52 protein-coding genes and 2 pseudogenes are annotated in these 57,030 nt (G+C 69.8%); 25 read left to right on the top strand and 29 right to left on the bottom strand.

Features of this window, described 5'->3' with window-relative positions:
• The first annotated feature begins 113 nt into the window (after positions 1–113).
• Entirely contained in the window at positions 114–302 is a 189-nt protein-coding gene (locus tag AC07DF_RS23900) for a hypothetical protein (RefSeq protein ID WP_478974829.1), read from the top strand.
• An 8-nt stretch (positions 303–310) separates the two neighbouring features.
• On the opposite strand, the gene AC07DF_RS23895 is transcribed toward AC07DF_RS23900, so the two are convergent.
• Entirely contained in the window at positions 311–1,213 is a 903-nt protein-coding gene (locus AC07DF_RS23895) for a MerR family transcriptional regulator (protein WP_478974826.1), read from the bottom strand.
• A gap of 182 nt (positions 1,214–1,395) precedes the next feature.
• Here AC07DF_RS23895 and AC07DF_RS23890 point away from each other — a divergent pair.
• From AC07DF_RS23890 to AC07DF_RS23875, 4 genes and pseudogenes are all read left to right on the top strand, one after another.
• Positions 1,396–1,503 (top strand): annotated as a pseudogene (locus AC07DF_RS23890) (ATP-binding protein); the annotation flags it as partial.
• A 172-nt stretch (positions 1,504–1,675) separates the two neighbouring features.
• Entirely contained in the window at positions 1,676–2,656 is a 981-nt protein-coding gene (locus AC07DF_RS23885; protein ID WP_478974824.1) for an arabinan endo-1,5-alpha-L-arabinosidase, read from the top strand.
• Positions 2,657–3,001: 345 nt separating this feature from the next.
• Positions 3,002–3,940, top strand: coding sequence for a hypothetical protein (locus AC07DF_RS23880; protein ID WP_478974822.1), 939 nt, complete (start codon positions 3,002–3,004; stop codon positions 3,938–3,940).
• Between the two features lie 233 nt (positions 3,941–4,173).
• On the top strand, positions 4,174–5,001 hold the full coding sequence (locus tag AC07DF_RS23875; protein WP_478974819.1) for a hypothetical protein: 828 nt from the start codon (positions 4,174–4,176) through the stop codon (positions 4,999–5,001).
• A 16-nt stretch (positions 5,002–5,017) separates the two neighbouring features.
• On the opposite strand, the gene AC07DF_RS23870 is transcribed toward AC07DF_RS23875, so the two are convergent.
• From AC07DF_RS23870 to AC07DF_RS23835, 8 genes are all read right to left on the bottom strand, one after another.
• Positions 5,018–6,790 carry a pyridoxal phosphate-dependent aminotransferase gene (locus AC07DF_RS23870; protein WP_478974816.1) on the bottom strand — a complete coding sequence of 591 codons (1,773 nt, stop codon included), beginning with the start codon at positions 6,788–6,790 and terminating at the stop codon, positions 5,018–5,020.
• A 180-nt stretch (positions 6,791–6,970) separates the two neighbouring features.
• Positions 6,971–8,119 (bottom strand): aldose epimerase family protein, encoded by a 1,149-nt coding sequence (locus tag AC07DF_RS23865; RefSeq protein ID WP_478974813.1) that lies wholly within the window; start codon positions 8,117–8,119, stop codon positions 6,971–6,973.
• A 58-nt stretch (positions 8,120–8,177) separates the two neighbouring features.
• Complete coding sequence (gene mmsB, locus AC07DF_RS23860) at positions 8,178–9,422, bottom strand: multiple monosaccharide ABC transporter permease (RefSeq protein ID WP_478974810.1); 1,245 nt, start codon at positions 9,420–9,422, stop codon at positions 8,178–8,180.
• Positions 9,419–10,969, bottom strand: a complete 1,551-nt coding sequence (gene mmsA / locus AC07DF_RS23855) for a multiple monosaccharide ABC transporter ATP-binding protein (protein WP_478974807.1) — start codon at positions 10,967–10,969, stop codon at positions 9,419–9,421. The genes mmsB and mmsA overlap by 4 nt, the downstream gene beginning before the upstream one ends.
• 46 nt (positions 10,970–11,015) lie before the next feature.
• A complete protein-coding gene (gene chvE, locus AC07DF_RS23850; protein ID WP_478974804.1) occupies positions 11,016–12,128 on the bottom strand; it encodes a multiple monosaccharide ABC transporter substrate-binding protein in 1,113 nt (370 codons plus the stop codon).
• A gap of 142 nt (positions 12,129–12,270) precedes the next feature.
• Positions 12,271–13,239 carry a hypothetical protein gene (locus AC07DF_RS23845; protein ID WP_399019735.1) on the bottom strand — a complete coding sequence of 323 codons (969 nt, stop codon included), beginning with the start codon at positions 13,237–13,239 and terminating at the stop codon, positions 12,271–12,273.
• Between the two features lie 112 nt (positions 13,240–13,351).
• Positions 13,352–14,356 carry a zinc-dependent alcohol dehydrogenase gene (locus tag AC07DF_RS23840; RefSeq protein ID WP_478974800.1) on the bottom strand — a complete coding sequence of 335 codons (1,005 nt, stop codon included), beginning with the start codon at positions 14,354–14,356 and terminating at the stop codon, positions 13,352–13,354.
• 40 nt (positions 14,357–14,396) lie between these two features.
• Positions 14,397–15,560, bottom strand: coding sequence for a mandelate racemase/muconate lactonizing enzyme family protein (locus AC07DF_RS23835; protein ID WP_478974797.1), 1,164 nt, complete (start codon positions 15,558–15,560; stop codon positions 14,397–14,399).
• A 255-nt stretch (positions 15,561–15,815) separates the two neighbouring features.
• Here AC07DF_RS23835 and AC07DF_RS23830 point away from each other — a divergent pair, with 255 nt between their 5' ends.
• Positions 15,816–16,565: an SCO2400 family protein gene (locus tag AC07DF_RS23830; RefSeq protein ID WP_478974794.1), complete on the top strand. Its 750-nt coding sequence runs from the start codon at positions 15,816–15,818 to the stop codon at positions 16,563–16,565.
• Between the two features lie 297 nt (positions 16,566–16,862).
• Complete coding sequence (locus tag AC07DF_RS23825; protein WP_478974791.1) at positions 16,863–16,985, top strand: hypothetical protein; 123 nt, start codon at positions 16,863–16,865, stop codon at positions 16,983–16,985.
• A 131-nt stretch (positions 16,986–17,116) separates the two neighbouring features.
• On the opposite strand, the gene AC07DF_RS23820 is transcribed toward AC07DF_RS23825, so the two are convergent.
• Positions 17,117–17,557, bottom strand: coding sequence for a MarR family winged helix-turn-helix transcriptional regulator (locus AC07DF_RS23820; RefSeq protein WP_478974788.1), 441 nt, complete (start codon positions 17,555–17,557; stop codon positions 17,117–17,119).
• A 99-nt stretch (positions 17,558–17,656) separates the two neighbouring features.
• Between AC07DF_RS23820 and AC07DF_RS23815 the strand changes: the two genes are divergently transcribed.
• Together AC07DF_RS23815 and AC07DF_RS23810 are read left to right on the top strand one after the other, a co-directional pair.
• Positions 17,657–18,676 carry an NADP-dependent oxidoreductase gene (locus AC07DF_RS23815; protein ID WP_478974785.1) on the top strand — a complete coding sequence of 340 codons (1,020 nt, stop codon included), beginning with the start codon at positions 17,657–17,659 and terminating at the stop codon, positions 18,674–18,676.
• 94 nt (positions 18,677–18,770) lie between these two features.
• A complete protein-coding gene (locus tag AC07DF_RS23810; protein WP_478974782.1) occupies positions 18,771–19,190 on the top strand; it encodes an organic hydroperoxide resistance protein in 420 nt (139 codons plus the stop codon).
• Between the two features lie 68 nt (positions 19,191–19,258).
• On the opposite strand, the gene AC07DF_RS23805 is transcribed toward AC07DF_RS23810, so the two are convergent.
• The gene (locus tag AC07DF_RS23805) at positions 19,259–20,404 is read right to left on the bottom strand and encodes a serine hydrolase domain-containing protein (RefSeq protein WP_478974779.1); all 1,146 of its coding nucleotides are present in this window, start codon (positions 20,402–20,404) and stop codon (positions 19,259–19,261) included.
• On the bottom strand, positions 20,401–22,974 hold the full coding sequence (locus AC07DF_RS23800; RefSeq protein ID WP_478974776.1) for a M14 family zinc carboxypeptidase: 2,574 nt from the start codon (positions 22,972–22,974) through the stop codon (positions 20,401–20,403). The genes AC07DF_RS23805 and AC07DF_RS23800 overlap by 4 nt, the downstream gene beginning before the upstream one ends.
• A 143-nt stretch (positions 22,975–23,117) precedes the next feature.
• On the opposite strand from AC07DF_RS23800, the gene AC07DF_RS23795 reads away from it, so the two are divergent.
• Positions 23,118–23,945, top strand: coding sequence for an EI24 domain-containing protein (locus AC07DF_RS23795; protein WP_478974773.1), 828 nt, complete (start codon positions 23,118–23,120; stop codon positions 23,943–23,945).
• On the opposite strand, the gene AC07DF_RS23790 is transcribed toward AC07DF_RS23795, so the two are convergent.
• Together AC07DF_RS23790 and AC07DF_RS23785 are read right to left on the bottom strand one after the other, a co-directional pair.
• Positions 23,896–25,128, bottom strand: a complete 1,233-nt coding sequence (locus AC07DF_RS23790; protein ID WP_478974770.1) for a pyroglutamyl-peptidase I — start codon at positions 25,126–25,128, stop codon at positions 23,896–23,898. The two genes, AC07DF_RS23795 and AC07DF_RS23790, sit on opposite strands and share 50 nt — an antisense overlap.
• A gap of 89 nt (positions 25,129–25,217) precedes the next feature.
• Entirely contained in the window at positions 25,218–25,799 is a 582-nt protein-coding gene (locus AC07DF_RS23785) for a TetR/AcrR family transcriptional regulator (RefSeq protein ID WP_478974767.1), read from the bottom strand.
• Between the two features lie 64 nt (positions 25,800–25,863).
• Here AC07DF_RS23785 and AC07DF_RS23780 point away from each other — a divergent pair, with 64 nt between their 5' ends.
• Positions 25,864–28,344 (top strand): glycoside hydrolase family 3 protein, encoded by a 2,481-nt coding sequence (locus AC07DF_RS23780; RefSeq protein WP_478974764.1) that lies wholly within the window; start codon positions 25,864–25,866, stop codon positions 28,342–28,344.
• Between the two features lie 81 nt (positions 28,345–28,425).
• Here AC07DF_RS23780 and AC07DF_RS23775 read toward each other — a convergent pair whose 3' ends face one another.
• Together AC07DF_RS23775 and AC07DF_RS23770 are read right to left on the bottom strand one after the other, a co-directional pair.
• Positions 28,426–29,397, bottom strand: a complete 972-nt coding sequence (locus tag AC07DF_RS23775) for an aldose epimerase family protein (protein WP_478974761.1) — start codon at positions 29,395–29,397, stop codon at positions 28,426–28,428.
• Positions 29,398–29,424: 27 nt separating this feature from the next.
• Entirely contained in the window at positions 29,425–30,312 is an 888-nt protein-coding gene (locus AC07DF_RS23770) for an SGNH/GDSL hydrolase family protein (protein WP_478974758.1), read from the bottom strand.
• A 258-nt stretch (positions 30,313–30,570) separates the two neighbouring features.
• Between AC07DF_RS23770 and AC07DF_RS23765 the strand changes: the two genes are divergently transcribed.
• Positions 30,571–31,065: a DUF3145 domain-containing protein gene (locus tag AC07DF_RS23765; protein ID WP_478974755.1), complete on the top strand. Its 495-nt coding sequence runs from the start codon at positions 30,571–30,573 to the stop codon at positions 31,063–31,065.
• A gap of 159 nt (positions 31,066–31,224) precedes the next feature.
• Here AC07DF_RS23765 and fabF read toward each other — a convergent pair whose 3' ends face one another.
• The 5 genes from fabF to fasR form a co-directional block, all read right to left on the bottom strand.
• Entirely contained in the window at positions 31,225–32,496 is a 1,272-nt protein-coding gene (gene fabF, locus AC07DF_RS23760; protein WP_382830630.1) for a beta-ketoacyl-ACP synthase II, read from the bottom strand.
• 85 nt (positions 32,497–32,581) lie between these two features.
• Positions 32,582–32,830, bottom strand: a complete 249-nt coding sequence (locus AC07DF_RS23755) for an acyl carrier protein (protein ID WP_003989952.1) — start codon at positions 32,828–32,830, stop codon at positions 32,582–32,584.
• Positions 32,831–32,911: 81 nt separating this feature from the next.
• Complete coding sequence (locus tag AC07DF_RS23750) at positions 32,912–33,913, bottom strand: ketoacyl-ACP synthase III (RefSeq protein WP_189724933.1); 1,002 nt, start codon at positions 33,911–33,913, stop codon at positions 32,912–32,914.
• Between the two features lie 25 nt (positions 33,914–33,938).
• Entirely contained in the window at positions 33,939–34,871 is a 933-nt protein-coding gene (locus AC07DF_RS23745) for an ACP S-malonyltransferase (RefSeq protein ID WP_478976200.1), read from the bottom strand.
• A gap of 89 nt (positions 34,872–34,960) precedes the next feature.
• Complete coding sequence (gene fasR, locus AC07DF_RS23740; RefSeq protein WP_478974750.1) at positions 34,961–36,166, bottom strand: fatty acid biosynthesis transcriptional regulator FasR; 1,206 nt, start codon at positions 36,164–36,166, stop codon at positions 34,961–34,963.
• Positions 36,167–36,225: 59 nt separating this feature from the next.
• On the opposite strand from fasR, the gene AC07DF_RS23735 reads away from it, so the two are divergent.
• Positions 36,226–36,879: a pirin family protein gene (locus AC07DF_RS23735; protein ID WP_478974747.1), complete on the top strand. Its 654-nt coding sequence runs from the start codon at positions 36,226–36,228 to the stop codon at positions 36,877–36,879.
• Positions 36,880–36,888: 9 nt separating this feature from the next.
• Here AC07DF_RS23735 and AC07DF_RS23730 read toward each other — a convergent pair whose 3' ends face one another.
• Positions 36,889–37,704: a serine hydrolase domain-containing protein gene (locus AC07DF_RS23730; RefSeq protein ID WP_478974744.1), complete on the bottom strand. Its 816-nt coding sequence runs from the start codon at positions 37,702–37,704 to the stop codon at positions 36,889–36,891.
• Between the two features lie 18 nt (positions 37,705–37,722).
• Positions 37,723–38,193 (bottom strand): GNAT family N-acetyltransferase, encoded by a 471-nt coding sequence (locus tag AC07DF_RS23725; protein ID WP_478974741.1) that lies wholly within the window; start codon positions 38,191–38,193, stop codon positions 37,723–37,725.
• Between the two features lie 98 nt (positions 38,194–38,291).
• On the opposite strand from AC07DF_RS23725, the gene AC07DF_RS23720 reads away from it, so the two are divergent.
• Positions 38,292–38,756 (top strand): MerR family transcriptional regulator, encoded by a 465-nt coding sequence (locus AC07DF_RS23720; RefSeq protein WP_478974738.1) that lies wholly within the window; start codon positions 38,292–38,294, stop codon positions 38,754–38,756.
• Positions 38,753–39,765, top strand: a pseudogene (locus tag AC07DF_RS23715) (aldo/keto reductase). Before AC07DF_RS23720 ends, AC07DF_RS23715 begins: the two are co-directional and overlap by 4 nt.
• A gap of 107 nt (positions 39,766–39,872) precedes the next feature.
• Here AC07DF_RS23715 and AC07DF_RS23710 read toward each other — a convergent pair.
• From AC07DF_RS23710 to AC07DF_RS23700, 3 genes are all read right to left on the bottom strand, one after another.
• Entirely contained in the window at positions 39,873–40,730 is an 858-nt protein-coding gene (locus tag AC07DF_RS23710; RefSeq protein ID WP_478976197.1) for a DUF4429 domain-containing protein, read from the bottom strand.
• 66 nt (positions 40,731–40,796) lie between these two features.
• Entirely contained in the window at positions 40,797–42,005 is a 1,209-nt protein-coding gene (locus tag AC07DF_RS23705; RefSeq protein ID WP_478974735.1) for an alpha/beta hydrolase, read from the bottom strand.
• Positions 42,006–42,078: 73 nt separating this feature from the next.
• On the bottom strand, positions 42,079–42,711 hold the full coding sequence (locus AC07DF_RS23700) for a TetR family transcriptional regulator (protein WP_478974732.1): 633 nt from the start codon (positions 42,709–42,711) through the stop codon (positions 42,079–42,081).
• 115 nt (positions 42,712–42,826) lie between these two features.
• Between AC07DF_RS23700 and AC07DF_RS23695 the strand changes: the two genes are divergently transcribed.
• Both AC07DF_RS23695 and AC07DF_RS23690 read left to right on the top strand, forming a co-directional pair.
• A complete protein-coding gene (locus AC07DF_RS23695; RefSeq protein ID WP_478974729.1) occupies positions 42,827–44,452 on the top strand; it encodes an MFS transporter in 1,626 nt (541 codons plus the stop codon).
• A 234-nt stretch (positions 44,453–44,686) separates the two neighbouring features.
• Positions 44,687–44,995 (top strand): small hydrophobic protein, encoded by a 309-nt coding sequence (locus AC07DF_RS23690; protein WP_478974726.1) that lies wholly within the window; start codon positions 44,687–44,689, stop codon positions 44,993–44,995.
• Positions 44,996–45,250: 255 nt separating this feature from the next.
• On the opposite strand, the gene AC07DF_RS23685 is transcribed toward AC07DF_RS23690, so the two are convergent.
• Positions 45,251–45,985 (bottom strand): potassium channel family protein, encoded by a 735-nt coding sequence (locus AC07DF_RS23685; RefSeq protein ID WP_478974723.1) that lies wholly within the window; start codon positions 45,983–45,985, stop codon positions 45,251–45,253.
• An 83-nt stretch (positions 45,986–46,068) separates the two neighbouring features.
• Positions 46,069–48,816, bottom strand: coding sequence for a pyruvate dehydrogenase (acetyl-transferring), homodimeric type (aceE, locus tag AC07DF_RS23680; RefSeq protein WP_478974720.1), 2,748 nt, complete (start codon positions 48,814–48,816; stop codon positions 46,069–46,071).
• Between the two features lie 414 nt (positions 48,817–49,230).
• Between aceE and AC07DF_RS23675 the strand changes: the two genes are divergently transcribed.
• The 6 genes from AC07DF_RS23675 (at position 49,231) to AC07DF_RS23650 (ending at position 53,779) form a co-directional block, all read left to right on the top strand.
• Positions 49,231–49,668 (top strand): DUF3052 domain-containing protein, encoded by a 438-nt coding sequence (locus AC07DF_RS23675; RefSeq protein WP_039932421.1) that lies wholly within the window; start codon positions 49,231–49,233, stop codon positions 49,666–49,668.
• A 108-nt stretch (positions 49,669–49,776) separates the two neighbouring features.
• A complete protein-coding gene (locus AC07DF_RS23670; protein ID WP_478974716.1) occupies positions 49,777–50,235 on the top strand; it encodes a peroxiredoxin in 459 nt (152 codons plus the stop codon).
• 147 nt (positions 50,236–50,382) lie between these two features.
• Positions 50,383–50,958 carry a TerD family protein gene (locus AC07DF_RS23665; protein ID WP_184592174.1) on the top strand — a complete coding sequence of 192 codons (576 nt, stop codon included), beginning with the start codon at positions 50,383–50,385 and terminating at the stop codon, positions 50,956–50,958.
• Between the two features lie 104 nt (positions 50,959–51,062).
• Positions 51,063–51,638 (top strand): TerD family protein, encoded by a 576-nt coding sequence (locus AC07DF_RS23660; protein ID WP_478974712.1) that lies wholly within the window; start codon positions 51,063–51,065, stop codon positions 51,636–51,638.
• A gap of 125 nt (positions 51,639–51,763) precedes the next feature.
• Positions 51,764–52,909 (top strand): DUF475 domain-containing protein, encoded by a 1,146-nt coding sequence (locus tag AC07DF_RS23655; RefSeq protein WP_478974709.1) that lies wholly within the window; start codon positions 51,764–51,766, stop codon positions 52,907–52,909.
• A gap of 129 nt (positions 52,910–53,038) precedes the next feature.
• Positions 53,039–53,779, top strand: a complete 741-nt coding sequence (locus AC07DF_RS23650) for a TerD family protein (protein ID WP_382595151.1) — start codon at positions 53,039–53,041, stop codon at positions 53,777–53,779.
• A 31-nt stretch (positions 53,780–53,810) separates the two neighbouring features.
• Here the strand turns inward: AC07DF_RS23650 and AC07DF_RS23645 are convergent, their stop codons facing one another.
• Positions 53,811–54,686 carry a TerD family protein gene (locus AC07DF_RS23645; protein WP_478974705.1) on the bottom strand — a complete coding sequence of 292 codons (876 nt, stop codon included), beginning with the start codon at positions 54,684–54,686 and terminating at the stop codon, positions 53,811–53,813.
• Positions 54,687–54,913: 227 nt separating this feature from the next.
• Between AC07DF_RS23645 and AC07DF_RS23640 the strand changes: the two genes are divergently transcribed.
• On the top strand, positions 54,914–56,080 hold the full coding sequence (locus AC07DF_RS23640) for an HpcH/HpaI aldolase/citrate lyase family protein (protein ID WP_478974702.1): 1,167 nt from the start codon (positions 54,914–54,916) through the stop codon (positions 56,078–56,080).
• Between the two features lie 2 nt (positions 56,081–56,082).
• Positions 56,083–57,030: phosphoribosyltransferase domain-containing protein (locus tag AC07DF_RS23635; RefSeq protein ID WP_478974699.1), on the top strand; the 948-nt coding region annotated here is incomplete at its 3' end.

The raw sequence follows: 57,030 nt of genomic DNA, 5'->3' as shown, positions 1-57,030 counted from the left end.
GGGGGCGGCGTTCCTGGCAGCGGTGCCGGGCCCGCTTGCCGTCCCTTTCTGCCGACGCCGGGTAAGCCGCCTGAGAGGATGGCGCGGACCATCACAAGAAATAGGGGTCGAGCATGCTCGTGCTCATACTGTCGGTCGTTGTTCTGCTCGTCATCGGCGGCTGCGTCTGCGTCTTCTGGGCGGCCCGGGGTGACGCCCCACGCTGGGCACGGGGTGTGGCCAAAGCGACGCTGCTCGGCAGCGAACTGACCCGCAGTGCGAGCCGGAGTTCCGGCTCACAGCGAAGTGGCGGGGACGACTAGGCCGTGCTTCAGGTGACGGGTGAGTCTTGGGCGGATAGCTCTTCGGCCAGTTCCATACAGCGCAGGCGGGCTGGGGAGAAGTCGTAGGGCATCTTGCCGGTGGCTTCGAACACACTCATGGAGTCAGCCTCCCGCCTGCCGGAGCTGAGGTCGGCCTCGTCCTCGCCGTCCTCGGGGTGCGAAGTGTCCCAGGCGTCGCAGAGGTCATCGTCGACCGTGCCCAGGCCGGACTCCTCGATGACGGCCTGCAGGGCGCTTTCGAAGGCGTGCCGCTCGACGGCCACTTGAGCCACCCGGGGATCATCGACGGCGACGCTGTCATCGAGTGCCTCCTCGGCCTCATCGATGCGGTCGGAATCCTCCCGCAGAGTGGGATGCGTGGCCAGGGCGACGAAGCGGGTGGCCTGGAGGGCCGCGCCGAGCGGGCCGAAGATCCGCTCAGTGACCAGCAGAGTGTCCAGGTCCGCCTGACGCAGGGAGCCCTCGGGCAGGCTCTTGAGGCGTTCGGTGACGAAGTCGGAGAGCAGGCCCATCCGGCTGCCTTCGGTGCGCATCCGCTGCACGGCGGTCCGTTGCCGCCGCAATTTCGCCTCCTGCTCGGTGAGGGATTGTTCCAACCGCTCCAGGATGCCCGCGATACCTTCTCCGCAGTCCGCATCGGCGGAAGCCGTGCCGGTGGTGAAGGCGTCACGAATGTCGTCCAGGGCGATCCCGGCGTCGGCCATCTTGCGAATCCACAGCAGGCGGATCATGTCCTCGTACTCGTAGCGGCGGCGGTCATCGCTGCCCCGCTCAGGCTCGGGGAGCAGGCCGATCTCGTGGTAGTGGCGAATCGCCCGAGGCGTGCTGCCGGCGAAGCCCGCCGCGTCACCGATCTTGACCTGGCGAGGTGGCCGGAACGACGAATGCATGAGCAGGGACCTTTCCTCAAGCAGCCGGGACACAAGTCCACCTGACCACATGCCGCTACGGAAGGTGCAACCCCGTCGAACCTAAAACACGGCCTAGTCCCGCCCCGACCGTTACTTGGTGGCGTGCGTGAGGAAAGCCGCCCAAGTGGTGGGGGAGAGGGTGAGCTGGGGTCCCTGCTTGTCGCGGTCTTCTCCTCGTCGACGCGCTCGCCGACCGGTGGGAAGTGCTGCGGCGGGAGCCCGGCAAGACCGTTCGCGCCGAGGTCGATGTGCCGGGCACCGTCCCGTAGCCGCCGCTCAACACTGTTGGATCTCCGAGGCCGGTCACAGCTGTTGCCGCGCGGACCATTGACGCGCAAGAGGTTCGATTCTACGGTCCCGTTCGAACTTGCGATCGCTGTCCGAAATATCGGCCAGTGCTATCAACCCACCGCAAGCACCCCCACCGCAAGGAGGACCCGCATGAGCCGCTCCATCCTGCGCAAGAGAACCGCCCTGCTCGCCCTCCCCACAGCGTTCCTGCTCGCCCTCGTCCCGGGTGCGGCGTCCGCGTACCCCAACCCCGGCCGCGTCACCGGTGACGTCGTCACCCACGACCCGTCGATGATCCGCACCTCGTCCGGCCAGTATCTGCTCTACGCGACCGGCGGCGGCATCGCCAACAAGACATCCACCGACCGCACCGCCTTCCGGAACGGCGCGGACGCCTTCTCCAGCCGGCCGAGCTGGTGGCGGAACTACTCCTCCGTGCCCGAGGCCTGGGCGCCGGACATCTCGTACCACGGCGGCAAGTACCTGATGTACTACTCCGTCTCGAAGTTCGGCTCTAACACGTCCGCCATCGGACTCGCGACCTCCAGCACCGGCCGGCCGGGCAGCTGGACCGACCAGGGCACGGTGTACACGTCGAACTCCTCCAGCGACTTCAACGCCATCGACCCGAACCTCTTCGTGAACGACGACGGCAAGTGGTGGCTGTCCTTCGGCAGTTGGTGGACCGGGCTCAAGATGATCCAGATCAACCCGTCCACCGGGAAGCAGCTCTCCTCCAACACCACCCGCTACTCGCTCGCCTCCCGCCCCACCGGGACCAAGGCCGTCGAGGCGCCCTTCATCGTCAAACGGGGCGGCTACTACTACCTCTTCGCGTCCTACGACACCTGCTGCGCGGGCACCAGCTCCACCTACAAGGTGAAGGTCGGCCGCGCCTCCAGCGTCACCGGGCCCTACGTCGACAGGAACGGCGTCTCGATGATGAACAACGGCGGCACGCCCGTCCTGGAGTCGCACGGCAACGTCATCGGTCCCGGCGGACAGTCGATCCTGAAGGACGTCGACGGCGACCTGATCGTCTACCACTACTACGACGGCAACGACAACGGCACACCCAAGCTGGGCATCAACCTCCTGAACTGGAGCAGCGGATGGCCCGTCGCGTACTGACCCTGCCGACGGCAATGATCGTGGTCCAACCATAATTGCCAACAGCGGAGACTGAACCCCGTTCGATAGAGTCCCGTTTCTTTCCTTTTCTTTCCCCCCGGTTTGGCGATCTCCGCAGGCGGATAATATGCGGCCTGCAACGTCCGGTGCGTTGTGCCATGAGGTGGGGGGCGTATGGTGAGCGTGTTTCTCGACGGATTGTCGAGGCGGGCCGATTCGTTTCGACGGAGGTCGCTGCCGACCCTCGCCGCGGTCGCGTTCGCAGGCGTTCTGGTGACCGCGGGGTGTGGATCGTCGGATGAGCCCCGGGCCGGTGTCCCCGCCGGCCCGACCGGCACAGCGGGCGTGCCCGGCGCGGATGACACGGGCGAGGGCACGGACTCCTCCGGCGGTTCCTGGGACGGCTCGGGCGGCGGTTCCGCCAGCGGTGGCTCGACCGGTGGTGGGACGGGCGGCGGTGGAACGGGCGGCTCGTCCTCGAGTTCAGGCGGCTCGGGCAGCGGGGGCGAGACCTGGACCGGCGGTGACAAGGGGAGCTCCACCTGGAAGCCCGGCCGGACCAACGGGGGCCGTGGCAACGGCGGCTCCGGCGGAGAACGTGAAAGGTCCACCGACCCGGCTCCCGACCGGGAGTTCTCCTGGGCCCCGTTCGGCCCAAGCTCACCGGAGTGGGACGGAATCAACACGGACCACGTCTACGACTTGGTGCAGGCGAGGAACTGCCCCGAGGCCAAGCGCTGGTACGACGCCGCGGGCCAGACGAATTGGCAGGCGAGACCCGCCGCCTGGAAGGTACTCGAAGGGCTGATCGCCGCTTGCTACGCCGTTGGCGGAGAAGAAGGCGAATGGCAGAAAGCGATCGACGCGTACGCCGTCGTCAAGAATCAGCCGTCGGGAGACTGTAAGTACACAGCGGCACGCCGCACCCTCGGGCAACTCGCCGAATTCCGGGCCGCGCATCCCGACGCCAGAATTCGAATTCGCCCGGCGGGCCACGGAGTCCAGGCCTGTCCGTCAGTCATCACCAGTATGTCCCCCAGGCAGGCGGCGCCCGGAGCCACGGTGGAGGTCAAGGGAACCTGGCCCAGCGCGGCGACGGTGTACGCGGGCGGCCGTGAAGTCCCCCTCGTCGATAACGCCAACCGCATGCACCCCGTCTGCTGCCTCAACGCCACCGTGACGTTCGAGGTCCCCGGGGACGCGCCCGCGGGGGCCGTGCGGATCACTCTGAAGACCCGGAGCGTCGAGTTGGACGCGGGTGAACTCACGGTCATCGCCCCCTGACCATGGCCGCCCCCACCGACGGATCCCGGTTCAGATCGCTGACCGCCCGCCTCCGGCGCGTGCCGCCCCCCGCGCCCGATCCCGATCCCGCGCCCGATCCTGATCCCGCGCCTGATCCTGATCCCGCGCCTGATCCTGATCCCGCACCACCACCGTCCCCGGCACCCTCCGTACATCCGCCGAGCAGACCGGAACCCGGGCCCCCGCCGGACGGTCCTCAACGACCTGGATGGATGGAACTCCTCGGCACCATCGGCTCACTCGTGTCCCTGCTCGCGGCCGTGCTCTTCTACTTCGGCTGGGCCAGCACCGACGCGGAGACCCGTGCCCTCGGCCTGCGCGACAGCATCTTCCGTCTCTCCACCAGCGAGTACCTGCTGCGCAGCGTCGAGGCCCTCTTCCTTCCCGCCTTCCTGGTCGTCGGAGCCCTGCTCGCCGCCATCGGGGTCCAGCGCTGGATCACGAGCTCCCCGGGGCGGGCCGAGACCGCCGTACGCCGTATGCGCTGGGGGTGGCTGCCTCCCGTCGCCCTGGCGCCCTTCTACACCCTGCACCCGGCCCTCTTCGAGCTGGTCCTTCCCCTCGTCGCCATCCCCGGACTCCTGGCAACCGCCTACGCCCTCACCCGGCCCGCCCAACCAGCCGTGACCGACACCGCCCAACGGCGGCTACGCCTCAACATCTGGGCGCTGGCCCTCGTCCTGTGCCTGCTCTCCCTCTTCTGGGCCGTCTCCTCTTACGCGGGCATCGTCGGCCGCGGCCGCGCCGAGGAGGCCGCGCGGGCGGTGAACACCCCCGCCTTCCCCAGCGTCGTGGTCTTCAGTGAGAAGGACCTGATGATTCGCGGGGGCGGCGCCTGCCACCAGCGCGTGAAGGCCGAGAACAGCGCATACGCCTTCCGGTACTCGGGCCTCCGGCTGTTCTACGTCTCCGGCGACCGCGTGTATCTCGTGGACTGGAAGTGGCGCCCCTCCGACGGAACGCTGTGGGTGGTGCGCGAGAGCGACTCGGTGCGCGTCGAGTATGTGAGCGGACCCCTGGGCCGTGAACCGGAGTGCTGATCCGACGTGCGCGGTGCTACCCGGCCTGACCCATCCCCGCCGCGTTGGGCCAGGCCTGGGTGCCCGGCCAGCCCGTGGCCGGGGCGGGGGACAAGCCGTTCGTTCCCCTGACCTGCGCGGCGGTAAGCCCACCCCGGGCGGGAACCCCCGGCGGGGTGGGCCCCGTAGCGGCCGGCACGGGAGCCGGCGCCGGAGCAGGGACCGGCGCCGGGGCTGGGGCGGGGACCGGAGCCGGAGCAGGTGTCGGTGCCTGTGCGACAGGCGCCAGCGGCTGCTGGACCGGGGCGGCCATGGGCTGCGGGGCGGGCTGGGGCACCTGCTGTGGCACCGGCTGCGGCACAGCCTGTGGCATCTGCTGCTGCCCCATCTGGCCCATCTGGCCCATCTGGCCCATCTGGCTCATCGGCCCCGTCGGGCCCATCTGTGCCGCCGCCGGCATCGGCATCCCTCCGCCCGGGCCCGCCGGTGCGGCGGACGCGGCGGCGGGGAGCGGCATGCCGGTGCCGGCGGCAGCCGGCGCCGCGGCGGGCCCCGGACCACCGATACCGGTGGCCTGAGCGGCGAGCCCCCGCATGCCCGACCCGTTGGTCTCGCTCACCAGACGGTCCACGGCCGCCGTACCCGAGCTGTAGCTGGTCCCGTTGCCCAGCTCGGGTACGGCGGCTCCCCTCCTGGACGTCCCGTAGAGCACCTGTTCCAGGCCGGACACCAGGCGACGCACGTCCACCTGGGGGCGCACGACGAGACGCAGGAAGCGGCTGGACGAACCGATCTTGTTGCCGCACTCGCGGACCAGGATCCGGTGCTCGGTGAGCATCCTGTCCCGGACCACGGTGCCCTCGGCGCCCACGGGGAGGCGCACGAAGAGGAAGTTGCCCTGCGACGGGTAGACCGTCAGCCCGGGCAGGGCGGAGAGCTGGCTGGCCATGTCGAGCCGGTCGCGGCGCACCTGCTGGAGGCTCTGCGCGTACTCGGCGCCGTGCTCCTTGAGCATGAAGACGACGTGCTCGGCGAAGGAGTTGAGGTTCCACTTGGGGAGCATCGACCGGACGCGCCCGGCGAGCGCCGGGTTGGCGACGAGGTAGCCGAAGCGGATGCCGTGCAGGCCGAAGTTCTTGCCGAGGCTGCGCAGGACCACGACGTTGGGCCGGAGCATCGCCTCCTGGACGACGGAGGGTTCGGCCTCGGCGTCCGCGAACTCCAGGAAGGACTCGTCGATGACCACCAGGTCGAGGTCGGCCATGGCGTCCATGAACTGGACGATGGCGTGCTTGTGGAGAAAGCCGCCGTCGGGGTTGTTCGGGTTGCAGATGACGGCGACGCGCGTGCCCCTCGCGCGGATGAACTCGGCGTACTGCGCCAGGTCGAGGGCGAAGCCGCTGGACTCCTGGAGCGGGAACATGTCGACCCGCTTGCCGGTCTCCATGGGCTGGTCGGTCCAGCGGCCGAAGGTGGGGACGGGGATGGCGAGGGACTCGCGGACCAGCAGGTGGTCGATCCAGGTGATGAGCTCGGTGGAGCCGTTGCCCATGGCCACGCACTGCGGCGGCAGCTGGAGCAGGCTGCACAGTTCGGCCGTGATGGTGTCGGCGCCGCTCGGGTAGTACGTGATGATGTCGCGCAGCTTGGCCGACATGTCGTCGAACATGGCCGGGGTGGGGAAGTACGGGTTGCAGGGGATACAGAAGTCCACGGGGCCGGCTCCCTCGCCGCCCTCACGTGTCAAAGCCGCCATCGACGGGCTGTGTGCCGCGGTACTGCGGAACAGCGACGTGACGTTGTCGGCCATGGAACCTCCGTATGAGGCGGGTCCGTTGGGGACGGCCGGACCCGACGTTTAAGGGCGGCCCGCGCGGGGGAGCGCGGGCCGCCCTTACATACGGAGACTGTGGTGACACTGTTCAACCGTCGGGAATCCGGCCAGGACTTGTGTCCTACCTGTGAAGGCTTGTCAGTGGCACCAAGGACATCAGCAGCCGAACGTGTGGATCGTCGTCGTCCGGTACGTCTGCCCCGGCCGCAGCACCGTCGACGGGAACTTCGGCTTGTTCGGCGAGTCCGGGAAGTGCTGCGTCTCCAGGCAGAGCGCGTCGCCCTGCCGGTAGGTGCGGCCGGACGGGCCGGTGAGCGTGCCGTCGAGGAAGTTGCCGGAGTAGAACTGCAGGCCCGGCTCGTTCGTGGCGATCTTCAGCGTGCGGCCGGAGGCGGGGTCGCGCAGGGTGGCCACGTGCTCGGGCCGGGCGGTGATGCCCTTGTCGAGGACCCAGTTGTGGTCGAAGCCCTTTGCGGTCACCAGCTGGGGGTGCGAGACGCGGATGTCCCGGCCGATCGGCTTGGCGCGGCCGAAGTCGAAGGGCGTGCCCGCGACCTTGGCCAGCTCGCCCGTGGGGATCAGGCCCGCGTCGGTGGGCGTGTAGCGGGAGGCGGCGATCTGCAGCTCGTGGTCCTCGATCGTGCCGCTGCCCTCGCCGGCGAGGTTCCAGTAGACGTGGCTGGTGAGGTTGACGACGGTGGCCTTGTCGGTGGTGGCCTCGTAGTCGATGCGCCAGTCGCCCTGCCGGGTGAGGGTGTACGTCACCTTCGCCTTGAGCGTGCCCGGGTAGCCCATCTCCCCGTCGACGCTCGTGTAGTACAGGTGCAGACCGACGTCGGAGCCCTTGGTGAACGGCTCGACGTCCCACACGCGCTTGTCGAAGCCCTTGGCGCCGCCGTGCAGGCTCTGCTCACCGTCGTTGACGGAGAGCTGGTAGTCCTTGCCGTCGAGGGTGAACTTGCCCTTGCCGATGCGGTTGCCGTAGCGGCCGATCAGGGCGCCGAAGTACGGGCTCTTGGCGATGTAGTCCTCGACGTTGTCGAAGCCCGCCGAGACGTTGGCGTAGCGGCCGCGGCGGTCGGGGATCTCCAGCGACTGGACGATGCCGCCGTAGGAGAGGACCTTCAGGCGGGTGCCGCCGTTCTCCAGGGCCCAGCTGTAGATCTTGGTGCCGTCGGCGAGCTTGCCGAAGAGCGTCTTCACCGGCTTCCTGCCTCCCGTGGCGTGCGCCGTGCCGCCGAGGGTGGTGGCGGCCATGCCCGCCGCCGCTGCTCCGGCTATGACCGTGCGTCTGTTCAGTTCCATGCGTGCGGCTCCCGTATAAGGAGAGGGCCCCGCCTTCCCGGCGAGGCCCCGATCTGACTTACGAACCGACCTTGCGCTTGTTCCACACGTCGAACCCGACCGCCGCCAGCAGGACCAGGCCCTTGATGACCTGCTGCCAGTCGGTGCCGATGCCGACGAGGTTCATACCGTTGTTCAGCACGCCCAGGACCAGGCCACCGATGATCGCGCCGAGCACGGTGCCGACACCGCCGCTCATCGACGCGCCGCCGATGAACGAGGCCGCGATCGCCTCCAGCTCGAAGTTGAGGCCGGCCTTGGGAGAGGCCGCGTTGAAGCGGGCGGCGAAGACCAGACCCGCCAGGGCCGCGAGCATGCCCATGTTCAGGAAGACCAGGAAGGTGACCTTCTTGTCCTTCACACCCGACAGCTTGGCCGCCGGGAGGTTGCCGCCGATCGCGTAGATGTGGCGGCCGATGATCGCGTTGCGCATCACGTAGCCGAAGCCGACGAGCAGCACGCCCAGGATGAGCAGCACGATCGGGGCGCCCTTGTAGCTGGCCAGCAGCATCGTCAGCGTGAGGATGGCGGCGCCGAGCGCGACCAGCTTCAGCAGGAACAGCTTGGCCGGCGGGACGTCCAGGGAGAACTCCTGCTGCCGCCTGCGGTCACGGACCTCCTGGAAGACCACGAAGGCGATCATCGCGAAGCCCAGCAGCAGCGTCAGGTTGTGGTAGTTGGTCTTCGGGCCGACCTCGGGCAGGAAGCCGTTGGCGACCTTCTGCAGGCCCTCCGGGAACGGGCCGAGCGTCTGCCCCTCCAGGAAGATCTCGGTCAGACCGCGGAAGATCAGCATGCCCGCCAGGGTCACGATGAACGACGGTATGCCGCCGTACGCGATGAAGAACCCCTGGATGGCACCCGCGATGGCGCCCACGGCCAGGCACAGCACCACGGCGAGGAGCCACGGTATGTCGTGTTTGACCATGAACACGGCGGCCATCGAGCCGACGAACGCCGTCAGCGAGCCGACCGACAGGTCGATGTGGCCCGCGATGATGACCAGCATCATGCCGATCGCGAGGATCAGGATGTAGCTGTTCTGCAGCACCAGGTTCGAGACATTGCGCGGCAGCAGCAGGTCGCCGTCGGTCCACACGGCGAACAGGACCACGATCAGGCCGAGCGCGAACAGCATGCCGTACTGCCGCATGTTGCGGCGCATACCGTCCATCATCAGCTGCAGCAGTCCGTTGCCGGTGCCCTCCCCTCCCTTGCCGGTCGGCGCCGGGGCCGGCGTCTTGGCGGTCACGTCCGTGCTCATCGGGTTACCTCTTTGTCCTTCGTCATCTGACGCATCAGCGATTCCTGGGAGGCCTCGGCCTTCGAGAACTCACCGGTCAGCCGCCCCGCGGCCATCGTGTAGATGCGGTCGCACATGCCGAGCAGTTCGGGCAGCTCGGAGGAGATGAAGACGACCGCCTTGCCCTGGGCGGCCAGCTGGTCGATGACCGTGTAGATCTCGTACTTGGCGCCGACGTCGATACCGCGCGTCGGCTCGTCCAGGATCAGCACCTCGGGACCCGAGAAGATCCACTTGCTGAGGACGACCTTCTGCTGGTTGCCGCCGGACAGCTTGCCCACCGGCTCGAAGACGGTCGGCGCCTTGATGTTCATGGACTTGCGGAAGCCCTCGGCGACCTGCCGCTCCTCGTGCTCGTCGACCACACCGCGCTTGGCGACCTTGCCCAGGGCGCTCAGCGAGATGTTCCGGTTGATGGTGTCGATGAGGTTGAGGCCGTAGTGCTTGCGGTCCTCGGTGACGTACGCGATCCCGTGCTTGACCGCCTCGGGGACGGTCTTGGTACGGATCTCGGTGCCGTCCTTGAGGACCGTGCCGCCCGCGTACCGGCCGTACGTCCGCCCGAAGACGCTCATCGCGAGCTCGGTGCGGCCCGCTCCCATCAGACCCGCGATGCCGACGATCTCACCGCGCCGCACCTCGAGCGACACGTCGTCGACGACCTTGCGCTGCTGGTCGATCGGGTGGTGCACGGTCCAGCCCCGGATCTCCAGGGCGGGCGCCACGCCCTCCTCGGGCTCGTGCGGCGACCGCTCCGGGAAGCGGTGCTCCAGGTCGCGGCCGACCATGCCCTTGATGATCCGGTCCTCGGTGGTCTCCGCGGCCTTCACGTCGAGGGTCTCGATGCTCTGGCCGTCGCGGATGATCGTCACCGAGTCGGCGACCTTGCGGATCTCGTTGAGCTTGTGGGAGATGATGATCGAGGTGATGCCCTGCTTCTTCAACTCCAGGATGAGATCCAGGAGTTTGCCGCTGTCCTCGTCGTTCAGCGCGGCGGTCGGCTCATCCAGGATGAGCAGCTTCACCTTCTTCGAGAGCGCCTTGGCGATCTCCACGAGCTGCTGCTTGCCCACGCCGATGTCGGCGACGCGGGTGTCCGGGTGGTCGGAGAGACCGACCCGGCGCAGCAGTTCGGTGGCGTGCCGCAGGGTCTCGGTCCAGCTGATGATCCCGCGGGTGGCGTGCTCGTTGCCGAGGAAGATGTTCTCCGCGAGGGAGAGATAGGGCACCAGGGCCAGTTCCTGGTGGATGATCACGATGCCGCGCTCTTCGCTGGCCCGGATGTCCTTGAACTGGCAGACCTCTCCCTCGAAGAGGATGTCGCCCTCGTAGCTGCCGTGCGGGTGGACGCCGGAGAGGACCTTCATCAAGGTCGACTTGCCGGCGCCGTTCTCCCCGCAGATGGCGTGGACCTCGCCCTGCCGGACGTTCAGCGTGACGTCCGACAGCGCCTTGACGCCGGGAAAGGTCTTGACGATCGAGCGCATTTCCAGGACGGGTCCCGCCATGGTCGTGCCTTCCAATCAGTGGTGAATCGTCGGTCGGTGGCGGGGACTACTTGAGGTCGCTTGCCTTGTGGTAGCCGGAGTCGATGACGACCTTCTGGTAGTTGGACTTGTCGACGCTCACCGGCTTCAGCAGGTACGCGGGCACGACCTTGGCGCCGTTGTCGTAGGTCTTGGTGTCGTTGAGCTCCGGCTTCTTGTCGTTCAGCGCCGCGTCGACCATGTTCGTGGCCACCTTGGCGAGTTCGCGGGTGTCCTTGAAGACGGTCTGGGTCTGCTGGCCCGCCTCGATCGACTTCAGGGAGGCGACCTCGGCGTCCTGGCCGGTGACGACCGGCAGTGGCTTGCTCTTGGAGCCGTAGTCGTCGGACTTCAGCGCGGAGAGGATGCCGATGGAGATGCCGTCGTAGGGGGAGAGGACGGCGTCGAGGCGCTCGCTCTTGTAGGCCGAGGTCAGGATGTCGTCCATGCGCTTCTGGGCGGTGCCGCCGTCCCAGCGCAGGGTGGTGACCTGGTTGAGCTTGGTCTGGCCAGAGCGGACGACGAGCTGCTTCTTGTCGATGTAGGGCTGGAGGACCTTCATCGCGCCGCCGAAGAAGTAGCGGGTGTTGTTGTCGTCGTTGGAGCCGGCGAACAGCTCGATGTTGAAGGGGCCCTTCTTGGAACCGTCCTTGAGGCCCAGCTTCTCGACGATGTAGTTGCCCTGGAGCTCGCCGACCTTCTCGTTGTCGAAGGAGGCGTAGTAGTCGACGTTCTGCGAGCCGAGGATCAGACGGTCGTAGGAGATGACCGGGATGTTGGCGTCCTTGGCCTGCTGAAGCACGTTGTTCATCGACTTGTTGTCGATGGCGGCGATGATCAGCGCCTTGACGCCCTGCGTGATCAGGTTCTCGACCTGGGAGACCTGCTGGTCCGGGTCGTCCTCGCCGTAGACCAGCTTGGGCGTGTAGCCCTTGGCCTCCAGGTTCTTCTTGACGTAGTCGCCGTCCAGGATCCAGCGCTCGGAGGACTTGGTCGGCATCGCGATGCCGATGGTGCCTCCCTTGGCGTCTCCTTCGCTCTCCTTGCTGCCGCCCTCGCTGCTCTGGCCGCAGGCGGACAGGGTCAGGGCGAGGGACGCGGCTCCGGCTATGGCGGCGAGAGCGGCTCTGCGGTTACGCATATTGATCATCCTTGATCTGTGTGCAGGGCTCGGTCCGGTAGGCGCGAAGTCGCTCCGGGTGGTCGTGCCGGAAAGACCGAGAAGAGATGTGTCGGATTGTGGTCGGCTGTGTCGTCTTTTGTGAAGCCGAGTTTCCGGAACGTTATGCCGAGATTTCGAACCGTTGCAGATCGCCCGGCAGTCGTGAGCCGAGCGGCGCCATGTCGCCGTCCGCCCCGTGACGGGCCAGGAGGTCCAGGGCGAGCCGGCCGCGGCGCACGCGTTCCTTGGCGGTGGCCAGGGTCAGCTCCCGCATGTGGTGCCCGTAGGGGTAGATCCCGGGCGCCTTCGACAGGCCGAACTTCAGGTACAACGGGGCGCCGCGCCGGATGAGTTCGGCGACTTCGTACATCCGGACGTAACCGCCGAGGTCGTCAGGAGCCTCGATGTACATGTCCATCGGAGCGCCCGACACCCGGCGGATCTCGGTGAGGTGATCGAGCGTCAGGTCACTGGGCACATTGACCGAGTCGGCGCCGAGACGCTCGTAGACCGCGTACGCCGCCGGGTTGACCGGCCCGATGAGCGCGCTCACCTTGAGGGTCGTGTCGGCAGGGATGATGCCGGCCGCGCGCGCCCGGTGCAGGGTCCACAGCACACCCTCGTCGGCGACGAGCAGGCACTTGACGCCCAACTCCGTGGCCCGGACGGCGTCTTCGACGCATCCGGCGACGGCGTCGTGGCCGCGGGCTCTGAGGCCCGCGCCGCGCGAGTCGGTCCGGGTCGAGCCGCCGATGTCCCAGGTGCCGCGCGGGCCGGTGAACAGGCAGAGCTCGATGTCGCGTTCGGCCGTGGACTCGACCATCTCGGTGATCTCGGCGTCGGTCAGCATCCAGACACCGCTGCCCTGGCTGATCCGGTGGATCGGCACGTCCAGCCGCGAGGCCTCCTTCAGGACCACCGCCAGCGCCTCGGGACCCTCGCAGGAGGGGATCTCGGTGCGCCAGCGGCCGCCGCCGGGGAAGGAGTGCGGCGAGGCGTCGGCGGGGTCGAGGGCGGGCGCCTTCAGGCCGAGGTCGGCGAGCGCCTGCTCACCGGGCCTGCGGGCTGCCGTGGCGGGAGCGTCGGTCACAGGAAAGTCCTTCGGTTCGATATTTCGGACGAGGTTCGCGGCTCTGGGTATGGCAAGGCTGGGGTGTACGCCGGTACGGGAGCCGTCAGGTTGCCCCCGTACCGGCGTACGTCTACGGGCGGAGCAACACCTTGCCCACCTTCGGATCACCGGCTCCCACCAGCTCGATGGCCTGCGAGAACTCGGTGAGCGGCAGCTCGTGCGTCACCAGCGGCAGCGGATCGAGCAGACCGGCGGCGAACACCCGCACCGTGTGCGCCCAGGCGTCCGGCGGAGCACCGAAGACGGTGTGCACCTCCAGCTGCTTCACGACGAGATCGGTCGGGTCGAGGCCGTCGGCACCCTGCGCCGGGATACCGGTCAGGACCAGCCGGCCGCCCCGCCTGAGCAGGGCGGCGGAGATCCGGCCGGCGTCCGCCGACCCGGCCGTCTCGATCACCACGTCGATGTCGTCCGGGAGTTCCTGGTCCTTCGTCCGGAAGTCCGTCGCGCCGTACTGCCGCGACAGTGCCTCCCGGTCCCGGCGGGTCCCGACCACCAGCAGCTCCGCCGGCGAGTTCGCCTTGAGGAACTGCACGGCGAACATGCCGAGCGTGCCGGTGCCGACCACGGCGACCCGCTCACCGGGCCGCGCGTTCGCCTTCAGCGCGGCGGCCGCGATACAGGCGGCGGGCTCCAGTAGGGCCGCGGCGGTCAGGTCGCAGTCGTCCGGAAGGGCGTGCAGGAGACGGGCCGGGAGCGTCAGCGTGGCCGCCATCGCGCCCGGCTGGGTGAACCCGGTCTCCTCGTAACCGGCCGAGCACAGCGTCGTGTCGCCCGCGTGGCAGCGATCGCAGACCTGGCAGTTGCGGAAGCCCTCACCGACGACCTTGCGGCCGACGAGGGACTCCGGGACACCCGCGCCCACGGCCTCGACCGTCCCGGACCACTCGTGTCCCGGGGTGAGCGGATAGCGCACATAGCCCTCGGGGCGGTTGCCCTGGTAGACCTCGCGGTCGCTGCCGCAGATGCCTGAGGCGTGGACACGGACCAGCGCCTCGCCGGCGTCGGGCCGCCGGGGCTCGTGCGGAACGAGCCGGTGCTCGCCCGGGGCGTCGATCACTACCGCGGTGCTCACGTCGCTCCTTGGGTTTTCGAAGCTTTCGGGGGCCGGGAGGTCACTGCGTGCCCTTCGGCTTGCGCTGCTCCCAGCCCTCCGCCCAGAGGTCGAATCGGGCCTGCTGCTGCGGGAACTCGGCAGCGGCGTCCACGTCCAGCTCGACACCCAGTCCGGGGGCGTCGGAGAGGTGGAAGCAGCCGTCCTCCGGGTTCACCTGCGGGGCGCCCTTGACGACCTTCTTGATCTCCGCGTCCGCGAAGTCGTTGAAGTGCTCCAGGATCTTGAAGTTCGGGGAGGTGAAGCCGACCTGGAGCGAGGCGGCGGTCAGCACCGGGCCGCCGACGTTGTGCGGGGCCACCAGCATGTAGTGCGTCTCCGCCGTCGCCGCGAGCTTCCTGGTCTCCCAGATTCCACCGATATGGCCGACGTCCGGCTGGATGATGTCGACGGCCTGGCTCTCGAACAGCTCCCGGAACTCGATCCGGTCGTGGATGCGCTCACCGGTGGCGACCGGCATGTCGACCTTGGCCGCGACCTTCTCCAGGGCCTTGAGGTTCTCCGGCGGGACCGGCTCCTCCAGCCACGCCGGGTTGAACGGCGCCAGCTCCCTGGCCAGGCGTACGGCCGTGGCGGGGGAGAAGCGGCCGTGCATCTCCAGCATCAGCTCCGCCTCGGGGCCGATGGCGTCCCGGACCGCCTCGATGAGGGAGACCGCGTACATGGTCCCCTGGTGGTCCAGCTCGAAGTGGCCCGTGCCGAACGGGTCGATCTTGAGCGCCCGGTAGCCGCGCTCCATCACGCCCTGGGCGGCCTTGTGGTACGCCTCGGGAGTCCGCTCCGTGGTGTACCAGCCGTTGGCGTACGCCTTGACCTTGTCGGTGACCTTGCCGCCCAGCAGCTGCCAGACGGGGACCCCGAGGGCCTTGCCCTTGATGTCCCAGCAGGCCATCTCGATCACGGCGATACCGGACATCACGATCTCGCCCGCACGGCCGTAGTCGCCGTACTTCATGCGCTTGACGAGGTCCTCGACAGCGAAGGGGTCGGAGCCGAGAATGTGATTGGCCTCGGCCTCCCTCAGATAACCGAGAAGGGCGTCGGTGTGTCCCAGCATCCGGGTCTCGCCGACTCCGGTGATCCCCTCGTCGGTGTGCACCTGGACGTAGGTCAGGTTGCGCCAAGGCGTCCCGACCACGTGTGTGCTGATTCCGGTGATGCGCACGGCGGTTTTCCCTCGCAGCTTCGTCGGCTCAGTTCCGTCAGTCATTCAGTTCATTCAGCCAGTTCGACGTGTTCGATATTTCGGCACACGTTCGAAATGCTGGCGTGACAGTAAGGATGCGGCGGTCGGGGTGTCAATGGGTCGCGCGCATAACGGTTTCGACAGTTTCGAAACCATGGGTGAGGCGTGTCCGTACAGAACCTTCACAGCTGGATCTAGGAACGTTACCGGCGCGGAACTTAACCTTCCCGCGTCATGGACTACTGCGACCCGTGCCGACGGCACCTCAACGGCGCGCTGGCCTGCCCGGGGTGTGGCACCTCGGCGGATGCGCTGCGCCGGCGTGAGCGAGAGTACGACGCCGTGTCCGAGGGGGACGAGGGCGTTCGCGGCGACGATGAACGCGGCGACGATGAACGCGACGACCATCAAGACGACCATGAAGAGGCCGATGAGCCGGTGGGACGTGCCGCTCGTCGGCGTGGACGCGGGCGTGGGCACGGGCCGGTCGCTGATGGTCCGGGCGGTGGGTCGAGCCGGCGCGACCGTAAGGCCGCGGCGCATCGCCGCCGGCGGCGCCGGGCCCTGTTCGTCGCGGCGGGGTTCGTGCTGGCGGCGGGTGGGCTGAGCCTCGCCGAACTGGGCATGGACGCACCGAAGTCGACGTCGAAGCCGGCGGAGGCCGAGGGGGAGTCGGCGGAGGCGGGCGAGACGGTCCGCCCTGCGGGCGACAAGGCCGGGGTCGAGGGAGCGTCGAGGTCCCCTTCCCCAGAGGCGTCTGACTCCCCGTCGGCTTCGAAGTCCCCGAAGGACGAGAAGTCCAAGGACGACGAGCCGACCCGGACTCCCACGGCCGAACCGTCCTCGAGCCGCCCGCCCGCGGCCCCCACAGCCGCCCCTCCGCCCCCGGCCCCGACCCGGACTGCGGCCCCGACGACCCCGGCCCCGACGCCGGAACCCTCCCCGACGAAGACGTGCAACCGCTTCCTGTGGTGGTGCGCTTGACATGCTCCTCGCCCTGAAGGGCGAGCATTCTGGCCTTCTCGACTGTTGCTGTGCCGCTAGGCGGCACGGGTTCGGCCGGGATTCCGTGGCTTCCTGTTTCTTCGCGCTGCGCCAGAACGGGTTCTGGTCTTCATCACCCTGACTCCCTCAACTCACGCCGCCACCAGAGCGTCCGGCCCGCCGCAACGACGCCGCCACGCTCCGCGCCGCGACCACCAGATTCGCTTCCCCGGCCTGAAGGCCGGAGCACTGCGAATGCAACCCGGCGGCGCTCGTTCCTCTGGCATCACCCGCGTGATGCAGGAGTCACAGCGCTTCTACCGCCAGGAACTCGGAGTGACCTTCAAGCTGAACGACCCTGCGGTGGAGGTGGTCTTGGGCAACCATGGGCGGTCCTGGTACGAGAACACGCTGTCCTGAGCCGCCGGTCCTCGACGAGGGAACCGTCCCGCCTCCGGCTCGGACCGTTCCGGCGGCATCACACGCCCGGGGTCCGCTGTGACAGCGCCGACCCCGAGCGTCCGGCGCTACGCCCCGCCGACCCCCGGGCCTCACCCCAGCATCCCCCTGAGCGCATCACGCAACGCCACCCTCTCCCCCTCGGACAGCCCGGCCAGCGGCTCCCGAGCAAACCGCAGGGACTCCCGCAGGCTCCGAGCCACCCGCCGCCCCTCCGGCGTCGCCGCCGCCACCTTCACCCTCCGGTCCGCGGGATCCGGCTGCCGTTCCACCAGCCCCCGCGCCTCCAGCCGGTCCACGATCCCCGTGACGTTGGACGGCTCGCACTTCAGCCGCTGGGCGAGCCTCCGCATGGGCAGCGGCTCGAGGCACAACAGGCTCAGCAGCCGCGCCTGCGCCCCGGTGAGGGAGTGTTCCGCCGCCGCCTCCTCGTAATCCTCATGGAACCGGGCCACGACCTCCCCGATGAGCTCGACGACCTCGAGGGTCAGCGCGTCGGGGCGGGAGTCCGGGGGCGGTGTGGTGGAAACCATGACATCGAGGGTACCCGGTTATTTGACAACATGAAATTTTCAGGAGCATGGTTGTTTCAGTTACTGAAACATCCGCGAGCCAGTGAGGACAGGCGCATCATGACCGACACCACCCTCCCCGCCGTCAGCCGCGAGTGGCACCTGGCGAGCCGTCCCGTCGGCTGGCCGAAGCCCGAGGACTTCGCCTTCGTCGAGGCGGAGGTCCCGCAGCCGGGCGAGGGGCAGGTCCTCGTGCGGAACAAGTACCTCTCCGTGGACCCGTACATGCGTGGCCGCATGAGTGACGCGAAGTCCTACGTGGCCCCGTTCGAGCTGGGCAAGGTCATGCAGGGTGGCGCCGTCGGCGAGGTCGTGGCCTCCAATGTCGACGGGCTGGCCGTCGGGGACCACGTACTGCACTTCCTCGGATGGCGTGAGTACGCCGTCGTGGCCGCGAAGAACGCCGTCAAGGTGGACCCGGACGCCGCGCCGCTGTCGACGTACCTCGGTGTGCTGGGTATGACCGGCCTCACGGCCTACGCGGGGCTGCTGCGCACCGCCGCCTTCAAGGAGGGCGACACCGTCTTCGTGTCCGGTGCCGCCGGCGCCGTGGGCGGCCAGGTCGGCCAGATCGCCAAGCTGAAGGGTGCCTCCCGGGTCATCGGCTCCGCCGGGTCCGACGAGAAGGTGAAGCTGCTCGTGGACGAGTACGGCTTCGACGCGGCCTTCAACTACAAGGACGGGCCGGTGAGCGAGCAGCTGCGTGCCGCCGCCCCGGACGGGATCGACGTCTACTTCGACAACGTCGGCGGTGACCACCTGGAGGCGGCCATCGGCTCCCTCAATCAGGGCGGCCGGATCGCCGTCTGCGGCATGATCTCCGTCTACAACAACACCGAGCCCGCCCCGGGCCCGAGGAACCTCGCCCGCCTGATCGCGACCCGCGGCCGCATCGAGGGCTTCCTGGTCGGGGACCACTACGACCTGCAGCCCCAGTTCGTCCAGGAGGTCGCCCCCTGGGTCGCCTCCGGTGAGCTGAAGTACCGCGAGACCGTCGTCGAGGGCATCGAGAACAACCTCGAGGCGTTCCTGGGCGTGCTGCGCGGTGACAACACCGGGAAGATGATCGTCAAGCTCTGACGCCTTCTGTTGGTTTTCGGTATGCGGTAAGTTTTTTCCGAATCCGCTCGGCCCGGGCGCGAGCCGCGGCGGACGACCGAAGGAACACAACCGCATGCCGATCCAGCAGTCCGACGTCCTCTACACCGCCGTCGCCACCGCCGAGAACGGGCGCGACGGGCGCGTGGCCACCGATGACGGCCGGCTCGACGTCGTCGTCAATCCGCCGCAGGCCATGGGAGGCAGCGGCGCCGGCACCAACCCCGAGCAGCTCTTCGCCGCCGGGTACAGCGCCTGCTTCCAGGGAGCCCTCGGCGTCGTCGCCCGGGAGACGGGCGCCGACCTCACCGGGTCGACCGTCACCGCCAAGGTCGGCCTCGGGAAGAACGGGGACGGGTTCGGGATCATCGTCGAGATCTCGGCCGATCTGCCGAAGGTGGAGCGCGGTGCCGCACGGGCGCTCGTGGAGAAGGCGCACGAGGTGTGCCCGTACTCGAAGGCGACCCGCGGGAACATCACCGTGACGCTGGTCTGACCGCGGTCGTTGCGTAGGCGGAGGCCGCACCCTTGGACGTGGGGTGCGGCCTCCGCCGGTGCCCGGGGTCAGCGGGCGAGCGCAGCCCTGTGGATCGCCCGCGCCAGGCGGTCGTTCTCCGGGGCCGCCCCGCCCGGGAAGGCGAACCGGCGGCGGGTGTAGCCATAGGCGAGGCCGCTCCACGGGTCCGCGAAGGCCTGGGAGCCGCTCGCACCGCTGTGCCCGATCGTCCCGGCACCGAGGAACGGGTGCCACGTGTCAGCCGTCGTCTGGAAGCCGAGGCCGAACGACTTGTGTGCACGTGCCACCAGGTCGTAGCCGACCGAGTGGAACTGGCCGAACTCCGCCACCGTGTCCGGCTTCAGCAGCGGCGCCTGCTCGCCCACCCCGCTGATCGCCGCCGCGTACATCCCGGCCAGACCCCGCGCGGACGCCACTCCGCCCACGGACGCCGGTCCCTTGGCGCGGATCAGCGGCATGTTGGGCAGCGAGGCCAGATCGGTCGGTTCGCTCGCGTGACCGTTGAAGGCGATCGAGGCGAGCGTGTGCGGGCCGGTCGGGGTGGCGTCGAGGAGGGCCTGCTGTTCCGGGGCCGGGGCCATCGGCTGGGTGGTGCGGAAGCGGGGTTCCTGAGGGGCGGGCAGGCCGAGGTGGAAGTCCAGGCCGTACGGGGTCCGGACACGCTCCTGGTAGACCTCCTGGAGCGTGCGGCCCGTGGCGCGGCGTACGACCTCGCCGGTCAGGGCCCCACTGACCAGCGCGTGATAGCCGAACGCCGTGCCGGGGCGCCAGAACGGCCGCTGGTCGGCTAGGCGTTCGGCGAGCTGGCGGTCGTCGGCCAGCTCCGCCAGGCTGAAGCCGGTGTCCGTGCCGACCACCCCCGCCCGGTGCGCGAGCAGGTCCCGCAGGGTCAGCTCGCCCTTGCCCTCGGCCGCGAACTCCGGCCAGTAGTAGGTCACTCTGCGGTCCAGTTCGAGCGTGCCGTCCTGGACGAGGAGAGCCACGACCAGGCAGGCGGCACCCTTCGTGGACGAGAAAACGCCGTAGAGGGCGTCCGCCTCGGTCCCCGCCCACAGGTCCACGACCTTCCGGCCCCGCACGTAGGCGCACAGCTGGCCCTCGTAGTCGGGCCGTTCCCCGGCCACGAACGCGGCGAACTCCTCGCGCACCCCGTCGAAGCCGTCGGCTACGGTGCCGTGGATCTCTTGCGTCATCCGTTCTCCTCATCTGAACCGCTGTGTGCCACTGTGAACAATGCCCTCGCCACCTGCGGGAATTCCCCTTTCGGGTGGTCCCGGAAGAGGGGTTCGGTGCCGAACAGGACCGTCCTGCCGCCGCTGACCACCGAGGCCTGTCCCGCTGCCGCCGCAGGGCCGCCGGTGCCGTCCCGGAGCGGGCGCCAGTGCCCGGAGACGAGCGGGTTCCCGGTCGCGTACGACTGCTCCTCGCGCACACCCGGGCCGAGGTCGGTGAACCAGAGCGGGGCGTAGACGAAGGCGTGCGCGGGCGCGTCGTGCGTGAGGCGGCCCGAGTTCACGGCGCGTACGACGCCGTTGGCGTCCGGGTTGCCCTCGACCGGCTTGACGGCCAGCAGGTCCGCCGCCGCGTTCAGGGCCGCTCCCGTCGCGCCCCGGCCGACGAGGCCGTGACCGTCGAGGAAGGCGTCCAGGGCCTTGCGGGCGGGGGCGGTGAGGGACGCGTGGTCCAGGCCGGCGGAGACGAACAGCACGTCCGTGCCGGACCAGTCGAAGCCCGCGTTCAGCACGGCCGACGAGACCGGAGTGACGTCGAAGCCCATCTCCCGCAGGGCGAACAGCTCACCCGGGGTGACGGCGGCGGCGACGCGCAGGCGGTGCAGGGGCGTGTCGCCCTTGAGCCGCGTGGCGGTGAACGAGACGTCGTGCGTGCGGGCCGCGACGATCGCCTCGCGGCGTGCCGACGCCGGGACGATCACGCTGCCGTCCGCTGCCTGCCGGACCCGGACCCCCTGCCCGAGGAGGGAGTTGAGGGCGGCGATCTCGCGCGGGTCGGTCAGGCGCAGACGGAGGGTGCCGTGCGCGGGCACGTGGGCGACGGGTGCGGCCCCGGTGACCGGGCGCAGGGGCGCGCCGCGCAGGCTGCCCGAGGCCACCCGCTCGACCGTGGCTCCCCACAGCCGGCCCAGGCTCCAGCCGGAGATGTCGTACATCACCGACACCTTGTCGCTGATGTCCCGGCCGTCGGCCAGCAGGACGTTCGCCATGCCGCGCTTGGGCTGGCGCAGGTCCACGACGTACGAGCCCTTGGGGTACGTCCGGCCCGCGAGGCGGAACGGGCGGCCGGCGCGGGTGACGCGGACGTCGTTGGCGAGGAGGTGGTCGACCAGGCGGGCCGCGGCCGGGGCCGAGCGCTGGGAGCGGGAGCCGCCGGGCGGGATGACGTAGGCGCGCGGGAAGTCTGTCGTGTAGACGTCCTCCGGGCCGATGCCGGGGACGCCGGGGACCGTCTTCGCTGAGACCGGCACCTGCGGGGCGCCGGCCGAGCCGCGGCGGAAGGTCTCGATCTGGTCGGCGACGAGGGTGGTGCGGTGCTCGCGGACGTGGTTCAGGGTCGCGCGGACGGCCGCGCCCGCCACGGCCGTGTTGATCGCCGAGCGGCGGCGCAGCTCCCGGACGGGGAGGGTGTCGTACTCCTCGTTGTTCACCGCCAGCGGGATCTCCACCGTGTGGGCGGCCACCGTGCCGTGGAAGGCCGCGTACTGCGGGGTGAAGATCGGCGGCCAGTCGTCCCAGCCCTCCTCCTGGTCGCGGAAGGGGATCTGCGCCGGCTCCACGCCGTCCTTCGCGGGCGTGCAGCCGAGGGCGTTCACGGCGGACTCCATGCCGAGGGCGTTGGCGTAGGAGTTCTTCAGGAAGAGGTCGTACTCGTAGTTCTCCCCGTGCGGGGGCGTGGTGGGCTCGATGAGCGTGCCGTTGACGTAGCCGTGCAGGTCGAGCAGGACGGCCGGCTGCTTGTCCAGCTCGATCTGGCGCATCACGCGGCTCTCGGGCTGGGAGGCCGTCACGAAGTCGCGGTTCAGGTCGAAGCCGTTGGCGTTGGCGCGGGTGCCGGCGATACGGCCGTCCGGGTTGGCCGTGATGTTGAAGTACAGGCGGCTGTGCGCGAGGAGATCCCTGGTCGCCGCGTCCTTGGCCGTCGCGAGCCGCTCGATGACCTTCAGGGAGGCGTCCGTGCCCTCCCACTCGTTGCCGTGGATGTTGCTGTTGACGAAGACCGGGGCTTTGTACGCCCGCTTGATCTCGCGGGACTTGGCGGCGGACGCGGGCGCGTTCTCGATCAGTTCGCGCATCCGCTCCTGGGCGCGGGCCTGGCGGGTGGTCTCCGGGGCGGTGACGGTGACCAGGTAGAGGCGGTGGCCGCCGGCCGAGCGGCCGGTCACCTCCACACTGACGCGGTCGCCCAGGCGTTGCAGGGCGTTCAGCTTCGGGGCGATCGCGTGGTACGGGGTGAGACCCAGCTTCAGGGACTTGTCGCCGGGGTTCTCCGGGTCGGGGGAGAGGACCTGGCGGCGGGGGTAGCCGCGGCCGGTGGTCGTCGGGCCGGTGGATGTCTCGGCGGTCAGGGCGCGTCTGGCGGCGCTCGCGGGTGACCGGGCCGCGCTCCCGTCGACGGCCGGGCCCTCCCGGGTGACGGGCTTCGGGTCCGCGCCGGCGGTGTGGGGGGTGAGCAGGGGTAAGCCCGCCGTCGCGAGACTGAGGGTGACGATCAGTACAGGTCTCGCAGGAACGGTTCTCGTGGTGCGCACGCGTACCTCCTCCGGGGCTTCCTGAGATCGGTACGGCGAGGTGTACCGGTTCGACTCAACGGCAACAAGAGCGCGTTGGTGTCACCGGTGACCCGGATGGCCCCGTCGGGGCCCGTTCTCGCCTGCACCGATAGGGTTTGGCCATGCGCGATCTCGGGGCGGGGTTCCGGTACCTCCTGAAGGGCCAGCGGTGGGTGGCCCGGCACGGCAAGCAGTACGGTTTCGGGCTGCTCCCGGGCCTGATCACCCTGGTCCTGTACGCGGCGGCGCTGGTCGCGCTGGCGCTGTGGGGCCAGGACGCCGTCACCTGGGCGACCCCGTTCGCCGACGACTGGTCGAGCCCGTGGCTCGGCCTCTTCCGCGGCTTCCTGACCGCCGTGCTGTTCGCCCTCGCCCTGCTCCTCGCCGTCGTGACGTTCACCGCGGTGACGCTGCTGATCGGGCAGCCCTTCTACGAGAACCTCTCCGAGAAGGTCGACCGGGACGTGTCCCCGGACGGCCACGCCCCCGAGTCGGGCCTGCCGCTCTGGCGCGAACTGTGGATCTCCGCCCGCGACAGCCTCCGCATCGTGGTGCGGGCAGCCCTGTGGGGTGTGCTGCTGTTCGCCTGCGGCTTCATCCCGGTGGTCGGCCAGACGGCCGTACCGGTGCTCGGGTTCTTCGTCACCGGGTTCTTCCTGACCGAGGAGCTGACCGCCGTCGCCCTCCAGCGCCGCGGGGTCGACCTGCGCACCCGCCTCACGCTGCTCCGCTCCCGCAAGACCCTGGTGTGGGGCTTCGGCACGCCGCTGGCCGTGGCCTTCCTGGTGCCGGTCGTCGCGGTGTTCATGATGCCGGGCGCGGTGGCGGGCGCCACCCTCATGGCTCGGGAACTGCTGGGCGAGGAGATCCAGGAGGGTGACGGGGACGGCGACCGGGCTGTCACGACTCTTCCGCAGCCGCCTTCAGGATGGCCTTCACCTGGGCGATGATGTCCAGCCGGTTCCGCACGAAGTCCGGGTCGGTGACCTCGCTGGTGTTCCCGGTGCCGAACTGGAGCACGGGCGTGTGCACATGCCCGCCCGGCAGCCGGTCGTGCAGCCCCAGCCGGTCCCGCAGCAGCGTCGCACGGTAGGCGATCTCGTTGGAGAGGTAGTCCCCGCCGCCGCCCGCGCGAGCGATCGAGCCGGGGGTCGGCCCGTCCGGGCGTACGACCGGCTGGGTGCCGCCCGCCGGGATCTCGGTGACGCTGGTGTTGTCGTACACGGGGAACCGGCCGGTGTTCGCGGCGACGATCGCTCGGTACGGCAGCGTGGTCGTCGTCCACTGCGGCTGCGAGCCCGGGTCGGTGACGGGGACGGTCCCGGTGCGGCCGATGTTGTCGTTGTCCCCGAAGCCGCCCCGCCAGGCCCCGTTGGTCCGCTCGATGTCGAACCGCCCGACCCGGCCTTGGCTGACCGTGGTGAACAGATCGACCTCGGGCAGGTACGGCCGTAGCGTCCGCTCCACCGACCCGTCCGTGAAGTCCTGCCAGCGCACCGGGAACACGGCCGTCTCGATCCGGGCCGGGCCGTCCGCCGTCTCGATCACCGTGCCGTCGAGGGCGAGCGCGGTGGCGCCGGACGGGTTGGAGATCCGGATGTCCCGGTCCAGGGTGAACGGGTCGAAGCCGGTGAGCAGGATCCGCTTCAGGTCCTTGCCGTGCGGGTAGCGGAGGGCGGTCTGGCCGCGTGAGGTGCGCTCCAGCTCGTCGAGCAGCGCGGCCCGCTGTTTGTCCGTCAGTCCGAACTCCGGCTCCCAGGTGCGCACTTCACGCGTCATGCCGAGCCGGGCCCAGTACAGCGGCCGGTCGTCGTCCCGGCTGAGGTCACCCCCCGAGGGGCCACGCCCCTGCGCCCGGTCGACGGCACGCTGCCACAGGCGCGTGCCCTCACGCGTGAGCGCACGGCGGGCCTCCCCGTACGACCCGGCCGCATCGAGGGCCCGGGCCAGCCTCGGGGCGACGGTGTCGAACCCGGAGCGGCGCAGGATCTCCTGGGGGGCGGCGCGGTCGAGCCGCTGTTCCTCGACGGTGGGAGAGGGAGCCGTCCCGGCGGCGCTCGCGGCCGTCGGAGTGGTGAGACCGGTCAGCAGGGCGAGACCGAGGACGCCGAGGCGAACGCGTATGGAGTTCAAGGAGGTTCAGGCCTTCCGTCACGGTGGGGGTGGCGTGGTGCCGGACGGCGGCAGTATCGCGTGACAGGAGTGATCTACGCCATGGGTGCTCAGTCGGTGCTCTCACCGAGCAGCGTCAGGAAGTCCCGGAACGCCGACGCCATGTCCACCGACTCCGGGTCCAGCAGCCACTGGTACTGCAGCCCGTCCAGGATCGCCACCAGCAGCGGCGCGGCCCGCTCGGGAGTGAGGCCGCTCGGCAGCCGGTCGCCGTACTCGGCGCGCAGCACCTCGGCCATGCCGGCGCGGACCCCGGCGTAGCGCTCCGTGAAGTACGCGCGGGCCGGATGGTCCTCCGTGACGCTCTCGCCGAGCAGCGCCGAAAAGGTCTGGATGATGGCGGGCCGCATCGCGTTGTACTCGACCAGCGAGGCCAGCAGGTCCAGCCGCAGCCGCCCGGCGGGCATCGCGTCCCAGCGGTCCCGCTCCTGGAGCACCGCGACCAGCAGCGCCTCCTTCGTCGGGAAGTGGTGCAGCAGCCCCTGCTGGGTGAGCCCCACCCGCTCGGCGACCGCGGCCAGGCTCGCTCCCCGGTAGCCGCGCTCGGCGATCACCTCCAGGGCGGCCCGCACGATCTCCGCGCGCCGCTCCGCGCTTCTCGCCCTGGCCGTCATGGCGTCACCGTACGACATGACGAACGACCGATTGTTTCGAGAAGATAACGAAACCTACCGCATCACAGGTAACGGGGGCACGATGTCGGCATCCAGCGGCTTTCGACGTGGAGGTGCCGGCGTGACGGAGACAGCGGAAGTACGGCGTGAGGCGGCGGTCGAGGCGGCCCTCGGCAAGCTCGATCTGGACGCCAAGGCACGGCTGCTGGCCGGACAGGACATGTGGAGCCTGCCCGCGCTGCCACAGGCCGGCCTGGCCTCGCTGGTCATGTCCGACGGCCCGATCGGCGTCCGCGGGGTGCAGTGGAGCGCCGACGATCCCTCCGTCGCCCTGCCCTCACCGACCGCCCTCGCCGCCACCTGGGACCCCGGACTCGCGCACCGGGCAGGCGTGCTGCTGGCCCAGGAGGCCCGCCGCAAGGGCGTCCACGTCCTGCTCGCCCCCACGGTCAACCTGCACCGCTCCCCGCTCGGCGGCCGCCACTTCGAGGCCTACAGCGAGGACCCGTACCTCACGGGCCGGATCGGCACCGAGTACGTCCGGGGCGTCCAGTCCGGCGGCGTCGGCACCACCGTCAAGCACTTCGTCGCCAACGACGCCGAGACCGACCGCCTCACGGTGAACAACCTGGTGAGCGAACGCGCCCTGCGCGAGCTGTACCTGGCCCCCTTCGAGGCGATCGTCGAGAACGCCCACCCCTGGGGCATCATGACCGCCTACAACTCCGTCAACGGCCCGACCATGACCGAGCACCACCACCTGGTCAACGAGGTCCTGCGCGGCGAGTGGGGCTTCGACGGCGTCAACGTCTCCGACTGGACGGCGGCCCGCTCCACCACCGGCGCCCTCACCGGCGGCCTGGACATCGCGATGCCCGGCCCGCGGACCGTCTACGGCCAGGCACTCGCCCGCGCCGTCCGGGACGGCGAGGCCGACGAGGCGCAGGTCGACGAGGCCGTCCGCCGCGTCCTGCGCCTCGCAGCCCGGGTCGGCATCCTGGACGGCGCCGAACCGGTCGTCGCCGAACCGCCCGCGGCCGTCGACGGCGAGGCGCTCGCCCGCGAGATCGCCCGCCGCTCCTTCGTCCTGGTCCGCAACGAGAGGGGCGCGCTGCCGCTGAAGCCCGGCCGGGTCGCCCTGATCGGCGCCGCCGCCCGCGACGCCCGCGTCCTCGGCGGCGGATCCGCCACGGTCTTCCCCGCCCGGACCGTCTCCCCGCTCGACGGACTCACCGCCGCCCTCCCCGAGGGCAGCCTCACCTACGCCCTCGGCGCCGACCCCAACACCGAACTCCCCGTCGCCGACCAGGGCTTCGAGCTGCGCGCGGTCTGCCGCGACACCGACGGCACCGTCATCGGCACCCGCTCGGCCCCCAGCGGCCACATCCAGTGGATGGGCGGCGACCTGCCCGACGGCGTCACCCACGACACCCTGCACAGCGTCGAACTGACCGGCACCTTCACCCCGCGCGAGACCGGCACGCACACCTTCGGCTTCAAGGGCCTCGGGCCCTTCAAGCTGACCGTCGCGGGCACCACGTACTTCGACGACGTCCAGCGCCCCGCCGAGGACGGCGACCCCTTCGCCGCCTTCTTCGGCGCCCCGGTGCCCCACGCCCGCGTCGAACTCACCGCGGGCGACCCGGTCGAGGTCTCCCTCACCTACACCGTCCCGCCGCCCGACGGCCACCCCATGCGGGTCATCGGCTTCACCCTGGCCCACCAGGACCCGCAGCGTGACCCCGACGAGCTGATCGCCGAGGCCGCCGCTGCCGCCCGCGCCGCCGACACGGCCGTCGTCGTGGTCGCCACCACCGACCGCGTCGAGTCCGAGGGCTTCGACCGCACCGACCTGCGCCTGCCCGGCCGGCAGGACGACCTGGTCCGCGCCGTCGCCGCCGCCAACCCGAACACCGTCGTGGTCGTCAACTCCGGCTCCCCGGTGGAACTGCCGTGGCGCGACGACGTCGCCGCCGTGCTTCTGAGCTGGTTCCCCGGCCAGGAGGGCGGCGCGGCCCTCGCGGACGTGCTCACCGGCGACCAGGAGCCCGGCGGCCGCCTGCCCACCACCTGGGGCTCGCTGACCGATGCCCCCGTCACCCAGGTCGTCCCGGAGGGCGGCGAACTCCCCTACGACGAGGGCGTCTTCATCGGCTACCGCGCCTGGGAGCAGCAGGGCCGCATCCCCGCCTACCCCTTCGGCCACGGCCTCGGCTACACCGACTGGACCTACGAGTCGGTCGAGGTCGCCGGGAGCGTCGAAGGGACCACCGCGAAGGTCCGCCTCCGCAACACCGGCGACCGCCCCGGCCGCGAGGTCGTCCAGGTCTACCTCGCCCCGAGCGAGCCGGACCCCACTCGTCCGGCGCGCTGGCTGGCCGGCTTCGCCGGCGTCGAGGCCGCACCCGGCGAAACCGTCGAGGCGACGGTCGAACTACCGCGCCGCGCCTTCGAGATCTGGGACGAGACGACGGTCTCGTGGTCGTATGTGAAGGGTTCGTACGAGATCCAGGTGGCGCGCTCGATCACCGACCGCAGGATCACCGCGACGATTAACGTCTGACCGGGACGAGTTCCCCACTGAGCAGCCCCGGTCCGGGACCTGACCCCTGGACCGGGGCTCGTGGGTTCCCGGGCCCGCGACTCAGCGGGTGCCGAACCCGTACACCGTCTCCGAGCGGAACACCTCGCCCGGCCGCAGCACCGTGGTCGGGAAGTCCGGCCGGTTCGGGGAGTCGGGGAAGTGCTGGGTCTCCAGCGCGATGCCGTCGCCGGGCGCGAAGGGCTCACCCAGGTGGTCGGCGGTGTACAGCTGGAGCCCGGGCTCGGTCGTCGCCACCGTCAGCACCCGCCCGGACGCCGGGTCGTGCAGCTCGGCGACCTCCACCGGGACGTCCGCCACGCCCTTGTCGAGCACGAAGTTGTGGTCGTAGCCGGAGCCGACCTTGCGGGCCTCGCGGAAGTCGAAGCGCGTGCCGGTGACATCGTCCGGGCCGCCGGCCGGGATCAGGTCCTCGTCGACCGGCGTGTAGCGGGAGGCGGCCAGCCGCAGCTCGTGGCCGCCAGCGTCGCCGGAACCGCCCAGGTTGAAGTAGCTGTGGTTCGTCAGGTTCACCACGGTCGGCGCGTCCGTCACCGCCTCGTACGCGATCCGCAGCGCGCCGCTCTCCAGCAGCGTGTACGTCGCCGAGACCTCCAGCCGCCCCGGGAACCCCTCTTCGCCGTGCGGACTGATCCGGCTGAGCCGCACACCGTGCTCGACCGGGGCCGCGTCCCACACCCGCTTGTCGAAGCCGTGCGCTCCACCGTGCAGCGAATTCGGCCCGTTGTTCGGTTCCAGGGCGTACGTCCGCCCGTCCAGCGGGAAGCGGCCGCCGGCGATCCGGTTGGCGTAACGCCCGATCAGGGCCCCGAGGTAGGGCCCGGGGTGGGCGAGATAGCCCTCGAGATCCGCGAACCCCAGCACCACGTTTCCGGCCCGCCCCTCCCGGTCCGGCGCCTCGACGGACTGCACGATCCCGCCGTACGACAGCACCCGCACCCGTACGCCCGCCCGCTCCAGGGTCCAGCGGTGCACCGGTGTGCCGTCGGAAAGTGTGCCGAAGAGTTCGTTCATGTGCGGAACTCTAGGGCAGGGCCCAGGTCAGCGGCCCTTCGCCGTGACCGTCCGGTACGCGATCTCCGCCAACCGGGCCTGTCCGTTCACGCTCGGGTGGAAGTAGTCCCAGCGGCTCAACTGAGCCGTGCCGAACCGGTAGTCGTACACCGCGTTTCCGTCGTACCGGCACCGCTTGTCCTCGGCGCAGACCTCCTTCAGGACCTTGTTGTAGTCCTCCACCCGCTTGTGCACCGTGTCCCGCCGCAGGGTCGCCGCCGAGTCCAGGGCGTCCGCGTCGCCCAGCATGGACGGGCAGATGCCCAGCTGCCACACCTGCTTGCCCAACGGGCTGTTGCGCCCCTGCGACCACAGCCGCTTCAGGTTCGGCACGCTCGCCACGAACACCTGTGCCTTGGGCAGGGCTTCGCGCAGGGTGCGCAGCGCGTCCTCGAAGTCGCTGCGGAAGGCGGAGACCGGGGTCATCGCCGCCGGGGAGGACCGGCAGGCGTCGTTCGCCCCGGCCATCACCGTCACCAGCTGCGGCTTCCGCCGCACCGCCTGGGTCATCTGCCCGGGCAGATCGGCCATCCGGGCCCCCGTCACGGCGTAGTTCCAGCTCCGCTCGGCGGCCTTGGCCCGCCCCAGCAGCCGGACGGCGAGAGAGTCCACCTGGGGGCTGGCGCCGGTCGCCCAGGACGCCTCCGGACAGTCCTGCAGCACGTCACAGGCGTCGAAACCACGCGTGATGGAGTCACCGACGGCCGCGACGGAGCTCGGGCTGCGGTCCCACAGGGGCGTGGGCCTGGGTGACGGCTCGGCGCTGGCGGACGGTGCGGGGGAGTCGCCCCCCACGGCATCACACCCTGTGACACCCAGGGCAGTCGCCACGGCCACGGCGGCAATGATCCGTGAGCGGTGGCTTCGCTTCCGCATTCCTGTTCCATCCCCTCGCCGCACCGTGGCTGTTTCCCCAACCATTAACAACGCACGAGGGTTCCCGACCGATCAGGTGCAACGGCTCACACCCGTACAAGCGTCCCCCTGGGTGAATGGCGGGCGTTTCCCGGCACCTGGACCGACCGTACGTCGCACTCCTTGCGCCACCGCACGGTAGCCTCGCCATCAACGTGACCCGCCCGGTCACAGCCGTTCCGCCCGTTCAAACATGGACCGCTCTGCCCGGAGGTTCCGGTGACGACACGTGGAGTTCTGTACATGCACTCCGCGCCGCGCGCGCTGTGCCCGCACGTCGAGTGGGCCATCGCCGGGGTGCTCGGCACACGCGTCAGCCTGGACTGGATCCGCCAGCCCGCCGCGCCGGGCACCTGGCGCTCGGAGTTCTCCTGGCAGGGCCAGGCGGGCACGGCGTCGAAGCTGGCGTCCGCGCTGCGGGGCTGGCACCTGCTGCGCTTCGAGGTGACGGCCGAGCCCTGCCCCACCGCCGAGGGCGAACGCTACAGCTGCACCCCCGACCTGGGCATCTTCCACGCCGTCACCGGCATCCACGGCGACATCCTCATCCCCGAGGACCGCCTCAGAGCGGCCCTCCAGCGCGCGCAGCGCGGCGAGACCGACCTGGAAGCAGAGCTCAACAAACTCCTCGGCAAGCCCTGGGACGACGAACTGGAACCCTTCCGCTACGCAGGCGAAGGCGCCCCGGTCCGCTGGCTCCACCAGGTGGTGTAGACGCCTCTAGGGGCACGCCCTCTAGGGGCACGCCCTCTAGGGGCGCGGGGAACTGCGCGACCAGCCCCCACCCGCCCGCACCCGGCACACAACGCAACACAAACGGCGATTGGCCCGAACCCCCCTCAGGGAGTCCGGGCCAATCGCCGTAAAGACGAATCAAACCGTCCGGAACGCCAGCACCACGTTGTGCCCACCGAACCCGAACGAGTCGTTCAACGCGGCGATCCGCCCATCAACCGGCAGCTTCCGAGCCTCACCACGAACGACATCGGCATTCGCCTCGGCCTCGGGGTCGAGGTTCTCGACGTTGATGGTCGGCGGAGCCACCCGGTGGTACAGCGCCAGCACCGTCGCCACCGTCTCGACCCCACCCGCGCCACCGAGCAGATGCCCGGTCATCGACTTCGTCGCGGACACCGCGAAGTGGTCGGCGTCGTCACCGAACACCTTCCGCAGCGCCTTGAGCTCGGCGATGTCACCGGCCGGCGTCGACGTGGCGTGCGCGTTGACGTGCACGATCTCCGCCGGGTCCAGGTCGTTGCGCTCCAGCAGGTGCTGCAGGGCCTGCGAGATGCCCCGCCCCTCCGGCTCCGGCTGCACGATGTCGTGGCTGTCGGCCGAGATGCCCTGGCCGACCGCCTCGGCGTACACCCGGGCCCCGCGCTTCGCGGCGTGCTCGGCGGACTCCAGGACGACGACACCGGCGCCCTCACCGAGGACGAAGCCGTCGCGGGCCACGTCGTAGGGACGCGACGCGCCCTGCGGGTCGTCGTTGTTCTTGGACATCGCCATCATGTTGCCGAACGCGGCGATCGGCAGCGGGTGGATCGCCGCCTCCGTGCCACCCGCGACGACGACGTCGGCGCGGCCCGTGCGGATCATCTCGATGGCGTAGCCGATGGCCTCGGCGCCCGAGGCGCAGGCGGAGACCGGCGTGTGCACGCCCGCCCGGGCACCCACGGCCAACCCCACGTTGGCCGACGGGCTGTTGGGCATCAGCATGGGCACGGTGTGCGGGGAGACGCGGCGAACGCCCTTCTCCTTCAGCACGTCGTACTGGTCGAGCAGAGTCGTCACGCCGCCGATACCGGAGGCGATGACCGCGCCGAGCCGGTCCGGGTCGACGTTCGGGTCCTCGTCGGCGCTCGCTTCGAAACCGGCGTCGGCCCAGGCCTCCTTGGCCGCGATCAGCGCGAACTGCGCCGAGCGGTCCAGGCGGCGGGCCTGCGGCCGGGGGATGACCTCGGTCGGCTCCACGGCGACCGGGGCCGCGATACGGACCGCCTGCTCGGCGGCCCACTCCTGCTCCAGGGGCTTGACGCCGGAACGTCCGGCGATCAGGCCCTCCCAGGTAGAGGCTGCGTCGCCACCCAGCGGTGTGGTTGCGCCGATACCGGTGACGACCACGGTGCGATTGGTCGGGCTCACGGGAATTCTTTCTCCAACGGATACGAGGATTAAGCGGCGCCACCGCCGGGTGGCGGGGCAGTAGGCCCAGGGCCTGGTCGGACGATCAGCCCTGGTGCTTGAGGATGTAGTCGGTCGCGTCGCCGACGGTCTTGAGGTTCTTGACGTCCTCGTCCGGGATCTTGACGTCGAAGCGCTCTTCGGCGGCGACGACGACCTCGACCATGGACAGCGAGTCGACGTCCAGGTCGTCGGTGAAGGACTTGTCCAGCTGGACGTCCTCAACCGGGATGCCGGCGATCTCGTTCACGATCTCGGCGAGACCGGCGACGATCTCTTCCTGAGTGGCGGCCATGTTGGCGCTCCTTCGTAGATATCCAGAGGGTGTGGCAGGTGTTTCCTCCCGTGCCGGACCGCATGATCCGGCACGGAGTGCCTAGGGGAGGGTAACGACAGTCGCGGCGTAGACGAGACCCGCCCCGAAGCCGATGACGAGCGCGGTGTCGCCGCTCTTCGCCTCACCGGTCGCCAGGAGCCGCTCCATCGCGAGCGGGATCGAGGCGGCCGAGGTGTTGCCGGTGGTGCGTACGTCACGCGCGACCGTGACGGACTCCGGCAGCTTGAGTGTCTTCACCATCGAGTCGATGATCCGCTCGTTGGCCTGGTGCGGGATGAAGACGTCCAGGTCGTCCGCGGAGATGCCGGCGGCGTCCAGCGCCTCCTTGGCGACCTTCGCCATCTCGAACACGGCCCAGCGGAACACCGCCTGGCCCTCCTGCGTGATGGCGGGGAACTTGGCGACCTCGCCGGAACGGTAGTCCGTCCACGGCACGGTCTGCTTGATGGTCTCGGACTTGTCCCCCTCGGAGCCCCAGACCGTGGGGCCGATGGCGGGCTCCTGGGCCGGGCCCACGACGACCGCGCCGGCACCGTCGCCGAACAGGAAGGCCGTCGCCCGGTCCTCCAGGTCGGTCAGGTCGCTCAGCCGCTCCACGCCGATCACCAGGACGTACTCGGCGGAGCCCTCGACGATCATGCCCTTGGCGAGCGTGAGGCCGTAGCCGAAGCCCGCACAGCCGGCCGAGATGTCGAAGGCGGCGGCCTTCGCGGTGCCGAGCTTGTCGGCGATCTCGGTCGCGACGGCCGGGGTCTGCTTGAAGTGCGAGACGGTCGAGACGATCACGCCGCCGATCTGCTCGGCGGAGATCCCGGCGTCGGCGATCGCCTTGCCGGACGCCTCGATGGACATCGCGGCGACGGTCTCCTCGTCGTTCGCCCAGTGCCGGGTCTCGATGCCGGAGCGCGAGCGGATCCACTCGTCGGACGAGTCGATCGTCTCGAGGATCACCTCGTTCGGCACGACCCGGGTCGGGCGGTACCCGCCGACGCCGAGGATGCGCGCGTACGGGGCGCCCTTGCTGGGCTTGATCTTCGCCATGCGGACGGCTCCTTGGGGGCGGCGGTCAGGCGTGCTCGGCGATGAGCTCGCGAGCCGCGTCGAGGTCGGCGGGGGACTTCAGGGCCAGCGTCTTCACACCGGGCAGAGCACGCTTGGCGAGGCCGGTGAGGGTACCGCCGGGGCACACCTCGATCAGGGCCGTGACGCCGAGCTCCTTGAAAGTCTCCATGCACAGGTCCCAGCGGACCGGGCTGGCGACCTGGCCGACCAGACGGTCCAGCACCTCGGCGCCGGCGGTGACGGTCCGACCGTCCTTGTTGGAGACGTAGGTGATGGTCGGGTCACCGGTGTTCCGTGCGTCGGCGGCGGCCTTGGCCAGCGTGTCGACGGCAGGGGCCATGTGGTGCGTGTGGAAGGCGCCGGCGACCTTCAGCGCGACGACCTTGCGCACGCCCTCGGGCTTGTCCGCCTCCAGTGCGGCGAGCTGCTCCTTGGTGCCGGCCGCGACGATCTGGCCCGCGCCGTTGATGTTCGCCGGCGTCAGGCCCAGCTTCTCCAGGTGCGGAACCGTCACTTCGGGGTCGCCGCCGAGAAGTGCCGCCATGCCGGTCTCGGTGACGGCGGCGGCCTCGGCCATGGCGAGCCCGCGGGTGCGGACAAGACGGAGGGCCTCCTCGTGGGGGAGTACCCCGGCGAGCGAGGCGGCGGTGAACTCGCCGACGCTGTGCCCGGCGACGGCGCCGACCTTACGCGGGAAGTCGGACGGGTCGTCGAACAGCATGGCCGCGGACGCCATGCCGGCCGCGACCAGCAGCGGCTGCGCCACCGCGGTGTCGCGGATCTCCTCCGCGTCGGCCTCGGTGCCGTAACGGATCAGGTCGAGGCCCACGGCGTCGGACCATGCCTCGAGGGCACCACGGACACCGGGGAAGTCGAGCCATGCGGACAGGAAGCCGGGCGTCTGGGCGCCCTGGCCGGGAGCGACGAGTACGAGCACTCTCACACTCTCTCTTGGGGACGGGCACGGCCGCCCGTGGGGACAGGGACGAAGAACACGGGGGGGTTTTGTCGGGCTCCGACAAAACCTTAGGGCTGGAGATCTCCATCGACCAGACGCCCCAGGATCAGAGCGATCCGCAGTGTGAACGCAGAGCGTACATCGGAGGGTGACCAGCCGGTGACGTCAGTCACACGTCGAAGCCGGTAGCGGACGGTGTTGGGATGGACGAACAGCATCCGGGCGGCGCCTTCGAGACTGCTCGCCTGTTCGAGATAGACACTGAGGGTCTCCAGGAGTGCGGCCCCGGCCTCCTCCAGTGGTCTGTAGATCTCCTCCACCAGTTGCTCGCGGGCCGAGGGGTCACCGGCGATCGCGCGCTCCGGGAGCAGGTCGTCGGCCAGGACCGGGCGCGGGGCGTCCTGCCAGGCAGAACCCGCTTTCAGCCCCGCCGCCGCGGCCTGCGCGGACCGGGTCGCGGCCAGCAGGTCCGGCACCACCGGGCCCGCCACGACCGGGCCGGCCGCGTACGGGCCGATGAGGGACTTGGCGACGGCCAGCGGGTTGTCGCTGCCGCCCGCGATGACCACCAGCCGGTCGCCGAGCACGCCGGTCAGCACCTGGAGCTTGGCGTGCCGGGCGGCGCGCCGGATGGCCTCGACGGTCAGTTCGGAGTCGCCGTCGGGTGCGGTGCCGAGTACCACGCACACGTGTTCGGGCGAGTTCCAGCCGAGGGCGGCGGCGCGGGACACGGCTCCTTCGTCGGCCTCGCCGCTGAGCACGGCGTTCACGACCAGGGACTCCAGCCGGGCGTCCCAGGCACCGCGTGCCTCGGCGGCCTGCGCGTACACCTGGGCGGTGGCGAAGGCGATCTCCCGGGCGTAGACGAGCAGCGCCTCGCGCAGCACGCTCTCGTCGCCGGGGGCCGCGACCTCGTCGATCGCGCTCTCCATGACCTCGATGGTGGTGCGCACCATCTCCACGGTCTGCCGCAGTGTGATCGCGCGGGTCAGTTCGCGCGGCGCGGTTCCGAACACGTCGGTGGAGATGGCCTGCGGGGCGTCCGGATGCCGGAACCACTCGGTGAAGGCGGCGATGCCCGCCTGCGCGACCAGACCGATCCAGGAACGGTTCTCCGGGGGCATGGCCCGGTACCAGGGCAGCGTCTCGTCCATCCGCGCGATGGCCTGCGCGGCGAGCGATCCGGACGACTCCACCAGGCGCTTCAGCGTCGCGGCATGCGGGTGGACGTCATGTGCTGCGGCTGCGTTCTTGCTGGTTTCGGGTTCGGGCACGGGGACAAGACTGCCTTATCCGGACGGGAAGGTGCGTCGGCGGGTCTACGGTGGTCTCCGTGATGGACGTACGGCGCGCTCACGAGCGCTACCCCGGAGGGGAACCCGCCGCGGGGATCGAGACCTGGCACGCCTTCTCCTTCGGGCCCCACTACGACCCGGACAACCTTCGCTTCGGCGCGGTGATCGCCTGTAACGAGGAGCGGTTGGCGCCGGGGGCCGGATTCGACGAGCACCCGCACAGCCACACCGAGATCGTGACGTGGGTCGTGGAGGGCGAGCTGACGCACCGGGACTCCACCGGCCACGAGTCGGTGGTGCGCCACGGGGACGTGCAGCGGCTCAGCTCGGCGGGCGGGGTACGCCACGTGGAGCGCAACGACGGCTCCGGCCCGCTGACCTTCGTGCAGATGTGGCTGGCCCCGCTCCGGCCCGGCGGCGACCCGTACTACGAGGTCGTCCACGGCATCGCCGACTCCACGCCCTACGCCGTCCCGGAGGCAGGCGCGATGCTGCACGTGAGGCGCCTCGCGGCGGGGGAGCGGACGGCGGTGCCGGACGGGGCGCACGCGTACGTGCATGTCGTACGGGGTGACGTACGCCTCGACGGCGAGGAACTCGGCGCGGGCGACGCGGCCCGCATCACGGACGCCAAGTCCCTGGAGGCCGAGGGCGTGACCGACGCCGAGTTGCTGATCTGGGAAATGTCTTAGGCCGGCGGCCTAGAGCTCCGCGAGCACCGCGTCCGTGAACGCCGGCCACGCCTCGACCGCCCATGGCCCGAACGCACGGTCCGTCAGCGCGACGCACGCGGCACGCGCGTCGGGGTCGATCCACAGGAACGTACCGGACTGCCCGAAATGCCCGAACGTGCGCGGTGAGGACGAGGACCCCGTCCAGTGCGGCGACTTGGAGTCGCGGATCTCGAAGCCCAGCCCCCAGTCGTTGGGGTTCTGGTGGCCGAACCCCGGCAGGACGCCCTTGGTGCCCGGGTAGGTCACGGCCATCGCCTCGGCGACCGTACGGGGGTCCAGCAGCCGCGGTGCCTGCACCTCGGCCGCGAATCGCAGCAGGTCCTCGACCGTGGACACCCCGTCCTTGGCCGGAGAGCCCTCCAGGGTCGTCGAGGTCATCCCCAGCGGCTCCAGCACGGCCTGCCGCAGATACTCCCCGAAGGGAATCTCGGTCGCCTTCGCGAGGTGGTCGCCCAACTGCTCGAAACCGGCGTTCGAGTACAGCCGCCGCTCCCCGGGCGGGGCCGTGACCTTGTGCTCGTCGAAGGCGAGGCCCGAGGTGTGCGCGAGCAGGTGCCGGACCGTCGACCCGGCCGGACCGGCGGGCTCGTCGAGCTCGACCGCCCCCTCCTCGTACGCGACGAGCGCCGCGTACGCCGCGAGCGGCTTGGTCACCGACGCGAGCGGGAACCGCTGCCCGGCCGGCCCGTGGGTCCCGAGGACGGTGCCGTCCGCCCGTACGACACCCGCCGCGGCGGTGGGAACCGGCCAGTTCTCGATCAACGCGAGGCTCTTCAGCGACATGCGTTCGAGCCTAAGCGCTCAGAGTGTGAGCTCCAGCAAGGGGTCGGGCTTGGGGCGGAAGCCGAGGGAGACGTACAGCGGCTCCGCCTCCGGTGAGGTGGTGAGCTGTACGCGCCGGGCGCCGTGCGTGCGGAACCACTCCAGCAGGGTCTGCATGCAGGCACGGGCGTACCCGCGGCGCCGGGCGTCCGGGTCGGTGGCGACACTGAACACGAAGCCCACCTTGCCCTGCGGATCGCCCGACTTCCCGATGCGGTAGTCGATCGTCCCGGCCACCAGCGACGCCAGCGCCCCGGGCCGCTCCGGGTGGTCCACGACGAACGCCACGAAGTCCCCGCCCGATTCGCCCAGTTTGGTCTTCAGGGTGGGGAGGGAGTCCCCGTGCCAGCGGGTGGAGGGGTCGCCGGCGAACAGCGAGTCGATCATGATTTGGCGCAGCCGCAGGACTTCCTCGGCGTCCTCGGGCAGGGCACGGCGTACAGAACTCATGACTCCGTACGCTAACCAGACGGATCAAGAAACGTCCTGCCCATTTCTTACCGTCCGCGCTTGCTTGGAGTGCGCTCCAAGGTTCTAGCGTTGGGGACATGACGGTGATGGAGACCACGGGGACCAGTACCGACACCTGCGCAGGCCCGCCGCGGCAGGACCGGCGCCCGGACGGCGAGGACCGCTACACGATCAGCGAGGTCGTCGCCTTCACCGGCCTGACGGCACACACCCTGCGCTGGTACGAGCGCATCGGCCTGATGCCGCACATCGACCGGTCCCACACCGGCCAGCGCCGCTACACCAACCGCGACCTCGACTGGCTCGACCTCGTCGGCAAGCTACGCCTGACGGGCATGCCGGTCGCCGACATGGTCAGGTACGCGGAACTGGTGCGCGAGGGCGACCACACCTACGGCGAGCGCTTCGAACTGCTCAAGACGACCCGCGAGGACGTCCTGGCCAGGATCGACGAACTCCGCGGCACGCTCGCCGTGCTCGACCGGAAGATCAGTTTCTACGCGGACGCCGGGCGGCCCCTGGCGTCGGAGAGGTCCCGATGACGGACGGCAGGATCACGACGGCGAAGCTCGGCGAGGACGGCCCCGAGGTGGGCGTCCAGGGCCTCGGCTGCATGGGCATGAACTTCGGCTACGGCCCCTCGGACGCGGACGCCTCCCGGGCGACCCTGGAACGGGCGCTGGAACTCGGCGTCACCCTCTACGACACGGCCGACGCCTACGGGGCCGGCGAGAACGAGCGGTTCCTCTCGCCGTTCTTCAAGGCCCACCGCGACGAACTCGTCATCGCGACCAAGTTCGCCTTGTACATCCCCCCGGACGACCCGACACGCCGGGTCATCCGCAACGACCCGCCCTACATCCGCCAGGCCGTCGAGGCGAGCCTGAAGCGCCTGGACGTCGACGTCATCGACCTCTACTACATGCACCGGCGCGATGTGAACGTGCCGATCGAGGAGAGCGTCGGCACCATGGCCGAGCTGGTCCGCGAGGGCAAGGTCAAGCACCTCGGCCTGAGCGAGGTCACGGCCGGCGAACTCCACGCCGCCCACGCCGTCCACCCCATCGCCGCCGTGCAGTCGGAGTGGTCGCTCTTCAGCCGCGACATCGAGACGAACGTCGTCCCGGCGGCGCGTGAGCTGGGTGTGACTCTCGTCGCGTACTCGCCGCTGGGCCGCGGCTTCCTCACGGGCTCCTTCGCCTCGGCCGAGGACCTGTCGTCCGGCGACTTCCGCCGCCAGCAGCCCCGCTTCACCGGCGACAACGCGGCGGCGAACGCGGCGCTGCTGGACTCCATCCGCGAGATCGCCGACGCCCACGACGCGACCCTCGGCCAGATCGCCCTGGCCTGGACCCACCAGCAGACAGCCGTGCACAACCTCCCGGTCATCCCGATCCCGGGCACCCGCAAGCCGACCAGGGTGGAGGAGAACACGGCGGCGACGAGGATCGTTCTGACCGGCGAGGAACTGGCCCGGCTGAACCAGATCGCCGACAAGGTGGCAGGCACCCGCTACGCGGACATGGCCTTCCCTCTGCAGGCAGGGAGTAGGGATACACCCCAGGGGCGCGGGGCTGTGTCGATTTGCGGCTCCGCCGCGTGGGCGCGACCGGCCACGCACAACCCGCGCCCGCCGGCCCGCAGGCACCCCGCAGACGCTATAGCTCCGACAACAACTCGGCCTTTTTGACCGAAAACTCCTCATCTGTCACCAGTCCGGCCTGATGCAACTCCCCAAGATGCCGAATCCGCTCGGCGATATCCGCAGGATCACGACGCGGCCCGGCCGCGGACACCGCGGCCACCGGCTGGGACGTCCGCACCGCCGCCAGCACCGCCGCAGCGAACGGCAGTGACTCATGCACCGGCCCGTACCCCAGCCCGAACACCACCGCGGCGGGATCCTGGTCGGCCTGAGCGGCAGCCGACCCCGCGTCCCGGTGCAGCAACCGCAGATGCCCTTCGAACACCTCGGGCGAGCGCCACTCGACGCCGTTCAGTTCCCCGACGGGGAAGTTCTGGTCGCCGGCCTTCCACTTCGCCGACGACGCGCCCGTCCAGAACCAGCGGAAGTTGACGGTCCGCCCGTCGAACGAGGCCTTCCCGTCGTACGCCTTGAACGACAACGGCCCCTTCGGCGGCTCCATGAGGAACCGCTCGGCCGGCCCTGACTCCGTCAGCAGCCCCCGCAGTTCGTCGGCGTAGTACTCCGCGAGGACCTCGCGCTCCGCGGGCATCACCAGCCGGTAGGGATCGCCGCTCTCCTTGAGCTGCCCGGCGGCCGCCTCCATCAAGGGGTCCGCGCCGGGCCGCGGCTCGACGCGGAGCACGACCGTGCCGCGTTTCCCGCGGGTCAGCGTCACCCCGGCGATCGCGTCCAGCGGGACACGGCGTTCTCCGAGCGCCTGAAAGAGCTTAGGTGTTCGAATCCCCCGTTCGTAGCGGATGAGCACGGAGTCGGACTCGAACTCCCAGGCGGCATGAAATCCGGCCAGTACGTCACCCATGCGGCTCATCGTATGCGGCACACGCTCCTCCGTCCCCCTCCCGAGCAGACCGCAATTTCTTCGTCTCTACGCGCGTCAGGCCGCCGCCGTGCCGGACAAACCGGTCCGGCAGACGCCGTCTTCGTGCGCGCAGTGCACCGAGCGGTATGCGCCAACGCCGATCTCTGCGAAATTCATCAGACTTGCCGTACCCGGCTCGAAGTAGCCGGCGTGCCCCTTCGCGCCCTGGGCCGACAGCACCCGCGCGCCGAACCCGGCGGACACCGGGTCGGCCCCGTGGCCGAGCCCGCCGACCTCGAGGTAGGGCACGTCCTGGATCCAGTCGTCGGCGTCCCGCATGGCCCACACCCGGGCGGTGGTGTGCAGTTGGGCGGCCGTCTCGACGCGCATGCCGGGGCTGCCGGCCACCGCGATGTCGGCCACCCGGCCCGGCAGCGAACGCGCCGCGACCCCGCACACCACGGAGCCGTAGCTGTGGCAGAACAGCGAGACCGGCTTGTCGCCGGGCAGCGCCCGCACCAGCGCGTTCAGTCGTACGGCGCCCTCCGCGGCGCGCATCGCCGTGGCCGAGTCGATGCCGAGTCCGCTGGGTGCCGTGTAGTCGGCCCAGGCGATCACTGCCGTACGGGTCGAGGAGCTCGCCGCCCGCTCGGCCGCGTGCAGCGACTCGGCCATGCCGACGGGCGCCGAGTACTTGCGCTGGGTGCGCTGGAAGGTGAGCAGGTCGGTGTCCACTCCGGGCACGACGACCGAGACCCGGTCCGCCTCGCGCAGATCACCGAAGACCTCCGCCACCCGGCCCGAGCCCTCCGGATCGAAGGCGAGGATGTGGCGGTCCTGCTCCAGGAGGTCTTCGAAGCGGTGCATCCTTCGGCCGGCCTCATGCTTCCCGACGGCCGTGAGGCGGCTGTCGTGCATGCGTTCCCGCTCGACCTTGCGCGCCTGCTCGAGCGCGATGCGATTGGCGCGATAGCGCAGCTCGACCGGGGCGCCGTTCATGTTGCCGACGGCGAGCGGATACTTGCGCACCAGGCGCGCGCGGTCGTGCTCGGTGAGAGCGGCGAAGAACCGGGCCAGCTTCTTCGGCTGGGCCTGCGGGTCCGGCAGTCCGCGGCCGCCGATCCGGCCGTGCTCCCAAGCGGAGAGCGAGGCCTGGAGCGGCGTGTCGCCCCGCTGGTTGCGCAGGGCCGTCCAGCCGGTGGTCGCCAGCATCACGAACACGACGGCCAGAGCGAGCAGTGCGCGCCAGACGTTCAATTGCGGGGAGGTGTCGAAGGAAGTCACTGAAAGGACACACTAGGAGAACGAGAGGGTCTCGCGTTAACCAAGTGACCGGGATCACGTTTCGGTGTATGCGCTAAGGGGACTGCCCTGTACGCCAGTTCCCGGCCAGCGCCGGGCCCACCTGATCCAGGTATGTCGTGGTGAGTTGGCGCATTCCCGCGAGGCTGAGTTCGTCCCCCGCGGACCACAGCCGCTCGGTGACACGAATCACCCCGCCGAACAGGGCCACGACGATCCTCGGCCGCGGATCCGCGTCCACGTCCAGCCCCTCGCGCTCGGCGATGATGCGCGCGAGCCGCTCCTCCAGTTCCGCCGAGCGTCGCAGATGGGCGGCGAACAGCGCGGGTGTCGACTCGATCACCCGGTAGACGCGCAGATGAAGGTCGATCGGCACGATCTCCTCGACGGCCTCGTTGATCGTGTCCCAGCTCTCCAGCACGGCCCGGCGCAGCGCCTCCAGCGGGGCCTCGCCCGGCGGGCGCACCCGCAGGGCCTGGACGACGAGCCCCTCCGCGAGCCGCGGCACGAAGAACGCCGTCTCCTCCTTGCCGGCGAAGTAGCGGAAGAAGGTGCGCTGCGAGACGTCGACGGCGGCGGCGATGTCGTCGACGGTGGTCTCCTCGTACCCGCGCGTGGCGAACAGTTCCAGGGCGGCTCGCAGCAGCGCGTCCCGGGTGCGCCGTTTCTTGCGTTCGCGCAGGTTCAAGAGGTCCCTCTCGTCTGAAGTGTTTGCCCAGTTCAGGCTAGCTGGGAGTGTCGTGACAGTTACCGACTTGTGAATTGGTTTGTCAATTGTCAGTGGCTGTCATTAGCCTCGACGCATGACTAGTCAGACCACCATCGACAAGGCGGGGTCGGGGGGCAAGCCACCGGCGGCACCGTCGGACGCGACGCCGGGCAAGGGGCTGCGAGGGCACCCCTGGCTCACCCTCATCACCGTCGCTGTGGGGGTCATGATGGTGGCCCTCGACGGCACCATCGTGGCCATAGCCAACCCGGCCATACAGAAGGACCTCGGCGCCACCTTCGCCGAGGTCCAGTGGATCACCAACGGATACTTCCTCGCCCTCGCGGTCTCCCTCATCACCGCGGGCAAGCTCGGCGACCGCTTCGGTCACCGGCAGACCTTCCTCATCGGCGTCGTCGGCTTCGCCGCCGCCTCGGGCGCGATCGGCCTGTCCGACAGCATCGCGTTCGTCGTCGTCTTCCGCGTCCTGCAGGGCCTGTTCGGCGCGCTGCTGATGCCGGCCGCGCTCGGCCTGCTGCGGGCCACCTTCCCGGCCGAGAAGCTGAACATGGCGATCGGCATCTGGGGCATGGTCATCGGCGCGTCCACCGCGGGCGGCCCGATCCTCGGCGGCGTGCTCGTCGAGCACGTCAACTGGCAGTCGGTGTTCTTCATCAACGTGCCGGTCGGTGTCCTCGCCGTCGTCCTCGGTGTGCTGATCCTGCTCGACCACCGCGCCGAGAACGCCCCGCGCTCCTTCGACCTGCTGGGCATCGCCCTGTTGTCGACGGCCGTGTTCTGCCTGGTGTGGGCGCTCATCAAGGCCCCGCCGTCCGAGTGGGGCTGGGGCGACGTCAAGACGCTGTCGTTCCTCGGTGCTTCGGTGCTGTGCTTCGTGCTGTTCGCCTTCTGGGAGACGAAGGTGAGGGAGCCGCTGATCCCGCTCGCGCTGTTCCGTTCCGTGGCGCTGTCCGCGGGTGTCGTGCTGATGGTCCTGATGGCCATCGCCTTCATGGGCGGCCTGTTCTTCGTGACGTTCTACCTCCAGAACGTGCACGGCATGAGCCCGATCGACGCGGGTCTGCACCTGCTGCCGCTCACCGGCATGATGATCGTCGGCTCGCCGCTCGCCGGCGCGATGATCACCAAGTTCGGTCCCCGTGTCCCGCTCGCCGGCGGTATGGCGTTCACCGCGATCGCCATGTACGGGATGTCGACCCTGGAGACGGACACCGGCAGCGGCGTCATGTCGCTCTGGTTCGCCCTGCTGGGCTTCGGCCTCGCGCCGGTCATGGTCGGTGCCACGGAGGTCATCGTCGGCAACGCCCCGATGGAGCTCTCGGGCGTGGCGGGCGGTCTCCAGCAGGCCGCCATGCAGATCGGCGGCAGCCTCGGTACGGCCGTGCTGGGCGCGGTGATGGCCTCCAAGGTCAACAGCGACCTCGCGGGCAACTGGGAGAAGGCGGGCCTGCCGCCGCTGACGCCGGAGCAGGAGCACCAGGCGTCCGAGGCGGTCCAGGTCGGTGTCCCGCCGCTGGCGCCGGGCACGCCGGACGCGATCGCCGCGAAGATCACGGGCGTCGCGCACGACACGTTCATCTCCGGCATGAGCGCGGCGTCCCTCGTGGCCGCCGGGGTCGCCGTGGTCGCGGTGCTGGTGGCGTTCCTCACCAAGCGCGGTGAGAACGCGGAGGCCGGCGCGGGAGCCGCGCACATCTGACGTTCTTGACGGGGCGTTCGCCTATCAGGGTGAACAAGACCGCCAACCCCTCCCCTCCGGCGCGCATCGCAGGTCACAGTGGGTCAAGTCCTCCGCAGGGCATGGAGGACGGCCGCTGCGGCGCGCTGCCGGAGGGGGGCAGCGCGCAGGCAGCGTGATTGAAAGCCATCTGAGGGGTACTCGCCAAGTCGTATCCGAACCGAACCCCAACCGACCGAGGGTTTACGGGAGTTGATGATGGCGAGTTTCGGACACGGTACGCGCAGGCACCCCCGCTCACGTGGCCGGACGTGGTCACGGACCGGGACGGATCGCGCGACGCTCGGAATCATCGGAGTCATCTGCGCGGTCGCCGGATTCTTCGTGCTGGGGATCATCCTCGGCCCCGCGGCGATCGTCTGCGGCTGGCTCGCCATGGGCCGCACCTGGGCGGGTTCCCGCCCCGCGACGGCCGTGGTGGCACTGGTCCTGGGCGCCATCGACACGCTCCTGGCCATCATCTGGCTGTCAGGAGCGGCCACACCGGGCATGGGCATGTTCTGACCCGCACCCGGTGAACAAGGGAAGGGCCCCCGGCGGTTCAGCCGGGGGCCCACCTTCATGCCGCTCGGCCGCGGGTCCTAGGGCCTGTCTGACAAATCCACGCCTGCTCCGCGGCGTCTGGCACGCACGCTCGCCGCGTTGCCGAACCGCCCACGTGGCTCCGCCACGAGGACGCTCCGGCGCCTTGCGATCGCACGCACCAGACGCCGCGGAGCCCGCCCTTCGGGCGGACGACGGGGATTTGTCAGACAGGCCCTAGTCGACCGGCGTCCCCTTCAGCGCCGCCAACTCCCCCCGCAGCGCCCGCACCTCCTCCGTCAGCTCCCGTATCGCCTCCGTCTGCCGGCGCTCCTCCACGTCGTCCTTCTCGAACCGCGCTATGAACCACGCCGCGATGTTCGCCGTCACCACACCCAGCAGCGCGATCCCGGAGAGCATCAGGCCCACCGCCAGCATCCGCCCCAGGCCGGTGGTCGGCGCGTGATCGCCGTAGCCGACGGTCGTCATCGTCGTGAAGGACCACCACACCGCGTCACCCAGCGTCCTGATGTTCCCGTCCGGCGAGTCCCGCTCCACCGACAGCACCGCCAGTGAGCCGAACATCAGCAGCCCGACCACCGCGCCGGCGACATACGTCGTGAGCCTTATCTGCGAGGCCATCCGCGCCCGCTGCCCGACCAGCAGCAGCGTCGACACCAGCCGCAGCAGCCGCATCGGCTGGAGCACCGGCAGCAGCACCGCGCACAGGTCGAGCCAGTGCGTCCGTACGAAGCTCAGCCGCTGCTCCGCGAGCGCCAGCCGGATCACGTAGTCGAGCGCGAAGGCCCCCCACACCACCCACTCCACCGCGGTGCACACCTCCACCACGTCCCGGCTTGCGTCCGGCCGGACGATCGGCACGGCGTAGGCGACGGCGAAGGCCAGGGCCAGGCCGAAGAGGGGCCGCTGTGTGTGCTGTTCCCAACGGAGTTGGGCCGACTGCTGCTGCATGGCCGCATCGTAGAAAACGTGAAGGGGTGGTGTGCCCACGGTGTACCCGTGATGCGCACCACCCCTTGACAGGGTTCAGCGTGTCATGCGTCGCCGCCCGCGGCCCCCGGATCGGCGGCCGTCACGTCGAGCAGCTGGTACCGGTCGATGGCCTGCTTGAGCACCGACCGGTCGACCTTGCCCGTGCGGGCCAGCTCGGTCAGCACCCCCACCACGATCGACTGCGCGTCGATGTGGAAGAAGCGGCGGGCCGCGCCACGCGTGTCGGCGAAGCCGAAGCCGTCGGCGCCGAGCGACTGGTACGGCTGCGGCACCCAGCGCGCGATCTGGTCAGGAACCGCTCGCATCCAGTCGGACACGGCCACGACCGGCCCCTGCGCGTCGGCCAGCTTCCGCGTCACGTACGGCACCCGCTGCTCCTCCTCGGGGTGCAGCAGATTGTGCCGCTCGCAGTCCACGGCCTCGCGCCGCAGCTCGTTCCAGGAGGTCGCCGACCAGACGTCGGCCTTGACGTTCCAGTCCTCGGCCAGGATCTTCTGCGCCTCGACCGCCCACGGCACCGCGACACCGGACGCCATGATCTGCGCCGGGATCGAGCCGCTCGTGCCCTCGCTGAAGCGGTAGACGCCCTTGAGGATGCCCTCGACGTCCACGTTCTCGGGCTCGGCCGGGTGCTGGATCGGCTCGTTGTAGACGGTCAGGTAGTAGAAGACGTCCTCGCCGTGCGGGTGCTCCTCGGAGCCGCCGTACATCCGGCGCAGGCCGTCCTGCACGATGTGGGCGATCTCGAAGCCGAACGCCGGGTCGTACGCCACGCAGCCGGGGTTCGTGGACGCCAGCAGCTGGGAGTGGCCGTCGGCGTGCTGGAGGCCCTCACCGGTCAGGGTCGTACGGCCCGCGGTCGCGCCCAGGACGAAACCGCGCGCCAGTTGGTCGGACATCTGCCAGAACTGGTCGCCGGTGCGCTGGAAACCGAACATCGAGTAGAAGACGTAGACCGGGATCAGCGGCTCGCCGTGGGTGGCGTAGGCCGAGCCGGCCGCGATCAGCGAGGCCGTGCAGCCCGCCTCCGAGATGCCGTCGTGCAGCATCTGGCCGTTCGGCGACTCCTTGTAGGCGAGCAGCAGATCACGGTCGACCGACTCGTACTGCTGGCCGAGCGGGTTGTAGATCTTCGCACTCGGGAAGAACGAGTCCATGCCGAAGGTGCGGTACTCGTCCGGCGCGATCAGCACGAACCGCTTGCCGATCTCCTTGTCCCGCATGAGGTCCTTGAGGAGCCGGACAAAGGCCATCGTCGTCGCGATGGACTGCTGGCCCGAGCCCTTCTTCACGGTCGCGTACGTCTTGTCCTCGGGGAGGGCCAGGGGCTTGGACCGCACGACACGCGTCGGGACGTAACCGCCGAGTCCCTGGCGGCGGTCGTGCATGTACTGGATCTCCTCCGAGTCCCGGCCCGGGTGGTAGTACGGCGGGGCGCCGGACTCCAGCTCCCTGTCCGAGATCGGCAGGTGCAGGCGGTCGCGGAAGCGCTTGAGGTCGTCGACCGTCAGCTTCTTCATCTGGTGCGTGGCGTTGCGGCCCTCGAAGTTCGGGCCCAGCGTCCAGCCCTTGATCGTCTTGGCGAGGATCACCGTCGGCTGGCCCTTGTGCTCGGCCGCCGCCTTGTACGCCGCGAAGATCTTCCGGTGGTCGTGACCGCCGCGCCCCAGGTGCAGGATCTGGTCGTCGGTCATGCCCTCGACCATCGCCCGCAGCCGGTGGTCGTCACCGAAGAAGTGGTCGCGGATGTACGCGCCGGTCTCCGTGGCGTACGTCTGGAACTGTCCGTCGGGCGTGGTGTTCATCTTGTTGACCAGCACGCCGTCGCGGTCCTGGGCGAGCAGCGGGTCCCAGGTGCGGTCCCAGACCAGCTTGATCACGTTCCAGCCGGCGCCGCGGAAGACCGACTCCAGCTCCTGGATGACCTTGCCGTTGCCGCGCACCGGGCCGTCGAGCCGCTGGAGGTTGCAGTTGACGACGAAGGTCAGGTTGTCCAGGCCCTCGCGGGCGGCGAGCGTGAGCTGGCCCAGCGACTCCGGCTCGTCCATCTCGCCGTCGCCGAGGAACGCCCACACCTGCGACTTGGAGGTGTCGGCGATCCCGCGCGCGTGCATGTAGCGGTTCATCCGCGCCTGGTAGATCGCGCCGATCGGGCCGAGGCCCATCGACACCGTCGGGAACTCCCAGAAGTCCGGCATCAGGCGCGGGTGCGGGTACGACGACAGGCCGTAGGGCGCCTTCGACTTCTCCTGGCGGAAGCCGTCCAGGTGCTCCTCGCTGAGCCGGTCCAGCATGAAGGCGCGGGCGTAGATGCCCGGGGAGGCGTGGCCCTGGAAGAAGACCTGGTCGCCGCCGTCGCCCTCGTCCTTGCCGCGGAAGAAGTGGTTGAAGCCGACGTCGTAGAGGGAGGCGGAGGACGCGAACGTGGCGATGTGGCCGCCGACGCCGATACCGGGGCGCTGGGCCCTGGACACCATCACGGCCGCGTTCCAGCGGGTCGCGTTGAGGATCTTCCGCTCGATCTCCTCGTTGCCCGGGAAGAACGGCTCACTCTTGGTCGGGATGGTGTTCACGTAGTCCGTGCTGCGCATCTCCGGCACGGCCACGCGCTTCTCGCGGGCCCGCTCGATCAGCCGCAGCATCAGGTAGCGGGCGCGCTCACGGCCGCGCTCGTCGACGGCGGCGTCGAGCGAGTCGAGCCACTCCTGCGTCTCTTCGGGGTCGAAGTCAGGAACCTGACTCGGAAGGCCGCCAATGATGATCGGGTTGCGATCGGATGCGGAAGCCACGCTGTTCCTTACCTGTCGGAGGGCCGTGCGGGGGCCGCTGCTTCGCTGGAGTCGCTGGGCGATGTCGCTGGGCTGCGCCGCCACCCATGGTCTACCTCGGGGGCGTAAACGTCATCTCTACCGAGCGGTAACCCGAGCGGAGCCCGGCTCTGTGACGTATGGGGTGAATACATTCGAGTCTCGTACCCACAGACGGTTCCCAAACGCCCAAACAGGGCAGAAAGGTGTGGTGTACGTCACCTCGGACCATGATGGTGTGCCTGGAGTTGCGGTGACACGGCCAGGATCGTCACCGTTTCGGCGGTCTGAACGGCCGGGTACTTGCGCGATCCGCCCCGCCCGTGTGGACTACGGCCAATGCTTCGCGCACGCGCGTGGCTGAGACATTCCCAAAACATGATCAGGAGGCAACCCGTGAGCGCGACCGCGGACCACGCGGAGGAGCGGACGAACCCTGCCGCCAGGCTGGGGTTCCAGCCCGGGCAGGTGGTCCAGGAGATCGGCTACGACGACGACGTGGACCAGGAACTCCGCGAGGCCATCGAGGGCATTGTCGAGAGCGACCTGGTGGACGAGGACTACGACGACGTGGCCGACGCCGTTGTGCTGTGGTTCCGTGACGACGACGGCGACCTGACGGACTCGCTGGTCGATGCCACCACGTACATCGAAGAGGGCGGCGCGATCCTGCTCCTCACGCCGAAGACCGGCCGTTCGGGCTATGTGGAGCCGAGCGACATCTCGGAGGCCGCCACCACGGCGGGTCTGACGGCGTCCAAGAGCGTCAGCGTCGGAAAGGACTGGAGCGGCAGCCGGCTGGCCACGCCGAAGGCCGCCAAGTCCAAGCGTTAGTCGTTGGACGGGGCGGGCCGACAGCCGTCGGCCCGCCCATCGGCCTGTCCCGGTGCCTGCGTAGGGTGGTCCCCACCCGAGAAGCCGCAGGAAGGGACACCCACCACGATGGCGATCCAGGTCGGCGAGAAGGCCCCCGACTTCGAGCTCAAGGACAACCACGGCGCGAGCGTGAGGCTGTCCGGCTTCCGCGGCGAGAAGAACGTCGTGCTGCTCTTCTACCCCTTCGCCTTCACCGGCGTGTGCACCGGCGAGCTGTGCGAGCTGCGTGACAACCTGCCGCAGTTCTCCGACCGCGACACCCAGCTGCTCGCCGTCTCCAACGACTCCATCCACACGCTGCGCGTCTTCGCCGAGCAGGAGGGTCTCGAGTACCCGCTGCTGTCGGACTTCTGGCCGCACGGCAACGTCTCGCGGGCCTACGGCGTCTTCGACGAGGACAAGGGCTGCGCCGTGCGCGGCACCTTCGTCATCGACAAGGAGGGCGTCGTGCGGTGGACCGTCGTCAACGGCCTGCCGGACGCGCGCGACCTGAACGACTACGTCAAGGCGCTCGACTCCCTGTGACGCCGGTCGGGCGTCATGCGCCCGACACCCGCTGAATTCCCGGCTTCAGGGCCTGGGTGGGGCGGGAACCCGTCACTAGGATCGAATCGTTGATCCGACATCCGAGCACAACGGGGCATCCCGCCCCAGAACACCAATGGAGGACTCGTGGGAGTCAGCCTCAGCAAGGGCGGCAACGTATCGCTTAGCAAGGAGGCGCCGGGCCTGACCGCGGTCATCATCGGTCTGGGGTGGGACATCCGCACCACGACCGGCACCGACTTCGACCTGGACGCCAGTGCGCTGCTGCTGAACAACTCCGGCAAGGTCGGCAACGACCAGCACTTCATCTTCTTCAACAACCTCAAGACCCCGGACGGCTCGGTCGAGCACACCGGCGACAACCTCACCGGTGAGGGCGAGGGCGACGACGAGCAGATCAAGGTCGACCTCGCCACCGTCCCGGCCGACGTGGAGAAGATCGTTTTCCCGGTCTCGATCTACGACGCCGAGACCCGCCAGCAGTCCTTCGGCCAGGTGCGCAACGCCTTCATTCGCGTCGTGAACCAGGCCGGTGGCACCGAGATCGCCCGGTACGACCTCAGTGAGGACGCCTCCACCGAGACCGCCATGGTCTTCGGCGAGCTCTACCGGCACGGCGCGGAGTGGAAGTTCCGCGCCATCGGCCAGGGCTACGCCTCGGGCCTGCGCGGCATCGCGCAGGACTTCGGCGTGAACGTCTGAGCCGACGACCTCAAGGTCTCACCATCCGGCGCCGCACGGTTTACGTGCGGCGCCGGACGTGCAGGACAGGCAGAGAAGCATCACCTCGGGGAGGGACCAGCATCATGGGCGTCACGCTCGCCAAAGGGGGCAATGTCTCCCTGTCCAAAGCCGCACCGAACCTCACGCAGGTGATGATCGGGCTCGGCTGGGACGCGCGCTCCACCACCGGAGCCCCCTTCGACCTCGACGCCAGCGCCCTGATGTGCAGCGGCGGGCGCGTGCTCGGGGACGAGTGGTTCGTGTTCTACAACCAGCTCAAGAGCCCGGACGGTTCGGTGGAGCACACCGGTGACAACCTCACCGGTGAGGGCGACGGCGACGACGAGTCGCTCCTGATCGACCTCTCCAAGGTGCCGTCCCAGTGCGACAAGATCGTGTTCCCCGTCTCCATCCACATGGCCGACGAGCGCGGCCAGACCTTCGGCCAGGTCAGCAACGCCTTCATCCGCGTCGTGAACCAGGCGGACGGCCAGGAACTCGCCCGCTACGACCTGAGCGAGGACGCCTCCACGGAGACCGCGATGATCTTCGGTGAGGTCTATCGCTACCAGGGCGAATGGAAGTTCAGGGCCGTCGGGCAGGGGTACGCGTCGGGGCTGCGGGGGATCGCGCTGGACTTCGGAGTCAACATCTCATAACGCGATATGAGCAAAATCCGGGGCCCGGTGGGGTATGGAGGGGGCCGGACTAGACTTCGGCTTCAAAAGTTCGTAAAGCCGGGTACGGCGCGGGGGAGCCCCGTACACACACGATTGGGTAGCCAGTGGTTCTGAAAACCTTCGGGTGGTCGTTCGCGGTCACCGCGCTCGGCCTGGTCGCAGCGGTTCTCTACGGAGGGTGGACCGCGTTCGGCGTCGTAGCGATCCTGTCCGTCCTCGAGATCTCGCTGTCCTTCGACAACGCGGTGGTCAACGCCGGGATCCTGAAGAAGATGAATGCCTTCTGGCAGAAGATCTTCCTCACGATCGGCATCCTGATCGCCGTCTTCGGTATGCGGCTGGTCTTCCCCGTCGTGATCGTCGCGCTCAGCGCCCAGCTGGGCCCGATCGAAGCCGTCGACCTCGCGCTCACCGACAAGGACCAGTACCAGCAGTACGTCACCGACGCCCACCCGTCGATCGCCGCCTTCGGTGGCATGTTCCTGCTGATGATCTTCCTGGACTTCATCTTCGAGGACCGGGACATCAAGTGGCTCGGCTGGCTGGAGCGCCCGCTGGCCAAGCTCGGCAAGGTCGACATGCTGTCGGTCTGCATCGCCCTGATCGTCCTGCTGATCTCCTCGATCACCTTCGGCGCCAACGCCCACCAGCACGGCGGCACCCACGCCGACAAGGCGGAGACCGTCCTGCTCTCCGGTGTCGCCGGTCTGATCACGTACATGATCGTCGGCGGCCTCTCCGGCTACTTCGAGGACAAGCTCGAAGAGGAGGAGGAGCGCGAGCACGAGGCCGAGGAGAAGGCCGCGCGCGAAGGCAAGCCCAAGTCTGCGGTGAAGCTGGCCGGCAAGGCCGCGTTCTTCATGTTCCTCTACCTCGAGGTCCTGGACGCGTCCTTCTCCTTCGACGGCGTGATCGGCGCCTTCGCCATCACCAACGACATCGTCCTGATGGCCCTCGGCCTCGGCATCGGCGCCATGTACGTCCGGTCGCTGACGGTCTACCTGGTCCGTGAGGGCACCCTCGACGACTACGTCTACCTGGAGCACGGCGCCCACTACGCCATCGGCGCCCTCGCCATGGTCCTCCTCGTCACGATCCAGTACGAGATCAACGAGTTCATCACCGGCTCCATCGGCGTCATCCTGATCGGCGCCTCCTTCTGGTCCTCCGTCCGCCGCAACAGGCGGCTCGCGGCGGCCGGGGGAGAGGCCGGCTCGGACGAGAAGACTGAGGTCTCCTCCGGGGTGTGACACCCCTCCGGGTGAGGAACGCTCTGTGCGGGGCGGCTGCCGAGGCGAGTCCTCGGCGCCGCCCCGTCGGTCGTCAAGGCCGTGGGCCATGCGATGACCTGCGGTCTCCAAGTGAACCTGGGGGGCGGAATGGGCCTGTTCGACGGACTTCGGCGCGGGCGCGATGTGCAGTTCGACTCGGGCCACGCGGCGACGAACGCGATCGAACTGACCAAGCGGCGCGCACAGATATCACTCACCAAGCAGGACGCGGCCACCGGCCATCTGCGCGTCAACCTGAGCTGGCGGATGCGCACGTCCGACATCGGCGGCCCGCAGCGCGAGAGCCTGCTGCGGCACCCCTTCCGGGCCCTGAAGCCACCGGAGGTCGTCGGCCACAGCCAGAGCATGGTCAACGTCGACCTCGACCTGGGCTGCCTCTACGAGCTCCAGGACGGCACCAAGGGCGTCGTCCAGCCCCTCGGCGGCTACTTCGGCGACGTCAACGCCCCGCCGTACGTCAAGCTCAGCGGCGACGACCGCTTCGGCTCCGGGTCCGGCGAGACGATGTACATCAACCTCGACCACCGCGAGAACATCAAGCGGCTCCTGGTCTTCGTCTACATCTACGACCAGACGCCCGCCTTCGACCGCACCCACGCCAGCGTCACCCTCTACCCGAGCAGCGGCCCGCGCATCGAGATCCACCTCGACGAACGCCAGCCACAGGCGCGCTCCTGCGCCGTCGTCATGATCGAGAAGATCAAGAACGACGAGATCATCGTGCGCCGCGAGGCGAAGTTCGTCTACGGGTTCCAGGCCGAGCTGGACCGCCTGTACGGGTGGGGTCTGCAGTGGGGCCGGGGCTACAAGACGAAGGTCGAGCGCTGAGGGGCCCTCGTGGGTGCGGGCCCGGGTCCTCTCAGCGTCCGATGAACTGCGGGCCCTGCGGGGGCAGGCGGAAGTCCGGGTCGGGGGCCGCGGTGACCGGCGGCGGGTAGCCGTAGCCGGTCTGCGCCCCCGTGACGCCCGCCGCGGCCGGCGCCTGGGGGTAGCCGTACGCGGGCTGGCTCGCGGGCTGCGGATAGCCGTACGCCGGCTGGGTCGTCGCGGGCTGCTGGGGCGGGTAGCCGTACGCGGGCTGCGCGGGGACGGCGGTCGGCTGCTCCGGAGGCAGCGGCCGGGACACCTCGGGGGCGGGCTGCTGTGTGGTCGCGGCCGTGGTGGGCAGGCCCGTCGTCTCCTGCGCGGCCTCCGACTCGTCCACCGAGATGCCGTAATCGGTCGCGAGCCCCTGCAGGCCGTTCGAATAGCCCTCGCCCAGTGCCCGGAACTTCCAGCCCTCACCGCGCCGGTACAGCTCGCCGCAGATCAGCGCGGTCTCCTCGCCGGTCTCGGGCTTGACGTCGAAGTACGCCAGCGCTTCCGCCTCGCTGCCCGCCGCGTCGTACAGCAGAATGCGCAGGGCCTGTACGCGGTCGAAAGAGACACCGTCCGCCGATGCGACCAGCAGAATCCGGCTGACTCCCGACTCGACACCGGTGAGCTCTGTCTGGATCGTGTCGGTCAGGCCCTCGGCGGCCCGCTTCTTGCCGAGCCGCCACACCTTCCCCGAGGGGTGCCGGGGCTGGTTGTAGAAGACGAAGTCCTCGTCGGAGCGCACACGACCGTCGGGGCCGAGGAGCAGCGCGGAGGCATCGACGTCCGGAACCCCCTGTCCGGGTGTCCAGCGCAGCACGGCGCGCACCGTGGTGGCTTCCAGCGGGACGTTCGACCCCTTCAGCATCGCGTGCGTCATGCGGTCATCCTGCCTTCTCGGTCCTGCTCACGACAACGCGGGGCCGGGCGCCACGAGCGGCGCCGACGGCCGTCGCGGACTACCGTCGTCATGGCCGGGCCTGGCTGTGCTTGCCCGCGTTACCTGAAATTCATGCCTGACGGGAACCTCTGACATGGACTTCTACGTACTATTACCGGCCACCTTTCGACGATTCGCAGGCCGCACGACAACCACGGGGGAGTTCCATGCGTCATTTCGGGCACATCGCGCCTGAGGTGCGGAAGCGTCTCTTCCACCGCGAGCCGTGTGTGTTCACGCCGGACTCCCAGGCCCGGCTGCTCGCGGCGGCCCTGGGCGCCACGCTCTACAGTCCGGCCACCCGGCCCCGTCTGGCCGACGACATCCTCAAGCAGGCCGGGCGCGGCGTCGTCTCGATGGTGCTGTGCCTCGAGGACTCGATCGACGACGCGGACGTCGGCCCGGGCGAGGAGAACCTCGTCCGCCAGTTCAAAACCCTCGCCGGCCTCCCGGACGCGGACCTGCCCCTGCTGTTCATCCGGGTCCGCGCCCCCGGGCAGATCCCCGACCTCGTACGACGGCTCGGCCCGTCCGCCCGGCTGCTGTCCGGATTCGTACTGCCGAAGTTCACCGAGGAGCGGGGCATCCCCTTCCTGGAGGCGATGGCGACCGCCGAGGCCGAAAGCGGCCGTCGCCTTTTCGCCATGCCGGTGCTGGAGTCGCCGGAGCTGCTCTACCGCGAGTCCCGCGTGGAGACCCTGGAGGGCATCTCCCGGGCCGTCGACAAGTACCGCGACCGCGTGCTCGCCCTGCGCCTCGGCGTGACGGACTTCTGCTCCTCCTACGGGCTGCGCAGAGGCCCCGACATGACGGCGTACGACGTGCAGATCGTCGCCTCCGTGATCGCCGACGTGGTGAACATGCTCGGCCGCGCCGACGGGACCGGCTTCACCGTGACCGGGCCGGTGTGGGAGTACTTCCGGGTCCAGGAGCGCATGTTCAAGCCGCTGCTGCGGCAGAGCCCCTTCCTTGAGGTGCAGGCCGCGGAACTGCGCGAGAAGCTGATTGAGCACGCCATGGACGGCCTGCTGAGGGAGATCTCCCTGGACCACGCCAACGGGCTGCTGGGCAAGACCTGCATCCACCCCTCCCACGTGCTTCCGGTGCACGCCCTGTCGGTCGTCAGTCACGAGGAGTTCTCGGACGCCCAGGACATCCTGCGCCCCGAGCGCGGCGGCGGGGGTGTGCTTCGATCGGCGTACACGAACAAGATGAACGAGGTGAAGCCGCATCGGGCCTGGGCCGAGCGGACCCTGCTGCGTGCCGAGGTTTTCGGCGTGGCCAACGAGGACATCGGCTTCGTGGAACTGCTGGCGGCGGGCCTGCCCGGCTGACGATGGAGAAGGCGGAGAAGGCAGTGAACGAGGGGGAGCACCAGGTGCGCGACGAGGCCGGCGGCGTCTGGTCCGGCAGCTGGGTCGCTGAGCGGCTCGGCGTCGAGCTCGTCGGCGGGGACCGGCTGACCGGCCTGCTGGGGCTGGCGCTGCGGCGCAACCCCAAGCGGGCCCATCTGCTGGTGTCGAACGTACTGGGCAAGCATGTGCCGCAGTCGCCGTCCGTCGTCTACGGCCACGGCGTCGAGCTCGGCCGCCGGGTGCGGGAGCTGCTGGGCGACGAGGAGGCGGGCCGGGCGGTCGTGCTCGGCTACGCGGAGACCGCGACCGGCCTCGGCCACTCCGTCGCCGACGGGCTGGGCCTCGCCCCCTACCTGCACTCCACGCGCCGCCCCGTCGCCGGAATCGCGGCGGCCGGCGGCTTCGAGGAGGCCCACTCGCACGCGACCTCGCATCTGCTCCTGCCGGAGGATCCCGCGCTGCTGACCGGGGACGGGCCGCTGGTCCTGGTCGACGACGAGTTCTCCACGGGGAACACGGTGCTGAACACCGTGCGGGATCTTCATGAGCGGTATCCGCGGCGGAGGTATGTCGTGGTGGCGCTGGTGGATATGCGGTCGGCGGATGACGCGGGGCGGCTGGAGAGGTTCGCGCGGGAGATCGGGGCGCGGGTGGATCTCGTGGCGGCGGCCTCCGGGACCGTGCGGCTGCCCGAGGGGGTGCTGGAGAAGGGGCAGGAGCTGGTGGCGCGGTACGAGGCCGAGAGTGCGGCGGAAGGTCGTACTTCGGCCGCGGCGCCGTCGTGGCCGGGCGCGGGGGGGGAGGGGGGGCGGGGGGGGGGGGGGGGAGGGGGGGGGGGGGGGGGGGGAGGAGGTGCCAACAACACCCACCAAAGAGAAAAAGAACAAAACACAAAAAAAGAAACGAAAACCCAACACCCGAACAGGAAA

The sequence above is a fragment of the Streptomyces sp. NPDC044719 genome (assembly GCF_056433405.1).
The sequence above is the reverse complement of the archived record's forward strand: the minus strand, read 5'-3'. Positions and strand labels throughout refer to the sequence as shown.

Bases quoted from the DNA above. Each gene is read 5' to 3' on its own strand.
- AC07DF_RS23805 (WP_478974779.1), bottom strand. From the start codon at position 20,404: ATGACGCAAGAGATCCACGGCACCGTAGCCGACGGCTTCGACGGGGTG.
- AC07DF_RS23770 (WP_478974758.1), bottom strand. From the start codon at position 30,312: ATGCGGAAGCGAAGCCACCGCTCACGGATCATTGCCGCCGTGGCCGTG.
- AC07DF_RS23750 (WP_189724933.1), bottom strand. From the start codon at position 33,913: ATGGCGAAGATCAAGCCCAGCAAGGGCGCCCCGTACGCGCGCATCCTC.
- mmsB (WP_478974810.1), bottom strand. From the start codon at position 9,422: ATGAGCACGGACGTGACCGCCAAGACGCCGGCCCCGGCGCCGACCGGC.
- AC07DF_RS23885 (WP_478974824.1), top strand. From the start codon at position 1,676: ATGAGCCGCTCCATCCTGCGCAAGAGAACCGCCCTGCTCGCCCTCCCC.
- AC07DF_RS23650 (WP_382595151.1), top strand. From the start codon at position 53,039: ATGGGCCTGTTCGACGGACTTCGGCGCGGGCGCGATGTGCAGTTCGAC.
- AC07DF_RS23725 (WP_478974741.1), bottom strand. From the start codon at position 38,193: ATGAGTTCTGTACGCCGTGCCCTGCCCGAGGACGCCGAGGAAGTCCTG.
- AC07DF_RS23640 (WP_478974702.1), top strand. From the start codon at position 54,914: ATGCGTCATTTCGGGCACATCGCGCCTGAGGTGCGGAAGCGTCTCTTC.
- AC07DF_RS23710 (WP_478976197.1), bottom strand. From the start codon at position 40,730: ATGAGCCGCATGGGTGACGTACTGGCCGGATTTCATGCCGCCTGGGAG.
- AC07DF_RS23695 (WP_478974729.1), top strand. From the start codon at position 42,827: ATGACTAGTCAGACCACCATCGACAAGGCGGGGTCGGGGGGCAAGCCA.
- AC07DF_RS23815 (WP_478974785.1), top strand. From the start codon at position 17,657: ATGACCGACACCACCCTCCCCGCCGTCAGCCGCGAGTGGCACCTGGCG.
- AC07DF_RS23830 (WP_478974794.1), top strand. From the start codon at position 15,816: ATGGACTACTGCGACCCGTGCCGACGGCACCTCAACGGCGCGCTGGCC.
- AC07DF_RS23900 (WP_478974829.1), top strand. From the start codon at position 114: ATGCTCGTGCTCATACTGTCGGTCGTTGTTCTGCTCGTCATCGGCGGC.
- AC07DF_RS23730 (WP_478974744.1), bottom strand. From the start codon at position 37,704: ATGTCGCTGAAGAGCCTCGCGTTGATCGAGAACTGGCCGGTTCCCACC.
- AC07DF_RS23755 (WP_003989952.1), bottom strand. From the start codon at position 32,830: ATGGCCGCCACTCAGGAAGAGATCGTCGCCGGTCTCGCCGAGATCGTG.
- AC07DF_RS23645 (WP_478974705.1), bottom strand. From the start codon at position 54,686: ATGACGCACGCGATGCTGAAGGGGTCGAACGTCCCGCTGGAAGCCACC.
- AC07DF_RS23795 (WP_478974773.1), top strand. From the start codon at position 23,118: ATGCGCGATCTCGGGGCGGGGTTCCGGTACCTCCTGAAGGGCCAGCGG.
- AC07DF_RS23875 (WP_478974819.1), top strand. From the start codon at position 4,174: ATGGAACTCCTCGGCACCATCGGCTCACTCGTGTCCCTGCTCGCGGCC.
- AC07DF_RS23775 (WP_478974761.1), bottom strand. From the start codon at position 29,397: ATGAACGAACTCTTCGGCACACTTTCCGACGGCACACCGGTGCACCGC.
- AC07DF_RS23865 (WP_478974813.1), bottom strand. From the start codon at position 8,119: ATGGAACTGAACAGACGCACGGTCATAGCCGGAGCAGCGGCGGCGGGC.
- AC07DF_RS23785 (WP_478974767.1), bottom strand. From the start codon at position 25,799: ATGTCGTACGGTGACGCCATGACGGCCAGGGCGAGAAGCGCGGAGCGG.
- AC07DF_RS23820 (WP_478974788.1), bottom strand. From the start codon at position 17,557: ATGGTTTCCACCACACCGCCCCCGGACTCCCGCCCCGACGCGCTGACC.
- mmsA (WP_478974807.1), bottom strand. From the start codon at position 10,969: ATGGCGGGACCCGTCCTGGAAATGCGCTCGATCGTCAAGACCTTTCCC.
- AC07DF_RS23895 (WP_478974826.1), bottom strand. From the start codon at position 1,213: ATGCATTCGTCGTTCCGGCCACCTCGCCAGGTCAAGATCGGTGACGCG.
- AC07DF_RS23870 (WP_478974816.1), bottom strand. From the start codon at position 6,790: ATGGCCGACAACGTCACGTCGCTGTTCCGCAGTACCGCGGCACACAGC.
- AC07DF_RS23780 (WP_478974764.1), top strand. From the start codon at position 25,864: ATGTCGGCATCCAGCGGCTTTCGACGTGGAGGTGCCGGCGTGACGGAG.
- chvE (WP_478974804.1), bottom strand. From the start codon at position 12,128: ATGCGTAACCGCAGAGCCGCTCTCGCCGCCATAGCCGGAGCCGCGTCC.
- AC07DF_RS23690 (WP_478974726.1), top strand. From the start codon at position 44,687: ATGATGGCGAGTTTCGGACACGGTACGCGCAGGCACCCCCGCTCACGT.
- AC07DF_RS23825 (WP_478974791.1), top strand. From the start codon at position 16,863: ATGCAGGAGTCACAGCGCTTCTACCGCCAGGAACTCGGAGTGACCTTC.
- AC07DF_RS23660 (WP_478974712.1), top strand. From the start codon at position 51,063: ATGGGCGTCACGCTCGCCAAAGGGGGCAATGTCTCCCTGTCCAAAGCC.
- AC07DF_RS23720 (WP_478974738.1), top strand. From the start codon at position 38,292: ATGACGGTGATGGAGACCACGGGGACCAGTACCGACACCTGCGCAGGC.
- AC07DF_RS23670 (WP_478974716.1), top strand. From the start codon at position 49,777: ATGGCGATCCAGGTCGGCGAGAAGGCCCCCGACTTCGAGCTCAAGGAC.
- AC07DF_RS23810 (WP_478974782.1), top strand. From the start codon at position 18,771: ATGCCGATCCAGCAGTCCGACGTCCTCTACACCGCCGTCGCCACCGCC.
- AC07DF_RS23685 (WP_478974723.1), bottom strand. From the start codon at position 45,985: ATGCAGCAGCAGTCGGCCCAACTCCGTTGGGAACAGCACACACAGCGG.